The 57,671-nt window shown below is 60.8% G+C and carries 53 protein-coding genes (2 of these 53 cut by a window edge); 50 read left to right on the forward strand and 3 right to left on the reverse strand.

Annotated features, from left to right (window positions below; translation table 11 throughout):
- From B1722_RS23585 to phhA, 3 genes are all read right to left on the reverse strand, one after another.
- Positions 1–166: the start of an amino acid aminotransferase gene (locus B1722_RS23585; protein WP_086794545.1), read on the reverse strand. 1,028 nt of this gene lie to the left of the window's left edge; only the first 166 of its 1,194 coding nucleotides appear in the window; its start codon is at positions 164–166; the stop codon falls past the left edge of the window.
- Entirely contained in the window at positions 166–522 is a 357-nt protein-coding gene (locus B1722_RS23590) for a 4a-hydroxytetrahydrobiopterin dehydratase (protein ID WP_003222798.1), read from the reverse strand. The genes B1722_RS23585 and B1722_RS23590 overlap by 1 nt, the downstream gene beginning before the upstream one ends.
- Positions 523–640: 118 nt before the next feature.
- Positions 641–1,432 carry a phenylalanine 4-monooxygenase gene (gene phhA, locus B1722_RS23595; protein ID WP_041073052.1) on the reverse strand — a complete coding sequence of 264 codons (792 nt, stop codon included), beginning with the start codon at positions 1,430–1,432 and terminating at the stop codon, positions 641–643.
- Between the two features lie 389 nt (positions 1,433–1,821).
- Between phhA and B1722_RS23600 the strand changes: the two genes are divergently transcribed.
- From B1722_RS23600 to fliP, 50 genes are all read left to right on the forward strand, one after another.
- Positions 1,822–3,384, forward strand: coding sequence for a sigma-54-dependent phenylalanine hydroxylase transcriptional regulator PhhR (locus B1722_RS23600; protein ID WP_041073049.1), 1,563 nt, complete (start codon positions 1,822–1,824; stop codon positions 3,382–3,384).
- A gap of 351 nt (positions 3,385–3,735) precedes the next feature.
- Positions 3,736–4,476 (forward strand): flagellar basal body rod protein FlgF, encoded by a 741-nt coding sequence (locus tag B1722_RS23605; RefSeq protein ID WP_007965507.1) that lies wholly within the window; start codon positions 3,736–3,738, stop codon positions 4,474–4,476.
- A 45-nt stretch (positions 4,477–4,521) separates the two neighbouring features.
- Positions 4,522–5,307, forward strand: a complete 786-nt coding sequence (flgG, locus tag B1722_RS23610; protein ID WP_003222804.1) for a flagellar basal-body rod protein FlgG — start codon at positions 4,522–4,524, stop codon at positions 5,305–5,307.
- Positions 5,308–5,358: 51 nt separating this feature from the next.
- A complete protein-coding gene (flgH, locus tag B1722_RS23615; protein WP_007965503.1) occupies positions 5,359–6,054 on the forward strand; it encodes a flagellar basal body L-ring protein FlgH in 696 nt (231 codons plus the stop codon).
- Positions 6,055–6,081: 27 nt separating this feature from the next.
- Entirely contained in the window at positions 6,082–7,170 is a 1,089-nt protein-coding gene (locus B1722_RS23620) for a flagellar basal body P-ring protein FlgI (protein ID WP_161794916.1), read from the forward strand.
- 11 nt (positions 7,171–7,181) lie between these two features.
- Positions 7,182–8,468 carry a flagellar assembly peptidoglycan hydrolase FlgJ gene (flgJ, locus tag B1722_RS23625; protein WP_041073047.1) on the forward strand — a complete coding sequence of 429 codons (1,287 nt, stop codon included), beginning with the start codon at positions 7,182–7,184 and terminating at the stop codon, positions 8,466–8,468.
- 21 nt (positions 8,469–8,489) lie between these two features.
- Entirely contained in the window at positions 8,490–10,535 is a 2,046-nt protein-coding gene (flgK, locus tag B1722_RS23630) for a flagellar hook-associated protein FlgK (RefSeq protein ID WP_041073045.1), read from the forward strand.
- Positions 10,536–10,548: 13 nt separating this feature from the next.
- Positions 10,549–12,120 (forward strand): flagellar hook-associated protein 3, encoded by a 1,572-nt coding sequence (locus B1722_RS23635; RefSeq protein WP_041073043.1) that lies wholly within the window; start codon positions 10,549–10,551, stop codon positions 12,118–12,120.
- Between the two features lie 109 nt (positions 12,121–12,229).
- Positions 12,230–15,823 carry a glycosyltransferase gene (locus B1722_RS23640; protein ID WP_041073041.1) on the forward strand — a complete coding sequence of 1,198 codons (3,594 nt, stop codon included), beginning with the start codon at positions 12,230–12,232 and terminating at the stop codon, positions 15,821–15,823.
- A gap of 235 nt (positions 15,824–16,058) precedes the next feature.
- The gene (locus B1722_RS23645; protein WP_041073039.1) at positions 16,059–17,819 is read left to right on the forward strand and encodes a calcium-binding protein; all 1,761 of its coding nucleotides are present in this window, start codon (positions 16,059–16,061) and stop codon (positions 17,817–17,819) included.
- Between the two features lie 255 nt (positions 17,820–18,074).
- The gene (gene rfbF / locus B1722_RS23650; protein ID WP_041073037.1) at positions 18,075–18,848 is read left to right on the forward strand and encodes a glucose-1-phosphate cytidylyltransferase; all 774 of its coding nucleotides are present in this window, start codon (positions 18,075–18,077) and stop codon (positions 18,846–18,848) included.
- Complete coding sequence (gene rfbG, locus B1722_RS23655; RefSeq protein WP_041073035.1) at positions 18,830–19,912, forward strand: CDP-glucose 4,6-dehydratase; 1,083 nt, start codon at positions 18,830–18,832, stop codon at positions 19,910–19,912. The genes rfbF and rfbG overlap by 19 nt, the downstream gene beginning before the upstream one ends.
- Positions 19,909–20,469 (forward strand): dTDP-4-dehydrorhamnose 3,5-epimerase family protein, encoded by a 561-nt coding sequence (locus B1722_RS23660; RefSeq protein ID WP_041073033.1) that lies wholly within the window; start codon positions 19,909–19,911, stop codon positions 20,467–20,469. Before rfbG ends, B1722_RS23660 begins: the two co-directional genes overlap by 4 nt.
- On the forward strand, positions 20,466–21,692 hold the full coding sequence (locus B1722_RS23665; RefSeq protein WP_041073031.1) for a class I SAM-dependent methyltransferase: 1,227 nt from the start codon (positions 20,466–20,468) through the stop codon (positions 21,690–21,692). The genes B1722_RS23660 and B1722_RS23665 overlap by 4 nt, the downstream gene beginning before the upstream one ends.
- The gene (locus B1722_RS23670; RefSeq protein ID WP_041073029.1) at positions 21,689–22,540 is read left to right on the forward strand and encodes an NAD(P)-dependent oxidoreductase; all 852 of its coding nucleotides are present in this window, start codon (positions 21,689–21,691) and stop codon (positions 22,538–22,540) included. Before B1722_RS23665 ends, B1722_RS23670 begins: the two co-directional genes overlap by 4 nt.
- The gene (locus B1722_RS23675; protein WP_086794547.1) at positions 22,537–23,607 is read left to right on the forward strand and encodes a class I SAM-dependent methyltransferase; all 1,071 of its coding nucleotides are present in this window, start codon (positions 22,537–22,539) and stop codon (positions 23,605–23,607) included. The genes B1722_RS23670 and B1722_RS23675 overlap by 4 nt, the downstream gene beginning before the upstream one ends.
- Before the next feature lie 17 nt (positions 23,608–23,624).
- A complete protein-coding gene (locus B1722_RS23680; RefSeq protein WP_047292500.1) occupies positions 23,625–24,362 on the forward strand; it encodes a cephalosporin hydroxylase family protein in 738 nt (245 codons plus the stop codon).
- 55 nt (positions 24,363–24,417) lie between these two features.
- A complete protein-coding gene (locus B1722_RS23685; RefSeq protein ID WP_086794549.1) occupies positions 24,418–27,333 on the forward strand; it encodes a TIGR00180 family glycosyltransferase in 2,916 nt (971 codons plus the stop codon).
- A 30-nt stretch (positions 27,334–27,363) separates the two neighbouring features.
- Positions 27,364–28,365: a UDP-N-acetylglucosamine 4,6-dehydratase (inverting) gene (gene pseB / locus B1722_RS23690; RefSeq protein WP_027614222.1), complete on the forward strand. Its 1,002-nt coding sequence runs from the start codon at positions 27,364–27,366 to the stop codon at positions 28,363–28,365.
- The gene (pseC, locus tag B1722_RS23695; RefSeq protein WP_086794552.1) at positions 28,362–29,519 is read left to right on the forward strand and encodes a UDP-4-amino-4,6-dideoxy-N-acetyl-beta-L-altrosamine transaminase; all 1,158 of its coding nucleotides are present in this window, start codon (positions 28,362–28,364) and stop codon (positions 29,517–29,519) included. Before pseB ends, pseC begins: the two co-directional genes overlap by 4 nt.
- A gap of 31 nt (positions 29,520–29,550) precedes the next feature.
- On the forward strand, positions 29,551–30,171 hold the full coding sequence (locus B1722_RS23700) for a pseudaminic acid biosynthesis-associated methylase (RefSeq protein ID WP_041073020.1): 621 nt from the start codon (positions 29,551–29,553) through the stop codon (positions 30,169–30,171).
- Positions 30,168–30,863, forward strand: coding sequence for a pseudaminic acid cytidylyltransferase (gene pseF / locus B1722_RS23705; RefSeq protein ID WP_086794554.1), 696 nt, complete (start codon positions 30,168–30,170; stop codon positions 30,861–30,863). The genes B1722_RS23700 and pseF overlap by 4 nt, the downstream gene beginning before the upstream one ends.
- Entirely contained in the window at positions 30,860–32,365 is a 1,506-nt protein-coding gene (gene pseG / locus B1722_RS23710; protein WP_086794556.1) for a UDP-2,4-diacetamido-2,4,6-trideoxy-beta-L-altropyranose hydrolase, read from the forward strand. Before pseF ends, pseG begins: the two co-directional genes overlap by 4 nt.
- On the forward strand, positions 32,358–33,410 hold the full coding sequence (gene pseI / locus B1722_RS23715; protein WP_086794558.1) for a pseudaminic acid synthase: 1,053 nt from the start codon (positions 32,358–32,360) through the stop codon (positions 33,408–33,410). The genes pseG and pseI overlap by 8 nt, the downstream gene beginning before the upstream one ends.
- A 227-nt stretch (positions 33,411–33,637) precedes the next feature.
- Positions 33,638–34,564: a ketoacyl-ACP synthase III gene (locus B1722_RS23720; RefSeq protein ID WP_086794560.1), complete on the forward strand. Its 927-nt coding sequence runs from the start codon at positions 33,638–33,640 to the stop codon at positions 34,562–34,564.
- 85 nt (positions 34,565–34,649) lie between these two features.
- Positions 34,650–35,939 (forward strand): motility associated factor glycosyltransferase family protein, encoded by a 1,290-nt coding sequence (locus tag B1722_RS23725; RefSeq protein ID WP_086794562.1) that lies wholly within the window; start codon positions 34,650–34,652, stop codon positions 35,937–35,939.
- Positions 35,936–36,208, forward strand: a complete 273-nt coding sequence (locus tag B1722_RS23730) for a hypothetical protein (RefSeq protein WP_086794564.1) — start codon at positions 35,936–35,938, stop codon at positions 36,206–36,208. The genes B1722_RS23725 and B1722_RS23730 overlap by 4 nt, the downstream gene beginning before the upstream one ends.
- Before the next feature lie 236 nt (positions 36,209–36,444).
- The gene (locus B1722_RS23735; RefSeq protein WP_007920059.1) at positions 36,445–37,296 is read left to right on the forward strand and encodes a flagellin domain-containing protein; all 852 of its coding nucleotides are present in this window, start codon (positions 36,445–36,447) and stop codon (positions 37,294–37,296) included.
- A gap of 72 nt (positions 37,297–37,368) precedes the next feature.
- Positions 37,369–37,728, forward strand: coding sequence for a flagellar protein FlaG (locus B1722_RS23740; RefSeq protein ID WP_041073007.1), 360 nt, complete (start codon positions 37,369–37,371; stop codon positions 37,726–37,728).
- Positions 37,729–37,811: 83 nt separating this feature from the next.
- Positions 37,812–39,281: a flagellar filament capping protein FliD gene (gene fliD, locus B1722_RS23745; protein ID WP_041073005.1), complete on the forward strand. Its 1,470-nt coding sequence runs from the start codon at positions 37,812–37,814 to the stop codon at positions 39,279–39,281.
- 129 nt (positions 39,282–39,410) lie between these two features.
- Positions 39,411–39,809, forward strand: a complete 399-nt coding sequence (fliS, locus tag B1722_RS23750; RefSeq protein WP_027614233.1) for a flagellar export chaperone FliS — start codon at positions 39,411–39,413, stop codon at positions 39,807–39,809.
- Positions 39,810–39,820: 11 nt separating this feature from the next.
- On the forward strand, positions 39,821–40,117 hold the full coding sequence (locus tag B1722_RS23755; RefSeq protein WP_041073003.1) for a hypothetical protein: 297 nt from the start codon (positions 39,821–39,823) through the stop codon (positions 40,115–40,117).
- A gap of 172 nt (positions 40,118–40,289) precedes the next feature.
- Positions 40,290–41,765 carry a sigma-54 dependent transcriptional regulator gene (locus tag B1722_RS23760; RefSeq protein ID WP_041073001.1) on the forward strand — a complete coding sequence of 492 codons (1,476 nt, stop codon included), beginning with the start codon at positions 40,290–40,292 and terminating at the stop codon, positions 41,763–41,765.
- A 125-nt stretch (positions 41,766–41,890) separates the two neighbouring features.
- Positions 41,891–43,084, forward strand: coding sequence for a PAS domain-containing sensor histidine kinase (locus B1722_RS23765; RefSeq protein WP_174376952.1), 1,194 nt, complete (start codon positions 41,891–41,893; stop codon positions 43,082–43,084).
- Between the two features lie 5 nt (positions 43,085–43,089).
- Entirely contained in the window at positions 43,090–44,481 is a 1,392-nt protein-coding gene (locus tag B1722_RS23770) for a sigma-54 dependent transcriptional regulator (RefSeq protein WP_086794567.1), read from the forward strand.
- A gap of 127 nt (positions 44,482–44,608) precedes the next feature.
- Positions 44,609–44,938, forward strand: coding sequence for a flagellar hook-basal body complex protein FliE (gene fliE / locus B1722_RS23775; RefSeq protein ID WP_003222869.1), 330 nt, complete (start codon positions 44,609–44,611; stop codon positions 44,936–44,938).
- A gap of 15 nt (positions 44,939–44,953) precedes the next feature.
- Positions 44,954–46,741: a flagellar basal-body MS-ring/collar protein FliF gene (fliF, locus tag B1722_RS23780; RefSeq protein WP_027614236.1), complete on the forward strand. Its 1,788-nt coding sequence runs from the start codon at positions 44,954–44,956 to the stop codon at positions 46,739–46,741.
- Positions 46,734–47,753: a flagellar motor switch protein FliG gene (gene fliG, locus B1722_RS23785; protein WP_007920042.1), complete on the forward strand. Its 1,020-nt coding sequence runs from the start codon at positions 46,734–46,736 to the stop codon at positions 47,751–47,753. Before fliF ends, fliG begins: the two co-directional genes overlap by 8 nt.
- Before the next feature lie 4 nt (positions 47,754–47,757).
- Positions 47,758–48,564, forward strand: coding sequence for a flagellar assembly protein FliH (gene fliH, locus B1722_RS23790; protein ID WP_041072995.1), 807 nt, complete (start codon positions 47,758–47,760; stop codon positions 48,562–48,564).
- Positions 48,554–49,912 (forward strand): flagellar protein export ATPase FliI, encoded by a 1,359-nt coding sequence (fliI, locus tag B1722_RS23795; protein WP_041072993.1) that lies wholly within the window; start codon positions 48,554–48,556, stop codon positions 49,910–49,912. Before fliH ends, fliI begins: the two co-directional genes overlap by 11 nt.
- Positions 49,913–49,918: 6 nt before the next feature.
- A complete protein-coding gene (gene fliJ / locus B1722_RS23800) occupies positions 49,919–50,371 on the forward strand; it encodes a flagellar export protein FliJ (protein ID WP_086794569.1) in 453 nt (150 codons plus the stop codon).
- A gap of 151 nt (positions 50,372–50,522) precedes the next feature.
- On the forward strand, positions 50,523–50,828 hold the full coding sequence (locus B1722_RS23805; RefSeq protein ID WP_041072989.1) for an STAS domain-containing protein: 306 nt from the start codon (positions 50,523–50,525) through the stop codon (positions 50,826–50,828).
- 5 nt (positions 50,829–50,833) lie between these two features.
- Positions 50,834–52,537, forward strand: coding sequence for a fused response regulator/phosphatase (locus tag B1722_RS23810; RefSeq protein WP_086794571.1), 1,704 nt, complete (start codon positions 50,834–50,836; stop codon positions 52,535–52,537).
- Between the two features lie 30 nt (positions 52,538–52,567).
- A complete protein-coding gene (locus B1722_RS23815) occupies positions 52,568–52,915 on the forward strand; it encodes an Hpt domain-containing protein (protein ID WP_041072985.1) in 348 nt (115 codons plus the stop codon).
- A 106-nt stretch (positions 52,916–53,021) separates the two neighbouring features.
- Complete coding sequence (locus B1722_RS23820; protein ID WP_086794573.1) at positions 53,022–54,416, forward strand: flagellar hook-length control protein FliK; 1,395 nt, start codon at positions 53,022–53,024, stop codon at positions 54,414–54,416.
- 225 nt (positions 54,417–54,641) lie between these two features.
- Positions 54,642–55,145: a flagellar basal body-associated protein FliL gene (fliL, locus tag B1722_RS23825; protein ID WP_041072981.1), complete on the forward strand. Its 504-nt coding sequence runs from the start codon at positions 54,642–54,644 to the stop codon at positions 55,143–55,145.
- A 9-nt stretch (positions 55,146–55,154) separates the two neighbouring features.
- Positions 55,155–56,123: a flagellar motor switch protein FliM gene (gene fliM / locus B1722_RS23830; RefSeq protein ID WP_003222890.1), complete on the forward strand. Its 969-nt coding sequence runs from the start codon at positions 55,155–55,157 to the stop codon at positions 56,121–56,123.
- Positions 56,124–56,179: 56 nt separating this feature from the next.
- Entirely contained in the window at positions 56,180–56,638 is a 459-nt protein-coding gene (fliN, locus tag B1722_RS23835) for a flagellar motor switch protein FliN (RefSeq protein WP_003222891.1), read from the forward strand.
- Complete coding sequence (gene fliO, locus B1722_RS23840; RefSeq protein WP_041072979.1) at positions 56,639–57,091, forward strand: flagellar biosynthetic protein FliO; 453 nt, start codon at positions 56,639–56,641, stop codon at positions 57,089–57,091.
- On the forward strand, positions 57,091–57,671 hold the 5' portion of the coding sequence (fliP, locus tag B1722_RS23845; RefSeq protein ID WP_041072977.1) for a flagellar type III secretion system pore protein FliP. Its footprint extends 178 nt past the window's final position; 581 of the gene's 759 nt are visible here — the first part of the coding sequence; the start codon lies at positions 57,091–57,093; the stop codon falls past the right edge of the window. Before fliO ends, fliP begins: the two co-directional genes overlap by 1 nt.

Here is a 57,671-nt window from a genome sequence, read left to right on the forward strand (position 1 = left end):
GCGCCTCGGCAATTTTCACCGCTTCGGGGATCGGCGTCAGGCCCTGGGCATCCTTGTAGACGCCAACGCCGAGGTCGAACTTGCGCGGGTTAGTGTCCTGCGCATAAGCCTCCATCAAGCCGAGGATCGGGTCGCCGGGTACCCGGCCGATGGCGTCAAAGTGCATTACTTGCGTCCTTCTGCGGTCTTGGCCACTTCGTCAGTGCGCGCGGCCATGATGAAGTCGTTGCGGTGCAGGCCCTTGATCGAGTGGCTCCACCAGGTCACGGTGACTTTGCCCCACTCGGTCAGCAGCCCCGGGTGGTGACCTTCGGCCTCGGAGATTTCACCGACGGCGTTGGTGAAGGCCAGTGCGTGCTTGAAGTTCTTGAACAGGAAGACTTTCTCCAGCTGCATGATGCTGTCGCGCACTTCGATGTTCCAGTCAGGGATCTGCTTGATCAGGATCGGCAGTTCTTCGTCGCTGACTTGTGGCGCATCGGCACGGCAGGCTTCGCAGTGGGCTTGGTTCAAAGTGGACATGGTGTGATTCCTGAAATCGAGTGTGTTTTTTTTATAGAAACTATCGGCCCGTCAATGCCGTCACGCTAAACCAAAGTGGCGGCGACTGACAGACTCAATTGTCAGCAAAAGTCGCGGATCACGCGGCTTTCGGTTTTGGCGGAAACTTCGGTGCGTGCAACCCCAACTGCATGCCTTGCTTGACCATGCCCATGATGTCTTCGTGGGCCAGGTCGAACAGGCGCTTGAGGTTGGGCAGGACAAAATAAAGTGGCTGCAGGATGTCGATGCGATACGGCGTGCGCATGGCTTCCAGCGGATCGAAGGCCTGATGCTCGGGCTCGTCCGACAGCGAATAAACGGTTTCCTTTGGCGAGGACAGGATGCCGCCGCCATAGATGCGTTTGCCTTGCGGGGTGTCGACCAGGCCGAACTCGATGGTCATCCAGTACAGGCGCGCCAGGTACACGCGCTCTTCCTTGGTGGCCTGCAGGCCGAGCTTGCCGTAGGTATGAGTGAATTCGGCGAACCATGGGTTGGTCAGCAGCGGGCAGTGACCGAAGATCTCGTGGAAGATGTCCGGCTCTTGCAGGTAGTCCAGTTCTTCGCGGGTACGAATGAATGTAGCCACCGGAAACTGCTTGCTGGCGAGCAGTTCGAAGAAGGTCTGGAAGGGGATCAGTGCCGGGACGCGGGCAACCTGCCAACCGGTGGTCTCACCGAGCACCTTGTTGATCTCGCCCAGTTGCGGAATGCGGTCATGGGGCAGACCGAGTTTTTCGATACCGTCCAGGTATTCCTGGCACGCGCGACCCTCGATCACTTTCAGCTGGCGGGTGATCAGCGTGTTCCACACCGCATGTTCTTCGGCGGGGTAGTCGATAAAACCTTGCGCATCGGGCTCGCGGGCCACGTATTGCGTCTGCTTCATACTGCTCTCCTGCTAGGGGAATTCGTTCTTGTTATGTCCAGCGATGGGGTCAGGATTACCCGAGAGTGGGGCGAGATGCAGCAGGTTGAATGCGATCTTTGTAGGAATAATCACCGTATTTTGTAAATAAATCGTTACGCTTTGGCGGATATCTCGCGTTTGCGCTGATTTGCAGGTTTGAAAAGGGCTGTGGCTGTCACATAATCTTGACAACTATCTGCGCGCCTCGACAGAAAAATGGGTTCCGGGCGCACCGCAATACCCTGTGGGAGCGAGCTTTCTCGCGAAAGCGGCAGGTCTGACACATCAATGTCGGTGTGCTGACGCATTCGCGAGCAAGCTCGCTCCCACAGGAATTGTGTTCAATCCCACTTTGTCGGGTCATTCATATGCGTATCAAAGTCCACTGCCAGAACCGCATCGGCATCCTGCGTGACATTCTCAATCTCTTGGTCGAGTACGGGATTAACGTTGCGCGCGGTGAGGTCGGCGGCGAGCATGGCAATGCGATCTACCTGCACTGCCCGAACCTGATCAACATTCAGTTCCAGGCGCTGCGGCCGAAGTTCGAAGCGATTGCCGGGGTGTTTGGGGTCAAGCGCGTCGGGTTGATGCCCAGTGAGCGTCGGCACATGGAGTTGAATGCGTTGCTTGGCGCGCTGGAATTTCCGGTGCTGTCGATCGACATGGGCGGCTCGATCGTTGCCGCCAACCGTGCGGCCGCGCAGTTGCTCGGGGTGCGCGTGGACGAGGTGCCGGGGATTCCGCTGTCGCGCTATGCCGAGGATTTCGACCTGCCGGAACTGGTGCGCGCCAACAAATCGCGAATCAACGGCATGCGCGTCAAGGTCAAGGGCGACATCTTTCTTGCCGACATCGCGCCGCTGCAATCAGAGCACGACGACAGCGAAGCCATGGCCGGTGCGGTGCTGACCCTGCACCGCGCCGACCGCGTTGGTGAGCGCATCTATAACGTGCGTAAACAGGAACTGCGTGGCTTCGACAGTATCTTCCAGAGTTCTAAAGTGATGGCGGCGGTGGTGCGTGAAGCGCGGCGCATGGCGCCACTGGATGCGCCTCTGTTGATCGAAGGCGAAACCGGCACCGGCAAAGAATTGTTGGCGCGGGCCTGTCACCTCGCCAGTCCGCGTGGGCAGTCGCCATTGATGGCGCTCAACTGCGCGGGGCTGCCGGAGTCGATGGCCGAGACCGAACTGTTCGGCTACGGCCCCGGCGCGTTCGAAGGCGCGCGCGCCGAAGGCAAACTCGGCCTGCTGGAACTGACGGCGGGCGGTACGCTGTTTCTTGATGGCGTCGGCGAAATGAGCCCGCGCTTGCAGGTGAAGCTGCTGCGCTTTCTGCAGGACGGCTGCTTCCGCCGGGTCGGCAGCGATGAAGAGGTGTATCTGGATGTGCGGGTGATCTGCGCCACTCAGGTCGACTTGTCCGAGCTGTGCGCGCGCGGCGAGTTTCGTCAGGATCTGTATCACCGCTTGAATGTGCTGTCGCTGCACATCCCGCCGCTACGCGAATGCCTCGACGGTTTGACACCGCTGGTGGAACACTTCCTCGATCAGGCCAGTCGGCAGATCGGTTGCTCGCTGCCGAAACTGGCGCCGGCGGCGATGGAGCGTCTCAGTCACTACCACTGGCCGGGCAACGTGCGACAGCTGGAGAACGTGCTGTTTCAGGCGGTCTCGCTGTGTGATGGCGGCACGGTCAAGGCCGAGCATATTCGCCTGCCGGACTACGGCGTGCGTCAGCCGCTTGGCGATTTCTCGCTGGAGGGCGGGTTGGACGAAATCGTCGGGCGTTTTGAAAAAGCGGTGCTGGAGCGCTTGTATTCCGAGCACCCGAGCAGTCGGCAACTGGGTAAGCGGTTGGGGGTTTCGCACACCACCATCGCTAATAAGCTGCGCGAGTATGAGGTCGGTAAAGACCCTGCCGAGTAACCATTGTGGCGAGGGAGCTTGCCCCCGCTCGGCTGCGCAGCAGTCGTAAACCGGATCAATGCGGTTTGTCTGATACACCGTATTGAATGGGTTTGGGGTTGCTACGCAACCCAGCGGGAGCAAGCTCCCTCACCACAGGTTTTATTTCCATCCGCAAAAGTCGGGATTGCCGCCAAGCGGCATAACACCGCCGGTTTTTCGACTTCGATACATTTCCAATTTCCCCGCAAAACCCCGCAAGTCCTTTGTTTACCGGGCCGCAAGCCGCCAGAAAAAAGTTGGTCTGCAAATTGCTTATGGCTCAGCAGTACAGCGGTGGGCGGCAAACGTCCGGCATGCAGAGGAAAGAGTGTGGACAAGTACCTTTATGTGGCAATGACCGGCGCCAGTCAGAACGCACTGGCGCAAAAGGCCCATGCCAACAACCTGGCGAACATCTCCACCAACGGTTTTCAGCGCGACCTGGAGCAGGCGCGTTCGATGCCGGTGTTCGGTGACAGCTTTCCGGCGCGTGCGTTTGCCATGAGTGAGCGGCCCGCCACCGACTTCACCGCCGGTTCGCTGGTGCAGACCGGGCGTGATCTCGACGTCGCCGTGACCGGCAACGGTTTTATTGCCGTGCAGAACCCCAACGGCGGCGAAAGCTACGTGCGCACCGGCAGCCTCAACATCGACGCCCTCGGCGTACTGCGCGCCGGCAACGGCATGCCGGTATTGGGCAACGGCGGTCCGATCGCCGTGCCGCCGGAGCAGCAGGTCGAAGTCGGTGAAGACGGCACCATCAGTATTCGTGCGATGGGCGAAGGCCCGCGCGTCATGGCGGAAGTCGACCGGATCAAACTGGTCAACCCGGACATCAAGAACCTCAACAAAGGCCTCGATGGCTCGATCTACACCAAGGACGGCCAGCCGGCGCCGGCCGACGCCAACGTCAAACTGGTGTCGGGTTTCCTCGAGTCGAGCAACGTCAATGCCGTGGAAGAAATGACCTCGGTGCTGGCCCTGGCCAAGCAGTTCGAGTTGCACGTCAAGATGATGAACACCGCCAAAGACGACGACCAGGCCATGGCTCGGGTCTTGCAGATCAGCTAATTATCAGAACGTCGCGCCGTAAAACAGGCGCACGAGGAGAATCGAATGCTTCCGGCTCTATGGGTTGCCAAAACCGGTCTGTCCGCCCAGGACACCAACCTGACCACCATTTCCAACAACCTGGCGAACGTCTCGACCACGGGTTTCAAACGTGACCGTGCCGAGTTCCAGGACCTGCTGTATCAGATCAAGCGTCAGCCAGGCGCCCAGTCGACCCAGGACAGCGAACTGCCGTCGGGTCTGCAACTGGGTACCGGTGTGCGCATCGTCGGTACCCAGAAAAACTTCACCGCCGGCAGCCTGCAAACCACCGAGCAGCCGCTGGACATGGCCATCGACGGTCGCGGTTTCTTCCAGATCCTGCAGCCGGACGGCACCACGTCCTACACCCGTGACGGTACCTTCCACCTCGACTCCAACGGCCAGATCGTCAACGCCAGCGGTTTCGCCCTGGAACCGGCCATCGTCATCCCGAACAACGCCCAGAGCTTCACTGTCGGCACCGACGGCACCGTCTCGATCACCGTGCCAGGCAACCCGGCCGCTCAGGTGATCGGCAACCTGCAAACCGCCGACTTCATCAACCCGGCCGGTCTGCAGGCGGTGGGTAACAACCTGTTCCTGGAAACCGCTGCTTCTGGCGCGCCGCAAATCGGCACTCCGGGCCTGAACGGTTTCGGTACCACGCTGCAGAACACCCTGGAAGGTTCCAACGTCAGCACCGTTGAAGAGATGGTCAACATGATCACCACTCAGCGCGCCTACGAGATGAACTCCAAGGTGATCTCCACCGCCGACCAGATGCTCTCGTTCGTAACGCAGAATCTGTAATCAAGTCTATGGGGCGGCCTGAGGCCGCCAGCAACACCGTGAGGTAGGGTCATGAAACGCTTCGTATCTGTTCTGGCATTGGGTGGGGTCGTCTCGCTCGCGGGCTGCGTCGCACCGACGCCCAAGCCCAATGACCCTTACTACGCTCCGGTGTTGCCACGCACGCCATTGCCGGCGGCGGCCAACAACGGCTCGATCTATCAGGCCGGCTTCGAGCAGAACCTGTACAGCGACCGCAAGGCGTTCCGGGTCGGTGACATCATCACCATCACCCTGAACGAGAAGACTCAGGCGAGCAAGAACGCCAACTCCCAGGTGGCCAAGAACAGCAAGACCGGCATCGGCCTGACCTCGCTGTTTGGCGGCAGTGGCACCACCAACAACCCGTTGGGTGGCAATGACCTGAGCCTCGACGTCGGTTACAGCGGCGACCGTGCAACCAAGGGCGACAGCAAGGCCGCGCAGGGCAATACCCTGACCGGCTCGATCACCGTGACCGTGGCCGACGTACTGCCCAACGGCATCATCGCCGTGCGCGGCGAGAAGTGGATGACCCTCAACACCGGCGACGAGCTGGTGCGGATCGCCGGTCTGGTGCGTGCCGATGACATCGCCACCGACAACACCGTGTCGTCGACCCGTGTCGCCGATGCGCGCATCACCTACTCGGGCACCGGTTCGTTTGCCGATGCGAGTCAGCCAGGCTGGTTCGACCGTTTCTTCCTCAGCCCGCTGTTCCCTTTCTAGGTGGCGACTTTGAATTTCAAGAGCCTCATGCTGGCGGCGGCCCTGTTGTCCGCTGCCTTTGGTGCCCACGCCGAGCGGCTGAAAGATATCGCCAGCATTTCCGGCGTGCGTTCCAACCAGTTGATCGGTTACGGCCTGGTGGTCGGGCTTAACGGCACCGGCGACCAGACGACGCAAACCCCGTTCACCCTGCAGACCTTCAACAACATGCTCTCGCAGTTCGGCATCAAGGTGCCGCCGGGATCGGGCAACGTGCAGTTGAAAAACGTTGCGGCGGTGTCGGTGAGTGCCGATCTGCCGGCGTTCGCCAAACCGGGTCAGCAGGTCGACATCACCGTGTCTTCGATCGGTAACTCCAAGAGCCTGCGCGGCGGCACCCTGTTGCTGACCCCGCTCAAAGGTATCGACGGCAACGTCTACGCCATCGCTCAGGGCAACCTGGTGGTCGGCGGTTTCGATGCCGAAGGGCGTGACGGTTCGAAGATCACCGTCAACGTTCCGTCGGCCGGTCGTATTCCGGGCGGTGCGTCGGTGGAGCGTTCGGTACCGAGCGGTTTCAACCAGGGCAACAGCCTGACGCTGAACCTCAACCGCTCCGACTTCACCACCGCCAAGCGCATCGTCGACAAGATCAACGACATGCTCGGCCCTGGCGTGGCGCAAGCCATCGACGGCGGTTCGATCCGTGTGACGGCGCCGCTCGATCCGAGCCAGCGCGTCGACTATCTGTCGATTCTGGAAAACCTTGAAGTGGACCCGGGTCAGGCGGTGGCGAAAGTCATCATCAACTCGCGCACCGGCACCATCGTCATCGGCCAGAACGTGAAAGTCTCGCCGGCCGCCGTGACCCACGGCAGCTTGACCGTGACCATCACCGAAGACCCGATCGTCAGCCAGCCGGGCCCGTTGTCCAATGGGCAGACGGCCGTGGTGCCACGCTCGCGGGTCAATGCCCAGCAGGAAGCCAAGCCGATGTTCAAGTTCGGCCCGGGCACCACCCTCGACGAGATCGTGCGGGCGGTGAACCAGGTGGGCGCGGCACCGGGTGACCTGATGGCCATTCTCGAAGCACTCAAGCAGGCCGGCGCGTTACAAGCCGACCTGATCGTGATCTGAGGACGGCGACCATGGATATGCGCAAAGGCAGTCTGGTGGGCACGGGCGATTCGGGTTCGTACTCCGATCTCAATCGTCTGAACCAGCTCAAGGTCGGCGACAAGAACAGTGATGCGAACATGCGCAAGGTGGCGCAGGAATTCGAATCGCTGTTCCTTGGCGAAATGCTCAAGTCGATGCGTTCGGCCACCGAGGCGTTGGGTAAGGACAACCCGATGAACACCCCGGCGGCCAAGCAATATCAGGAAATGTACGACCAGCAACTGGCGGTCTCGCTGTCCCGCGAGGGCGGGGGTATCGGTCTGGCCGACGTGCTGATGAAGCAGATGTCGAGGAACAAACCGCTGGCGCCAGGCGAGGCGGCGGCCGCGTCCGCCGCCAAGCAAGAGGCGGCGAAAGCGGCTGCGGTGCAGACGCCGATTGCCGCCGGCACGACCGCCACCAATGGGCCGTTATCGCGGCTCAATGGCGAGCGTCCGTTGTGGGCGTCGCGTTCCGGGCGTGTCGCCACGACCGAAGCCTCGCACAGCAATGACATGGCCATGATCAACAAGCGTCGTCTGGCCTTGCCGCCGAAACTGGCCGATCGTTTGCTCGCCGGTCTGGTGCCTTCCGCCACGCCGACCACCGCCAATGCCTTGCCGCAACGTGCCGCAACGACGGCCACCACCGGCGCCGGTCCTCTGTACAACGGCGACTGGTTGACCCGTGCAGAAGACGCCAAGGCGTCCGGCGGGCAGATGCAGATTTACGGTCGGGCAATGGCGCAGATTCCGCTGGCGCCGGCCAAGCGCGCGTTCAGCTCCGCCGATGAATTCGTCAACACCATGCTGCCGATGGCCAAAGAAGCCGCCGCGCGTATTGGCGTCGATCCGCGTTATCTGGTGGCGCAGGCCGCACTGGAAACCGGCTGGGGCAAATCGGTCATGCGTGCCCAGGATGGCAGCAGCAGCCACAACCTGTTCGGCATCAAGGCCAGCAGCAACTGGACCGGCGATTCGGCCCGGGCAATCACCAGCGAGTTCCGCAACGGGCAGATGGTCAAGGAGACGGCGCAGTTCCGTTCCTATGCCTCGTACAAGGACAGTTTCCACGATCTGGTGACTTTGCTGCAGACCAACAATCGCTATCAAGATGTCGTGAAGTCGGCCGATAACCCAGAACAGTTTGTACGCGAGTTGCAAAAGGCCGGTTACGCGACCGACCCGAACTACGCGACGAAGATTTCGCAGATTGCCAAGCAGATGAACAGTTTCGAAAACTACGCTGCGGCCGGCGTTTCAACGACGCCTCTATAAACACACGGTAAGGTTTGAATCATGAGTTTGCTCAATATCGGGATGTCGGGGTTGTCCGCGAGTTCTTCCTCTCTCGCGACCACAGGTAACAACATTGCCAACGTCGACACCGCCGGTTATTCACGCCAGCAAACCGTGCAGAGCACCAAGTCCTCGCAGCAGTTCGGCAACGTCTTCATCGGGACGGGGACGACCCTGGCCGACGTGCGCCGGGTCTACAACTCTTACCTCGAAAACCAGCTGCATACCGCCACCTCGCTCAATAGCGAAGCGGCTGCGTACGGTGCCCAGGCCACTGCACTGGATGCCTCGATGTCCGACACCAACACCGGCCTGACCGGTGTGCTGCAGAAATTCTTCACCTCGATGCAGGGCGTGGCGACCTCTGCCACGGACGACACTTCCCGTCAGTCGGTGCTGACCGGTGCGCAGGCGCTGACCAGCCGTTTCAATGCCCTGGCCAAACAGCTGAACGATCAGAACACCACGATCAACGGCAACCTTGCGGACATGACGTCGCAAGTGAACAAACTGGCCACCTCGATTGCCAATCTCAACCAGAAGATCGGCGAGATTTCCACCAGCGGCGGTCAGCCGAACGATCTGCTCGACAGCCGTAACGAAGCGGTGCGCCAGCTCTCCGAGCTGACCGGTGCGCAGGTCGTCGAGCGTGGCACCAGTTTTGATGTGTACATCGGCACCGGCCAGCCGCTGGTGATCGGCAATACCACCAACACCCTGAGCACCGTGCCGAGCAAGGATGATCCGACGCGCATGGCCATTCAGATGGACCGTGGCTCAAGCGTCATCGACATCACGTCGGCCATGAGCGGTGGCGAAATCGGTGGTCTGCTGACCTACCGCAAAGAAGTGCTCGATCCGTCGCTCAACGAGTTGGGCCGTGTCGCGCTGGTGGTGGCCGATCAGGTCAACAGCCAGCAAGCCCAGGGCATCGACAAGAACGGTGACTTCGGTGCAGCGATTTTCAACAACATCAACAGTGCCGCGCTGATCAGCCAGCGCAGCATCGCGCAGGCGGGCAACAGCGCCGGCTCGGGCAACCTCGATGTCACCATCAAGGACACCGGCAAGCTGACCACCAGCGATTACCAGGTGACCTTCACCAGCGCCACCAATTATTCGGTCAAGCGCTCCGATGGCACTGACATGGGCTCGTTCAGCACCACGACCACGCCGCCACCTGTGATTGACGGTTTCACTCTGGCCCTCAACGGCGGCGCCCTGAGCGCGGGCGACACCTTCAAGGTGACCCCGACCCGTAACGCGGCGAGCTCGATTCAGACCGTATTGACCGATCCGAAGAAAGTCGCGGCGGCAGCGCCGTTGACCGGCGTGGCCAGTGCCAACAATTCCGGTACCTACACCCAGCCGACGCTGACCGATTCGATTGACATCTACAACCCGGCGTCGCAGACCGAGTTGCAAAATGCGCTCAAATATTCGACGCCGGTCAAGCTGGTGTTCGGGGCGGTCGCCAGTGGTAGCCAGTCGTACAACATGGTCGACGCCAAGGGCAACACCATCGGTTCGGGCACCATCGTGCCGGGGCAGGCCAACACCTTGAACCTCAAGGTCGGCATGGTCGACTCCACCGGCGCGCCGGTGATGGACACCACGGTCACGCCGAACGTGCAGAAGACCTTCACCGTACAGACCACCGTGGGCGCGACGCCGAAGTCCGGCGAAACCTTCACCATCAACCTGACCGGCGCGGCCTCTTCGGACAACCGCAACGCCCAGGCACTGGTTGGCCTGCAGACCAAACAGACCGTGGACACCGGCAGCGGCAGCAAAGGCATCAGCCTGACCGACGCCTACAACAAACTGGTGACCAACGTCGGTACTAAGGCTGCGCAGAGCAAGTCCGACAACGACGCCACCTCGGTGATCCTCGATCAGGCCAAGGGCGCGCGTGATTCGCTGTCCCAGGTCAACCTCGATGAAGAGACCGGCAACCTGGTCAAGTATCAGCAGTACTACACAGCGTCTTCGCAGATCATCAAAGCTGCGCAGGAAACTTTCGCCACGCTGATCAACAGTCTTTAAGGAGTCGTAATTCATGCGCATTTCCACCGCCCAGTATTACGCGACGCAAGCTGCTCAATATCAGCGCAACTACAGTAAGACGGTCGCGACCGCCAACGAAGCGAGCAGCCTGCAGCGCATCAACACCGCTGCCGACGATCCGATCGGCGCCGGTCGTCTGCTCAAGCTGGGTCAGCAAAGTGCGATGCTCGACCAGTATCAGGGCAACATCGACACCACCAAGAGTGCGCTGACCGTGCAGGAGTCCACTCTGAATTCCATTACCACGGCTTTGCAGCGCGCCAAGGAAATCGGCCTGGCGGCCAACAACGGCATCGCCACCGACGACAACCGCAAGGCCTATGCGGCAGAACTGAGCCAGATCCAGCAACAAGTGCTGGGCCTGATGAACTCCAAGGATGCCAACGGCAACTATCTGTTCTCCGGTTCCAAGACCGATACCGCGCCGTACTCGCAAAACGTCGACGGCACCTACACCTACAACGGTGACCAGACCCAGATCAACCTGGGCATTGGCGACGGCATGTCGGTCGCGACCAACACCACCGGTTGGGATGCGTTCCAGCAGACCATCAACACCAGCCGTACGCAGACCAACATGACCGCTCCGGCGGTGGATGACGGTCGTGTGGTGCTGTCCAACGGTACGGTTGGCACCGCAGCGACCTACAACGCCAAGTTCACGGCGGGCCAGCCATACACCGTGGATTTCATTAGCAGCACGCAGTTGAAAATCACCGATGCCCTGGGCAACGACGTGACGTCCGAGGCCAGTCAGAACGGTCTGATCAGCAACAGCAATGGTGCCAACCAGACGGTCAGCTTCCGTGGCGTCGACATGAAGTTGAACATCAACCTCAAGGCTGGTGACACCAACCCGGACGCGGTCATCGCCGGTCACAGCTTCCAGCTGTCGGCCACGCCTGACTCGTTTACCACCGCGCGCAGCCCGGGCAACCCGTCGACGGCGGTCATCACCGGCTCCAGCGTGACCAACCAGGCGGCGTACAGCGCGGCCTTCCCGTCGGGCGGCGGCGCGGTGCTGAAGTTCACCAGCGCCACCGATTTCGACCTGTACGCGGCCCCTGTGACCGCCGACAGCAAGCCGGTGTCGTCGGGCACCATGGTCGGCGGCAACGCCACGGCCGCCGGTGTGACCTTCGCCATTGGCGGTACGCCGGGCGCGGGCGATCAGTTCTCGATCCAGTCCAACAACCACCAGACCCAGAACGTGCTCGACACCCTGGGCCAGATGGTCACGGCGCTGAACCTGCCGGTCGACGGTGATCCGGTGGTCAAGCAGCAGTTCCAGGGGGCCATGGAATCGGCGCTGGGTAACCTCGACAGCGCCTCCAACCAAATCGGCGCAGCGGTGACCTCGATCGGTGCTCGCGGCCAGTCGCTGGAGGATCAGAACACGACCAACCAGAGCCTGATCCAGGCCAACACCACGACTCAGGGTTCGATCCGTGATTCGGATCCGGCCGAGGTGATGACCCGCCTGACGTTGCAGCAGACCATGCTGCAAGCCTCGCAACTGGCGTTCAGCAAGATCAGTCAGTTGGGTCTGTTCAACAAGATCTGACGTCGGACGGGCGCCTCGGCGCCCGTTTGTCTCGTCCCTCAGTTAATGTTTTTTTGCGGTTTCATGGGCTCGCTTTACCGAGCGGGCTCGTACCGCCTGTGAGCCCGCCGTGAATCCACTTCCTCTCGTCAGTCTGGTCATTCCCGCCTTCAATCCGCGCTTCTTCGAGCGGACCTTGAACAGTGCGGTGAGCCAGACTTATGGCCAACTCGAAATCATTGTGTGCGACGACAGTCGCGGCGACGAGATCGAAGCCATCACCGCGTCTGTGACCGAACAGACAGGTGTGGCCGTACGCTACGTGCGCAATCCGCGGACGCTGGGGCTGGTCGATAACCTCAAGGCTTGTCTCGAGCAGGCGCAGGGCGAGTACATCAAGTTTCTGTGCGATGACGATCTGCTCTATTCCGCGTGCATCGAGCAGCAGGCCCATGAAATGCAGCGTGAAGAAGTCAGCCTGGTGGTGGCGCAACGGCTGCTCTGGGACGCAAACGACATCATTCTGCCGGCGCGCATCGAAAACACGCCGTTGTCGCCAGTCAGTGGCTTGCTCAAGGGCGACGACGTACTGGGCATCTTTGAAAAATTCCCGGTCAACGTGCTCGGTGGATTCAGCAATGCGCTGATGCGTCGTGCCGACGTCGTCGAGCTGTTGCCGGCATTGACCGAGGACGGCGCCTGCTTCGTCGCGACGCTGGATTTTGCCCTGTATGTCTGCCTGCTGCGGCGCGGCAATCTGGCGGTGTCCAACAGCGTACTCAGTGCCGAACGCCTCTACCCGGAGCGTCTGAGTGCACAGCAACCGATGAAGGATGCTGCGCAAGTCGAGCGCGAGTGGATTTCGCAAATGCTCAAGGCGCGCAGCGGTGAATCGGCGCCTGCTCCGGGATGGGTGCGTTATGTTCCGCTGTCCCGGGCCGATGAGTTGCCCCGGGTCTGGCAAGAGTTGCCCCTGAGTCGAACGCTCGGTTCCAAGCAGAGCCGTCAGGAGTGGGGAGTCGGCGTCAACAGCTTCAGCTTCGGCGAACTGTACGCGCAGTGGCTGGCATGTCGGGTGCTCACCGAGCAGCAACGTCACTGGTTGCCGGAAACGCTCGCCAGTTGGCCCTGCCAGCCGCGCATCGTACCGATCATCATTGACGGGCAGGGCAGTCGCGATGGTCTGGAGCGCACGTTGGAGGCGCTCGCTGCGCAGGATTATCCGCCAGAGCTGATCCTGGTCCTGTCCGCTTCGTGTACCGAGGCGCGGCTTGACGGGCGAGTGTTCCACATGCCGTTGCAGGATGATGGGCTGGAGCAGATCAACACACTGCTGCCGCAGCTCGAAGGGGCTGACTGGTTCTATCTGTTGCAGCCAGGCGATCGCCTGGTGGCGCCGGCGTTGCTGGTCATGGCCGACCGAATCGCGCACACCCCAACCCTGACATGTCTGTACGGCGACGAAGGTAGCCTGCGCAACGGCGAGTCGGCAGAACCTGCGTTCAAACCGGATTTCAACCTCGACCTGATGCGCAGTTATCCCTACGTCGGGCGCGCCCTGGCGTTCAAGCGTGAGCGATTTCTGGCGCTCGGCGGCTTTACGCCGACGTTTGCCGAACTGGCGCCGCATGATGCGCTGTGGCGGATGGTCGAGAACGACGGCTTGCACGTCGTGGGACACATCGCCGAAGTGTTGCTGGAGTCCAAATTCGACCTCTCCCAGTGGCTGACCGAGCCCGGTGTCGTGGCGCAAAGCCCGCGGATTCTCGAAGCGCATCTGCAACGCCTGGGGATTGCCCATGACATCCGCCGTGGCGGCAGCGAACTGCTCAACCGCGTGGATTATCTTCATGCGCGACGCCCGCTGGTGTCGGTGGTGATTGTCACTCAAGACCAGACGGCTGCATTGCAGCGCTGTGTTGAAACGCTGCTGGAAAAGACCGCTTACACCGAGTACGAATTACTGTTGGTCGACAACGGCAGCGAAAGCGCCGAGGCGCGGGTGTGGCTGGACGGTATGGCGCAACTGGGCAGTGAGCGGATTCGTGTGCTGAGCTATCCGCAAAAGGGCAATGCGGCGGCCGCGCACAACTTTGCGGTCAGCCATGCGCGTGGCGAGTATGTGTTGCTGCTCAATGCTTTTGCGGTGATCACGCAGGCCGACTGGCTCGACGAACTGCTCAATCATGCACAGCGCCCGGAAGTCGGCGTGGTCGGTGCAAAGCTGTTCAATCCGGACGGTGGTGTGTTGCACGCCGGGCTGATTCTCGGGTTGAACGGACCGGTCGGGCTGCCGTTCTATGGCCAGCCCGTGCAGTCGGACGGGTACATGTTCCGCCTGCAAGCGGTGCATGACCTGAGCGCAGTTGGCGGCGATTGCCTGATGATTCGCAAGTCGGTCTTCGAGGTTGCCGGTGGGCTCGACGAACAGGATCTGAAGCAGACGTTGAACGTCGTGGATCTGTGTTTGCGGGTCGGCCGCGAAGGCTACCTGGTGGTATTGAATCCCCACGCCATGCTCGCAGTGGGCGCACGCCCGAGCGCCGCGGCGACGACTGAAGACGAAGCGCTGTTCGCCGAGGAAAGGGAAACCTTCTACCAGCGCTGGTTGCCAACCATCGCCCGCGATCCGGCCTACAACATTAACCTGACTCTGCAGGGGGTCGGTGCCACCAACTTCAGTCTTGAGCCTGGCCTGCGAACCGGTTGGAGTGCCTTTTCCAAAGCGCAGTTGCCGAACGTGCTGGTGGTGCCGATCAATGCCTCGGCCATCGGCCATTACCGCATGAGTCAGCCGATGATCGAGTTGCAGGCGGCTAACAGAGTCGAGGGGCGCATTTGCTACGGTTTGCCGTCGATCATTGATATCGAGCGCCAGTCGCCTGATGTGATCGTGCTGCAAGGGCGCTATTCGGAACACGCCATCGATGAAATCCCGCCTCTGAAAAAATACTTCAATGCGCGGCGCATCTTCGAGCTCGATGATTACGTCATCGACGTTCCCCATCGCAATGCGCACATCCGCAACATGCCGAGCAAGCAGGACATGGAGCGTATGGTGCGACGTGCCATCGGTCTGTGTGATCGTGTGGTCGTATCGACCCAGCCCCTGGCTAACGTGCTGTCCGACATGCACCACGACATTCGTGTCGTACCGAACATGCTGTCCAAGGACTTGTGGAGCCACTTGCGCAGTCAACGCCGCACCTCGAAGAAACCACGGGTCGGTTGGGGCGGCGGGACCAGTCACCACGGTGATCTGGCGGTGATCGCCGATGTGGTGCGCGAACTGGCCAACGAAGTCGACTGGGTTTTCTTCGGCATGTGCCCGGACGATCTGCTGCCGTACATGCATGAGTTCCACGGCGTGATCGATCTGGAGGTCTACCCGGCGAAGTTGGCCAGCCTGAACCTGGACCTGGCCCTCGCGCCGCTGGAATTCCACGTCTTCAATGACTGCAAAAGCAACTTGCGGCTGCTGGAGTACGGTGCCTGCGGCTATCCGGTGATCTGCACCGACACCGAGGCCTATCGTGGTTATCTGCCGTGTACCCGGATCAAGACCAACAGCACGGACGAGTGGCTGCAAGCGATCCGCATGCACCTGGCCGATCCGGATGCCAGTTACCGCATGGGTGATGAGTTGCGTGAGGTAGTGCTGCGTGACTACGTGTTGCGTGGCGATAACCTGCGGTATTGGGAGTATGGCTGGTTGGCGGATTGATCAATTCACGCACGGCCCACTGAAAAACAGGCGACTTTCGAGTCGCCTGTTTTTTTTGCATGGCAAAAAGTTTTTGTATCAAGCCGGATACTTTTTTTGGCGGCGGGCTCAAGCATCGGGATTTTTCTGTCGATACCTTTCCATGCGCTCAATTGGCACGGTCAGCGAAGACCTGTCCGGCCAGCGTCTGAGGTGACCGATTTCCGGATTCGACAACAACGCAAGGAAGAAGCAAATGGCAGTAGTAAATGGAACGAGTGAAGCGGATGTCCTGTCGGGCACCGATGGCAATGACGAACTCCATGGACTGGAGTCCGACGATCAACTGCTGGCCAGTGCGGGATCCGACCTGCTCGACGGTGGTGAAGGTTTTGACACGGCGAACTATTACGCAATGGGGTCGGGAGTCAACGTCGAGTTTGGCATCGGTGCGGCAACGGTCGCAGGGCCTGACGGCAAGGTCGATACGCTGGTGTCGGTGGAGAAGGTGGCCGGCAGTTACCACAACGACACGTTCACCGTTTCCGTGGGCGGGGTGACGCTGGAGGGCAGCGGCGGTGATGATCTGTACATCGTCGACGCCGAAGGCGTGACCCTCGTTGAAGAAAACTACGGTGGCTACGACGAACTGCGCACCAGCCTCAACACGATCAAGATGGATCCGTTCATCGAGAAGCTGACCTTTACCGGTACCGGCGATTTCAAGGGTTACGGCAACGCCAGTGACAACGAAATCATCGGCGGTGCGGGCAATGACTGGCTGTGGGGCGGTGCCGGTGCCGACCACTTTGTCGGTGGCGATGGTTACGATACTGTCAGCTACACCGACAGCCTTGAAGGTGTTCGGGTTCTGGACTTTGCCAACTACGATGGCTTGACCATTGCCTACGGCGATACGTTCACCGGCATCGAGGCAATTCAGGGATCGAATTTCGATGACGAGGTGTACCTGCTCGATAACGCCATGACCGTGGATGGCGCCGATGGCTACGACACCGTGAGCTATCGCCAATCCTGGGATGGCGTCAGCGTCGACATCGGCCAGCGCGCCGGTGCCGCGGGTGTCACGTTGCTGAACGTGGAGAAGGTCATCGGCACATCGTCCGCTGACCAATTCACGGCCAACATCGCGGGCGTGACGCTGGAAGGTGGAATGGGCGACGATGCGTACACCATCAACAGCACCGGTGTCAGCATCGTCGAGACAGACCTCTTTGGTGGCATCGACCATGTGTACACCAGCCTGTCGTCGCTGCACATGGACCCCTTCATTGAAAAAATGACGTATACCGGCACCGCAGACTTCACGGGCTACGGCAATGACGGGGACAACGTCATCGTTTCGGGCGCCGGCAACGACGTCCTGTTCGGCGGCGCGGGTGGCGATCGCTTCGAAGGCGGAGCCGGTGTCGATACCGTCAGCTATGAAGACAGCACTGAGGGTTTGAGCGTTTCTCTCGGCTGGGGCCCGCAGAGCGGGATCGCTCTCTACGACACGTACATCGACATCGAAAACCTGCGTGGCAGCCATTTCAATGATGTGCTGCAAGGTGATTGGGGCGACAACATTCTGGAAGGCGGTGCGGGCGACGATTTCATTCAGGGTGGCGCAGGTGCGGACATTCTTTATGGAGGCCTGGCATCCGGTCTGGATGGCGAGGCGCCGCAGAACGATACGCTGATAGGTGGCGATGGCGATGACACCTATGTGGTGAATGCCCCAGGCCTGGTATCCATTCAGGATATGGCGAGCAGCTACAACGACACCCTGATCATGAACACCATTGCCAACCTCAGTCAGTTGAGCGTCACGCGCGTCGGCGACGATGCCTACCTGCACGGCGCCAATGACGGCAGCAGCGGTGTGCCGGCCAATGGCGTGAAACTGGTGGACTGGTATGTGGGTGGGTACAACAACATCGAACATCTGCAGACCGCTGACGGCCAGTCCTACGACCTGCCGGCCACGATCGATGGATTCGCGATGTTTGGCTGATCCGTCCGATTCATTGAAGTCGCTTGATGAAGGGGATGATTCCGGCAACGGACTCATCCCTTTTTCATGCCTTGAACTCCCGCCGACGCAGCGCTCGCGGAGCTGGCGCGTTTCCTGCAAGTCCCCCTCAAATCGCCATAAAACGAGCGCTCGCGGTCATCGCAGCGGCGCCGCAGGCGGCAAAAGGGTTAGCCAGACGGCCCGCATCGCTCAACCAAGCCATGCGCAGCCCGGTGACGAACGAGAGGGGAGACGATGAAGGCAGTTATTTTGGCGGGTGGCCTCGGCACGCGCATCAGTGAAGAGTCGCACCTCAAGCCCAAGCCGATGATCGAGATCGGCGGCAAGCCAATTCTCTGGCACATCATGAAGCAGTATTCCGCTCACGGAATTCACGACTTCGTGATCTGCCTGGGCTACAAGGGCTATGCGATCAAGGACTTCTTCGCCAATTACTTCCTGCACACCTCCGACGTCACGTTCGACATGCGCAATAACCGCATGGACGTGCACCAGAACTACAGCGAGCCGTGGAGCGTCACCCTGATCGACACCGGCGAGGAAACCATGACCGGTGGCCGTCTGCTGCGTGCCGGGCGTTACCTCAAGGATGAAGAGGCGTTCTGCTTCACCTACGGCGACGGTGTTTCCGACATCAACATTGCTCAACTCGTCGAATACCACAAAGCCCACGGTCGCCTGGCCACCGTCACCGCGGTGCAGCCGCCGGGACGTTACGGCGCCCTCGAGCGGCAAGGCGATCAGGTTCTGGGTTTCACCGAGAAACCGCGCGGCGACGGTGGCTGGATCAACGGCGGCTTCTTCGTGCTGTCACCCAAAGTCCTGTCCTATATCGCTGGCGATGAAACCACCTGGGAAGCCGAGCCGCTGGCGCGTCTGGCTCAGGACGAACAGCTCAACGCCTTCGAACACGAAGGCTTCTGGCATCCGATGGACACCCTGCGCGACAAGAACCACCTCGAAGCGCTGTGGCAGAGCGGGGAGGCCCCATGGAAGCAATGGGCCTGAGTGCGGATTTCTGGCGCGGCAAACGCGTACTGGTCACCGGTCACACCGGTTTCAAAGGCAGCTGGCTGAGCCTGTGGCTGCAAAGCCTCGGCGCGCAAGTCAGCGGTTTTTCGCTGGATCCGTCGACCGAACCGAGCCTGTATGAACTGGCGCGGGTTCACGAAGGGATCAACGATCAACGTGGCGATCTGCGTGATCTCGGCGCGTTGCTGGAGATCATCGCCGACACCGAGCCGGAGATCGTCCTGCACCTGGCCGCGCAGCCGCTGGTGCGTGAAGGTTATCGCGACCCGCTGGGCACTTACTCCAGCAATGTCATGGGCACGCTGAACCTGCTCGAAGCGATTCGTCAGGTTGGTTGCGTGCGCGCCTGCGTGCTGGTGACCACCGACAAGGTCTACGCCAACAAGGAATGGCTGTGGCCGTACCGCGAAGACGAAGCCCTCGGCGGCCACGATCCCTACAGCAGCAGCAAGGCTTGCTGCGAACTGTTGGCGCAGTCTTACGCCGCGTCGTTTTTCCCGGCTGACAAGTACGCTGAACACGGTCTGGCCCTGGCCACCGCGCGCGCCGGCAACGTCTTGGGTGGCGGTGACTTCGCCCCTGAGCGGCTGATTCCCGATGTGCTCAAGGCCTGGACTGCAGACGAGCCGGTCACCCTGCGTTACCCGCAAGCCGTGCGCCCATGGCAGCACGCGCTGGAACCGCTGGCCGGTTACCTGCAACTGGCCGCCGGCCTCTACGAGCAAGGCCCGGAATACGCCGGGGCGTGGAATTTCGGCCCGGGCGAGGCGGACATGTGCAGCGTCGGCGAAGTGGTCGAACTGCTTGCCAACCGCTGGCCTCAGGCACGTGGTTTGCGCATCGAGAAAAGCGAACTGCACGAGGCCGGTCTGTTGCGTCTGGACAGCAGCCGTGCCCGTCAGGTGCTGGGCTGGCAGCCACGCTGGACCTTGCAGCAATGCCTGACCCAGACCCTCGACTGGCATCTGGCGTGGCAGAACGGCGATGACATGCGTGCCGTGACCCTCGGCCAATTGAACCTGTACCGAGGCGCGCTGTGAGCGAATTCTCCCTGAAGGCGTTGCCGCTGGCCGGGCTGTTCAGCGTCCAGCACAAACGCTTCGAAGATCAGCGCGGGCATTTCGCCCGGCTGTTCTGCGAAGGCAGCCTGAGTGCGTTCGGCCGCGAATTTCACATCCGCCAGATCAACCATTCCTGCACCCGTGAAAAGGGCAGCGTGCGCGGTCTGCATTACCAGAATGCCAATGCGCCGGAAGCCAAGCTGATCACCTGCCTGCGCGGTGAAGTGTGGGACGTGGCGGTGGATCTGCGTCCGGATTCCGAGACCTTTCTGCACTGGCACGCCGAGCACCTCAAGGCTGGCGATGGTCGCAGCCTGTTGATCCCGGCCGGCTTCGCCCACGGTTTCCAGACCCTGACCGACGACGCCGAACTGCTTTACCTGCACAGCGCCGATTACGCGCCGGAGCACGAAGGCGGCTTGTCGGTGAACGATCCACGGCTGGCGATTGCCTGGCCGTTGCCTGTCAATAATTTGTCAGCGCGTGATGCCAGCCATCCCGCGCTCGATCAACACTTTGCCGGAGTGCGTCTATGAACTGCCGTGGGTGCGCCGCACCGCTGAGCCTGCCGCTGATCGACCTCGGCACCTCGCCACCGTCCAACGCCTACGTGCACGCCGAGCGCCTGGAACAGGCCGAGCAATGGGTGCCGCTCAAGGTCGCCGTGTGCCAGCAGTGCTGGCTGGTGCAGACCGAGGATTACACCCGCGCCGACAGCCTGTTCGATGCCGAGTACGCCTACTTCAGCTCGTTCTCCAGCACCTGGCTGGCCCATGCCGAGCGCTATGTCGCCGAGATGGTCGAGCGCTTTGCTCTGAACGCTGACAGCCGTGTGGTCGAAATCGCCGCCAATGACGGCTATCTGCTGCAATACGTCGCTGCTCGCGGCATTCCGTGTCTGGGTGTCGAGCCGACCCGCAGCACCGCGCAAGCGGCGCGGGAAAAGGGTCTGCAGATTCGTGAAGTGTTCTTCGGTCGCGACAGCGCTGCGCAGCTGCACAGCGAAGGCTGGGGCGCCGACCTGATGGCCGCCAACAACGTGCTCGCGCATGTGCCGGACATCAATGATTTCCTTGGTGGTTTCGCCACGCTGCTCAAGCCGACCGGCGTCGCTACCTTCGAATTTCCGCAACTGCTGACGCTGATGGCTGGCGCGCAGTTCGACACGCTGTACCACGAGCACTATTCGTATCTGTCGCTGACCGCCGTGCAGACTCTGTGCGAGCGCAATGGTCTGGAAGTGTTCGACGTCAGTCAGTTGAGCACTCACGGCGGCTCGCTGCGGGTGTTCGTGCAACGCCAGGACGGTGAGCGTCGTGCGGTGCAGTCGGCGGTGCAGCAACAGTTGCAGGCCGAGCTCGCTGCCGGGGTGAAAACCCCTGAGTACTACGCGACCCTCGCGCCGGCTGCCGAACGCATCAAGCATGAACTGCTGCGCTTCCTGTTGCAGGCCAAGGCCGAGGGCAAGCGTGTGGTCGGTTACGGCGCGGCGGCCAAGGGCAACACCTTGCTCAACTACGCCGGGGTCAAACCGGATCTGTTGGCGTGGGTGGCCGATGCCAACCCGCACAAGCAGGGCAAGTTTTTGCCGGGCAGTCGTATTCCAATTGTCGCGCCGACGCAGATCGACATCGAAAAACCGGACTACGTGCTGGTGTTGCCGTGGAACCTGCTGCACGAAGTCAGTCAGCAACTGGCGCAAGTGCGTCAGTGGGACGGGCGCTTCGTGATCGCCGTGCCTGAGATGAAAGTCCTGTGAAAGTCCTGGTCAGCGGGGCCACGGGCTTCGTCGGTCGGCATCTGGTCGCGGCGTTGCTGGCGCGTGGCTGCGCCGTGCGCGCGGTGGCGCGCAATACAGATACGGCTGCGAGCATGCCATGGATCAATGACGTCGAATTCGTCGCGGCGGATATTCACGCGTCGGATCTCGACATTGCGGCGCTCACCGACGGTATCGACGTGCTGGCGCACCTGGCTTGGCCGGGGTTGCCGAACTATCGGGCGCTGTTCCATTTCGAGCACAACCTGATGGCCGACTACCGCTTTATCAAAGGCGCGGTCGAGGCGGGCGTACCGCAAGTCCTGGTAACCGGCACCTGCTTCGAGTACGGCATGCAAAGCGGCCCGCTCAGCGAAAGCGTCGAGCCGCAGCCGAGCAATCCTTACGGTCTGGCCAAACACACGCTGCAGCTGTTTTTGCACAATCTGCAGCAGGAAAAACCGTTCACTTTGCAGTGGGCGCGTCTGTTCTACCTGCATGGCGAAGGGCAGAACCCCAACAGTCTGCTGGCGGCGCTGGACCGGGCGATCGATGCCGGGGAGGCGTCGTTCAACATGTCCGGCGGCGAGCAACTGCGCGACTTTTTGCCGATCGCCAGCGCTGCTGATTACCTCGCCGCGATCGTCCATCAGCGCGATTTCAACGGCGTGATCAATTGCGCCAGCGGCCAGCCGGTATCGGTGCGCACACTGGTTGAACAACGGCTGCGCGAGCGCGGTGCGGCACTGAATCTGAACCTCGGCCATTACCCTTATCCGACCCATGAACCGATGGCGTTCTGGGCCGTGACCGAGCGTTTGCAACAGCTACTGGGAGAGCCGCAATGAGGCACGAGTTGTATCGGGTCACCGACCTGCCGGTGTTGCAGAACCGCACCTTTGCCGACCCTGAATCGGCAAAGGCGTCGGCCAGCGCCGACATGCTGCTGGTGCAGGATGAGCGCAGCGGCCTGATCTTCAACGCCGCGTTCGATGCCGACAAGCTCAGCTATGACGCCGACTATCAGAACGAGCAGGCCCATTCGGGCCAGTTCCAGAAGCACCTGAGCGACGTCGAAGGCATCATCGCCAAACACTTCAAGGGCCAGGAGCTGATCGAAGTCGGCTGCGGCAAGGGCTACTTTCTCGAGCTGCTCAAGGGCCTTGGTTATTCGATCACCGGGATCGACCCGGCCTATGAAGGCGAAAGCGCCGACGTGATCAAGGCGCCGTTCACCCGAGGTCTCGGCCTGGCGGCGGACGCCATCGTGCTGCGTCATGTGCTGGAGCACATCGAAGACCCGGTCAGCTTCCTGTCGGTGATCGCCGAAGCCAACCAGGGCGGGCAGATCTACATCGAAGTGCCGTGCTTCGACTGGATCCTCGAGCACAAAGCATGGTTCGACCTGTTCTACGAGCACGTCAATTATTTCCGCCTCGATGACCTGCGCCGGATGTTCGGCACCGTGCACGAGGCCGGCCACCTGTTTGGCGGCCAGTACCTGTACATCGTCGCCGACCTGTCGACGTTGCGCCTGACCCCGGAACAACCGGTGCCACGCCTGACGCTGCCGGACGGTTTCACGGCGAGCCTTGAGCGTGCAGTGCAGATCATCCAGTGCGCACCTGAACAGGGTTCGGCGATCTGGGGCGCGTCGTCCAAAGGCGTGATCTATTCACTGTTCCTGCAGCGCGCGGGTGTCGCGGTGGATCGCGTGGTGGATATCAACCCCGCCAAGCAGGGACGTTATCTGCCACTGAGCGGCGCGCGGGTGTCCTCGCCGCAAGAGGCCATGGACGCCTTGCCCGAAGGCGCCAACCTGTTTGTGATGAACTCCAATTACCTCGAAGAAATCAAGCGGATGACCGGTGGACGTTACGTCTATCACGCCGTTGACAGCGCTTCGTTCCAGTGACCCTTGAGATTTTGAAAATGACCGACAACAGCATCAACAAAGCCTTCGAAGCCGAGTGCCGGGAACAGATCGCCCAGCAGGGTGACGACCAGAAACTCACTGGCCTGGCCCGTGATTTCTTCAACGAATCGGCCAAACACAAGTACAGCTATCACTTCTCGTGGATGGGCCGCCCGATCATCCAGCTGCCGCAGGACATGATGGCAATGCAGGAGATCATCTGGCAGGTCAAGCCGGATCTGGTCATCGAGTGCGGCATCGCCCACGGCGGTTCGATCATCTACTACGCCTCCCTGCTGGAACTGCAAGGTCACGGCGAAGTGCTGGGCATCGACCTCGACATCCGCCCGCACAACCGTGAAGCGATCGAAAGCCACCCGATGGCCAAGCGCATCAAGATGATCGAAGGTTCGAGCATCGACCCGGCCATCGCCGCTCAGGTGCAGGCTGCGGCCAAGGGCAAGAAGGTCATTCTGGTCCTCGACTCCAACCACACCCACGACCACGTGCTCGAAGAGCTGCGCCTGTATGCGCCGCTGGTGTCGGTCGACAGCTACTGCGTGGTGATGGACACCGTGGTTGAAGACATGCCGGCCGATTTCTTCCCGGATCGCCCATGGGGCCCGGGCGACAATCCGAAAACCGCGGTGTGGAAGTACCTGGAAGAGAACCAGGACTTCGAGATCGACCAGCAGTTGCAGAACAAGCTGCTGATCACCGTGGCGCCGGACGGCTATCTGCGTCGCGTTCGTTAATTCGCACCATCACCAAAGCGTTATCTCGGCGAGTCGCCGGTTGTGGAGAGAAGTTATGCAAGGCAAGTACAGTTCTGAACTGGCGCTACCGCTCAACGAGCTGTTGACCGTGGTGCTGATTACTCACAATCGGCCGGCGTTCCTGCGCCGGGCGGTGAAGTATTACAGCAGCTTGCCCTGCCGGATCATGGTGCTCGACTCAACGGTCGAGCGGCCTGAAGGGGATTTTTCCGCCGTCGATTATCACCATGTGCCGCAGTTCGCCTACTGGGGCATGCAGGCCAAACTGGCTTATGGTGTGGAGCAGCTGACCACGCCGTATATGGTGCTGGCGGCCGACGATGACTTCATCCTGCACGATTCGCTGGCCGAGTCCGTGAACTTCCTGCAGGCGAATCAGGACTACGGCATGTGCCACGGCTATTGCCTGATGTACCTGTCTCTGGCCCATGGCGTGAACTACTACCGGCGTGACAAGAAAGTCCAGGAAGATTATTCGTCCGAGCGGGCGCAGGATCGGGTCATCGATTACATGAGTCAGTACATTCCGCCGTTCTATGCGGTGACCCGTACTGACCTGATGAAAAACTGGCATTCGGCGTTGCCAGCGGGTACCAATTTCCAGTGGCAGGAAATCGGTCACGTCTACTACCTGCTGGCCAGTGCCAAGGCACGCATCCTGCCGATGCCTTATGTGGTGCGCGAGATCAACTACGGTGTCTCCGAGCACAATACCGATGTGTATCACTCGCTGACCTACGCCGACGGCAAATCGGTCGCCGAGCGAGAGGCCTTTGCCGAGTTTCTCTCCTCTCTGCCAACCGCCATTCAAGGGCTCGACGCCGGACAGCTCAAGGCGTTTGCCCTGCAGAGTTTCGAGGCCATGGCTGACAGCTTGAAGACTGGGCGCGCGCTGACTGCAGAACTGATTTTCGAATCCACCTGGAACCAGAACCTCAGGCATCCGGATCGTCGTTTTGGTCCGTTGCAGTACGTCGAAATGCCGTTTTACAACCAGCCGTTCTTCGATCGTCTGGAACAGTTCGAATTCATGCTGCACGCCATGCCCGCCGGCCGTATGCAACTGGAAGGGCTTGAGGGGATATGGACGCGTCAGGCGCACCTGCTGCAGGCACGCAACAACGATACGCCGGAAAGTGTGGTCGACCGTTTGTGGCAGGCGCACGACCTCAATGCTTTCAACCAGACAGTCGTCAAACGCCTTGCCGCGCATCTGAATGACATGGGTGAAGACGAAGCCGCCGGGTCGGTGAACGAGTGGATCGCTCGGCTTGAAACCCTGGTGATTGAAGACCATCAGGCAGTCTTCGACAACATGAAATCCGGTCGCCTGCTGCAGTGGCTGGCCGCGCGGGAGCCGTCGGCGCAACAGGTCGAGTCGATCACTCGACAGCTGTCGGCCCATGACGGTGGCCCGCAGTTCGGCATTTTCCTGCTGGATCTGGATGACCAGATCGACAAGGTGCAGGTCTCGCTCGACAGTCTGCTCGAGGGGCACTGCAAAGCGTTCAGGATTGTGGTGTTCACCACGGGCGAGCCGCCGGTGGCGACCACCGCGCAAAATACCCTGCACTTCGTGCGCGTTACCCAGAGCAACTACGTCGACAAGTTGAATCAGAGTGCTCAGCAGTCAGCGTGCGACTGGCTGCTGCTGGCGCAAGCGGGCGACGAGTTCACCGCTGGCGGCTTGTTGCGGGCCAGTCTGGAACTGATGTCCGCCACAGGCGTGCGCGCCGTCGCCACCGATGAAATCCAGCGCAAGGAAAACGGTGCGCTGGTCGACGTCTTCCGCCCGGGCTTCAATCTGGACCTGCTGCAAAGCGTTCCAGCGCTGATGGCGCGTCATTGGTTGATTCGCCGCGAAGTGTTGCTCGAAGCCGGTGGTTATCAGGCCGACTTCAGCAAGGCCCTGGAACTGGATCTGCTGCTGCGCATCATCGAACAGGGCGGCATTGGCGGCCTGGCGCACCTCGACGAGCCACTGCTGATCACCCAGGCCTCGGTGCTGGAAGAGAATGCCCACGAGCGTCAGGCGCTGCTGCGTCACTTGACCAATCGCGGTTACAAGGCCAGGGTCACCTCGGCGACGCCCGGTACCTATCAGATTGATTACCGTCATGCCGAACAGCCGCTGGTGTCGATCATCGTCCCAGCCATCGACGACCTGCCGGCACTGCGTCGCTGCCTGGAAGGCGTGTTGCTCAGAACCCGTTACAGCCGCTATGAAGTGCTGATTGCAGCGAATCCGAATCAGTCGGCCGAGGTCAATGACTGGCTGGGCACGCTGCGCAACCCCAAAGTCAATGTGCTGCGTGCCGATCAGCCGCTCGGCGAGACGGCGTTGTACAACGCCGCCAGCGAGCAGGCGCAGGGTGAATATCTGGTGCTGTTGGCGGCTGACAGCGAGGTCGTCAATCCGAACTGGATCGACTCGTTGCTCAATCACGCGCAGCGTCCGGAAGTGGCTATCGTCGGTGCCAAACTCGTCGATCGTGACGGCAAGATCGCTCATGCCGGTTTGATTGTTGGTCTGAACGATGGCGTGGGTTCGCCTTTTATCGGTGAAAAACACGCCGCTGAAGGTTACATGCAGCGCCTGGCGGTCGAGCAAAACTATTCGGCGGTGTCGAAGGTGTGCCTGATGATCCGCAAAGAACTGTTCAACGCACTGGGCGGTCTGGACGAAGTGACGTTCGCCGACGGCTTGAGCGATGTCGATCTGTGCCTCAAGGCCGGTGATGCGGGTTACCTCATTGTGTGGACGCCGCTGGTGCAGGTTGTGCATCCGGGCCTCTTGCCGCAAGCGCCATCAGCCCTGGCTGCTTTGCGTGAGAAGTGGGGCGGCGCCTTTGCGCAGGACAGTGCCTATAACGCCAATCTATCCCTCATCGGCAAAGGTTTTACCTTGGGTGAAAGCACGCCGGTCAACTGGGCACAGTTACTCGCTTGAGTCCGTCGGACAAGCAACAGGAATCAGCACATGTTCAACGGTAAATCGATCTTCATCTCTGGCGGCACCGGCTCGTTCGGGCGCAAATTCATCGCCCGTCTGCTTGAGCAATACCAGCCCAAGCGCGTGGTGGTGTTCTCCCGCGATGAACTCAAACAGTACGAAATGCAGCAGACGTTCAACGCGCCGTGCATGCGCTACTTTCTCGGTGACGTGCGTGATGCCGACCGTCTGCGGCAGGCCATGCGCGGCATCGACTACGTGGTGCATGCGGCGGCGCTCAAGCAGGTGCCGGCGGCGGAGTACAACCCCACCGAGTGCATCCGCACCAACGTCAATGGTGCGGAGAACATCATCGCCGCCGCCATCGATAACGGCGTGAAAAAGGTTGTGGCGCTGTCCACCGACAAGGCCGCCAGCCCGATCAACCTGTACGGCGCGACCAAGCTGCTGTCGGACAAGTTGTTCGTCGCCGCCAACAACATTGCCGGTGAGCAACAAACGCGTTTTGCCGTGGTGCGCTACGGCAACGTGGCGGGCTCGCGGGGTTCGGTGGTGCCGTTCTTCAGCAAGCTGATTGCCGACGGTGCGCAGGAGCTGCCGATCACCGACGAGCGCATGACGCGCTTCTGGATCACCCTCGATCACGGCGTGCAGTTTGTCCTCGACAGCTTTGCGCGGATGCACGGCGGCGAAGTGTTCGTGCCGAAGATCCCGTCGATCCGCATCGTCGATCTGGCGCGGGGCATGGCCGAGCATCTGCCGCACAAGAACGTCGGTATTCGTCCCGGGGAAAAACTGCATGAACTGATGGTGCCGCTGGACGATGCGCGGATGACCCTGGAATTCGAGGATCACTACACCATCCAGCCTTCCATCCGCTTTACCAGCGTCGATGTCGATTTCTCCATCGACAAGCTTGGCGAACATGGCCGGCCGGTGAGTGAAGATTTCGAATACCGCTCCGACACCAATCCGCACTACCTCTCGGTCGGGCAGATCGCCGAGCTGCACGCGAAGTTGTCGGCATGATTCCCTACGGTCGGCAGAGCGTTGATCAGGCGGACATCGATGCCGTGGTCGAGGTTTTGCAATCGGACTGGCTGACTCAAGGCCCGACCATCGAGCGTTTCGAGCAGGCAATGGCTGCACGCTGCCAGGCCGATTTCGCCGTGGCGGTGTGCAACGCCACGGCGGCGCTGCACATCGCTTGCCTCGCTGCCGGCCTGGGCCCGGGCGACCGTTTGTGGACCACGCCGAACACTTTTCTGGCTTCGGCCAACTGCGGGCGCTATTGCGGCGCCGAGGTGGATTTCGTCGACATCGATCCGCTGACCTGGAACCTCGATGCCTTCGCCCTTGCCGCGAAACTCGATCAGGCCGAACAGGACGGCACGTTGCCGAAAGTGTTGGTGGCGGTGGCGTTCTCCGGGCAGAGCTGCGACCTGCGCAAGATTGCCGAACTGGCCGAACGCTACAACTTCACCGTGATCGAAGACGCCTCGCACGCGGTGGGCGCCAGCTACGCCGGGCGCCCGGTGGGGTGTGGGGAATTTGCGGCGATGACCGTGTTCAGTTTCCACCCGGTGAAAATCATCACCAGCGCCGAAGGTGGCATGGTCCTGACCAATCGCCCGCAACTGGCCGAGCGTCTGCAACGCCTGCGCAGCCACGGCATGACCCGCGATCCGCAGCAGATGAGCGAACCCAGCCACGGGCCGTGGTATTACCAGCAGATCGAGCTGGGCTTCAATTACCGGATCACCGATTTGCAAGCGGCGCTGGGTCTGTCGCAACTGGCCAGACTGGACGGGTTTATTGCCCGTCGCCGCGAACTGGCGGCGCGTTACGACCGGTTGCTGGCCTACCTGCCACTGACCTTGCCCAGCGCGCAGCCGGAGGCGGAATCGGCGTGGCACCTGTACGTGGTGCGCTTGCAGACCGAACGCATCGGCCTGACCCATCGTCAGGTGTTCGAAGGCTTGCGTGCCGCCGGCATCGGCGTGAACCTGCACTATATTCCTGTGCATTTGCAGCCGTACTATCGCGACCTGGGTTTTGCCGAAGGCGACTTCCCCGAAGCCGAGCGTTATTACGCCGAGGCGATCAGCCTGCCGCTGTATCCGTTGCTCAGTGATGAGCAGCAGGATCATGTGGTTGAGCAATTGCGCCGGCTGACCGAATAAACCCCGCTGCGGCGGCGAATGAGACTGTGCAATGCGTGATCTGAGTGAGCAGGAAAAATTCTGGCAGGGCGATTTCGGCAACCAGTACGTCGATCGCAATGTCGGTCAGCCACTGGTCGCGGCCAACCTGGCGTTGTTCGCCAAGGCCCTGAGCCGCGCCGGGCGCATCGACAGCGTGGTTGAGCTGGGCACCAATGCCGGCAACAACCTGCAGGCGCTGCGTCAACTGCTGCCGCACAGTGAATTGTTCGGCGTCGAGATCAATGAAAGCGCCTGTGCTCAGGCGCGGGCACTGGGCATCGCGCAGATCTGGCACGGCTCGCTGTTCGACTTTCCGCGCGAGCGCAGTTACGACCTGACCCTGAGCAAAGGCGTGCTGATCCATCTGGCGCCGGAGCTGCTGCCGACTGCCTATGCGCAGTTGTATGCGTTGAGCCAGCGCTACATTCTGATCGCCGAATACTACAACCCGGCACCGGTGGAAGTGTCCTATCGCGGCAACAGCGGCAAGCTGTTCAAGCGCGATTTCGCCGGGGAAATGCTCGATCGTTATGCCGATCTGCAATTGCTCGATTACGGCTTTGGTTATCACCGAGACCCGCAATTCCCGGTGGACGACATCACCTGGTTTCTACTGGAAAAACGTCCTTGAACAGCGTCGCAATCATCCCGGCCCGTGGCGGCAGCAAGCGCATCCCGCGCAAGAATCTGCTGGCGTTCGACGGCGTGCCGATGATTGTCCGCTCGATCCGTACGGCGCTCGACAGTGGCTTGTTCGAACAGGTCGTGGTCAGTACCGATGACGCGGAAATTGCCGAGCTGGCGCTGGCCCACGGTGCGCAAGTGCCGTTCCTGCGCCCGGCTGAACTGGCGGATGATTTCACCGGCACCGCTGCGGTGATCGTGCATGCCTTGCAGCAACTGCCCGCGTTCGATTACGCCTGCTGCGTGTACGCCACGGCGCCGTTGTTGCAGTCACGCTTTCTGCGCGAGGGATTCGAGTTGTTGCAGCAGCATCCGCAGAAGTCGTTTGCTTTTTCGGTGTGCAGCTTTGGTTTCCCCGTACAGCGGGCGCTAACGGTGGACGGGCAGGGCGCATTGACCGCGTTGTATCCGGAATTCCGCCAAACCCGCTCGCAGGATTTGCCCGAAGCCTTTCAGGACGCCGGCCAGTTCTACTGGGGCCGCAGCGAAGCGTGGTTGCGCGGTGAGGTGTTGTATTCGTCCGCGAGTCTGCCGGTGATTCTGCCGCGACATCTGGTGCAGGACATCGACACGCTGCAAGACTGGAAGCGCGCCGAATACCTCTACGCCGCGCTCAAGGCCGGCGGAGAACTGCAATGAGAGTGCTGATCCGCGCTGACGCTTCGCCGACCATCGGCAGTGGCCACATCGCCCGCTGCCTGACGCTGGCGCGGGTGCTGCGCCAGCAAGGCAGTCATGTCGCCTTCGCCTGTCGGCGGTTGCCCGGGCATCGGCTCGATACCTTGGCTGCCGAAGGTTTCGAGACCTTCGCCTTGCCGGACTTCTACCTCGACGAAGACCCGCAACAGGCCATCGAATCGATGCTGCCGTGGCAGGCTGACATCGAGGCGCTGGACGCCTTATTGGCAGGTCACGCCGCATTCGACTGGATCATCGCCGACCACTACGGCCTCGATCATCACTGGCAAACCGCAGCGCGCCGTTGGGCACCTCGGATCGCGGCAGTAGACGATCTCGCCACTCGCCGTTACAGCGTTGATCTGCTGCTCAATCAGAACCTGTCCGGTCTCAGCGCAAACTATGCGCCGCTGCTGCCCGAAGGCTGCCGTACCTTGCTCGGCCCGCGCTACGCCATGTTGCGCGAAGAGTTCGTCTGCCCGGCCATTGCGATCAAGCCCAAGGCGCGGCGGGTACTGGTGAATTTCGGTGGTTTCGATGCGGCGATGCAGACCCATCACGCGATGTTGGCACTTCAGGACTTCACTGAACTGGAAGTGGATTTCGTCGCCGGTGCGGACAATCCTGCGTGGGCGCAAATGCAGGCACTGGCCGCAACACGGCCGCATTGGCGCCTGCACCGTTTCGTCAGCGATTTCCAGCAACGCATGACCGCGGCCGATCTGTTTATCGGCGCCGGTGGCGGCACCAGTTGGGAGCGCGCGGCGCTGGGCCTGCCGACCCTCTGCATCGCGGTATCGAACAACCAGCAGGCCAACGGCGAAGTGATGGCGGCGGCGGGGGCGCATGTGTTCCTGGGCGCCCGCGAGCAGGTCAGCGTCGAACAACTGCGCGACGCCATCGGTTTTGTCGTCGACAATGTCTATCTGCGCCAGAGTCTGGCCGAGCGTTCACGGCAACTGGTCGATGGGCGCGGTGCGTTGCGCGTGGCGGCAGCGCTGGCCGGTGCCGTGCTCACGCTGCGCCCGGCGACCCTCGATGATGCGCAATTGCTGTTCGACGGGCGCAATGCCGAGGCTGTGCGGCGGTGGTCATTGGACACGGCTGCAATCGAATGGCCGCAGCACCTGAACTGGCTGACGGCGAGCCTGCGCAACCCGCAGCGTCTGCTGTTGATTGCCGAGGCCGATGACGGCCCGGTCGGCGTCTTGCGTTATGACTTGCGTGGATTCGAGGTTGAAGTGTCGCTGTATCTGCTGCGCGGGCGTTTTGGTCTGGGCTGGGGCAGGGCGCTGCTGGCGCGAGGTGAGGCGTTCGTCCGCGAGCACTGGCCGCAGATGACCGCCATTACCGCTCAGGTGCTGCCGGGCAATCGTCCGTCTTTGAATGTGTTTCGTGACGCCGGATTCACCCAGAGTGCCTGCGCGTTCACCCAGGTTTTGAAGGATCACCGCGATGAGTAGTTTCAAGATTGGCGAGCGTCTGATCGGTGCCGATGCGCCGCCGTTCATCATTGCCGAGATGAGCGGCAACCATAACCAGTCGCTGGAGCTGGCGCTGCAGATTGTCGAAGCCGCCGCCAAGGCTGGGGCGCATGCCTTGAAGCTGCAGACTTACACCGCGCAGACCATGACCCTGGATCTGGCCGAGGGCGAGTTTTTCATCAAGGACCCGAATAGCCTGTGGGCGGGTACTTCGCTGTACGACCTGTATGAGAAGGCCCACACCCCGTGGGAGTGGCATGCGCCGATTTTCGCTCGGGCCAAAGAACTGGGCATGCTCGCGTTCTCGACGCCGTTCGATGACACGGCGGTGGACTTTCTCGAAAGCCTCGACGTGCCGGCGTACAAGATCGCCAGTTTCGAAAACACCGATCTGCCGTTGATCCGCCGTGTGGCGTCGACCGGCAAACCGCTGATCATCTCCACCGGCATGGCCAGCATCGCCGAGCTCGACGAAACCGTGCGCGCCGCCCGCGAGGCAGGGTGCAAGGATCTGGTGCTGCTCAAATGCACCAGCACTTACCCCGCGACTCCGCTCAACAGCAACGTGCGCACGATCCCGCATCTGCGTGAACTGTTCGGTTGTGAAGTCGGGCTGTCCGATCACTCCATGGGCGTGGGTGTGTCCGTGGCCGCCGTGGCACTCGGGGCAACGGTGGTGGAAAAACACTTTACCCTCGACCGTTCGGCAGGTGGCGTCGACGCCAGTTTCTCGCTGGAACCTGCGGAGCTGGCCAGTCTGGTGGTGGAAACCGAACGCGCCTGGCAAGCCATGGGCCAGGTGCATTACGGCGTCACCGAGGCCGAGCGCAAGTCGCTGGTCTATCGCCGCTCGCTGTACGTCACTGCCGACATGGCGGCCGGTGAGCCCTTTTCCCGGGACAATCTGCGCGCCATTCGCCCTGGTCTCGGTCTGCCGCCCAAGCACACCGATGCCGTCCTCGGTCGCCGCGCTCGTCAGGCGATCAAACGCGGCACGCCGCTGGACTGGTCGTTGGTCGAATAACCCGATCTGCCACCGATTCGGCAAAATAGCGTGACCTGCGAGTCATAACGCGCATCTTCACTGTATTGTATTGACCGGGGAGATGGCGCCTGGCCGTGTAATCGGTTCCAGTGATAGCCCTTTGCGCTCCCCGTGGCTGCCCGTTGTGGCGGCCGTTTTCTGTTTGTCGGCGCCCCTCGAATCCTTGCGAGCGGTTGTTTTGGGCTGTTTTTTATTGGGAAGCCGTAATGATTGGCATAAAAAGCATTGCGAGCTACGTTCCTGTAGCCGGCGTGGACAATTACGCACAAGGTGCAAAATTCGAGAAGGATGAAGAATTCATCCTCGGTAAAATCGGTTCGGCCTTCCTGCCGCGCAAAGGCGTTGAACAGGAAACCTCCGATCTGTGCGTGGAAGCGGCCAATGCGCTGTTTGCCAGCAACCCTGAATTGAAACGTGAATCGATCGACGCGCTGATCGTCGTCACCCAGAACGGTGACGAAGAAGGTCTGCCGCACACCGCTGCGATCGTCCAGGACAAGCTCGGTCTGCCGACAAATGTTGCGGCGTTCGACATTTCCCTGGGCTGCTCCGGTTACGTCTACGGCATTTACGCGATCAAGGGCTTCATGGAAGCCGCCGGCCTGAAGAACGGCCTGCTGATCACCGCTGACCCGTATTCGAAAATCGTCGACCCGGAAGACCGTAACACCACCATGCTCTTCGGCGATGCCGCCACGGCGACCTGGATGGGCGAAGACCCGACCTGGGCGCTGGGCAAGGCCAAGTTCGGCACCGACGGTTCCGGCGCGCCACACCTGAAAGTCACTGATGGCGTGTTCTTCATGAACGGGCGTCAGGTGTTCAACTTCGCACTGCTCAAAGTCCCGGCGCACTTGCACGAATTGCTCGACGACTCCGGCCTCAAGGCTGACGACATCGACGCCTTCTGCATTCACCAGGGCAGTGCGGCGATTGTCGATGCGGTGGCGCGGCGTTTCGAAGGCGAGCCGGAGAAGTTCATCAAGGATATGGTCGAGACCGGCAATACCGTGTCGTCGAGCATCCCGCTGCTGCTGGAAAAACACGTAATCGATTCCGACTGGCAGCGCATTGCCCTGAGCGGTTTCGGTGTCGGTCTGTCGTGGGGCTCGGCGATCATCTATCGTCCTTGAGTCGGTCAAAAACGGCGGATACAAAAATAGCGTTCAAGGTTACCCTTGAACGCTATTTTTTTGCCTGAATGGAGCGCTAGGCGGCATGAGCGAGTTTTTCCAACCCAATGCCCAAGTCATCCAGCAACGCTGGCCGGCGTTGTTTGCGCGCTTGCAGGCTGAAGACACCTCAGTCGTTCAAGCCGAGCTGGTGCAGGGCTTGGGCTCGACGCTCAGCGTCAATGGCATTCAACTGACCAGTCGCCACTACCGCGTCCACGAAGCCCGCATCCAGGCGGCCAGCCTGGCAGATAAGCCGCAGTTGCATGTTTATGGCACCGGTCTCGGTGATCTGCCAACGTTGCTGCTAGAGCGCGCCGGGCTTGAGCGGTTGTACGTGCATATTCTCAATGGCGCGTTGTTCGCCCTGGTGCTGCAACTGCTCGATCAGCGCCAATGGCTGGAAGATCCGCGCGTGCAGTTATTCTATGCCGGTGATCTGTCAGACATCTGCACACCGTTTTTCGCCTTGCCGGCCGAGATGCTGCTGGCTGATGACTTCAACGCGAAGATCCGTGATCGGCTGGTCAGCGAAGTGCACCTGAGCTTCAACAATCGTGAATTCGATCCACATTTGCCGTTCATTCAGCAGCGTCTGCAGGACTGTTTGCCGGTGTTGCTGGGCGATGATGATGTGGCGCAGTTGTTCGGGACGGCCAGTGGCCGGGAAATCTATGTGATAGGCACCGGGCCGACGCTCGAAGGACATTTCCAGCGTCTGGCGGCGGTGCGCGCGCAGGCTGAACGTCCGTTGTTGATGTGTGTGGATACCGCTTACCGGCCATTGCGTGAGCACGGGATCGTCCCGGATCTGGTGGTCACCATTGATCAGCGCATCAGCTTCCGGCATCTGCCGTTCGAGGACTCCGCTGGCATCCCGCTGGTGTATCTGCCCATGAGCGATCCTGCCGTACTGACCGCGTGGAAGGGCAAACGCTACGGCGGTTACTCGGCCAGTCCGGTGTACGCCGCGTTGCGCGAGCAATATCCGCGTGGGCAACTGCATGTCGGTGGCAGCGTGATTCATCCGGCGGTGGATCTGGCGGTGATGATGGGTGCATCGCGCATTACCCTGTTCGGCGCCGACTTCGCCTTCCCGATGAACAAGACCCATGCCGGCTGGAATGACGGTGATCTGGGGCCGGGAGTCGATCAGGCGCGGCACTGGGTGCAGGACGGCCATGGCCAACGGGTCAGCACCCAGCTGAACTTTCGCGGCTATCTGTGTGTGCTGGAGCGCTATATCGCCGCGCATCCGCAGGTGCAGTTCTTCAACAGCAGTCGGGCAGGTGCACTGATCGCCGGGACACAGTTCAATCAGGAGTTTGTGCAATGACGACGATTGGGCAGTGCGTCGACGAATGTCGTCAGTGCGCCGGGTTGTTTCGGCTCGGGCGGGATGTCGAGGCGGCGCTGGATATGGTCGAGGTGTTCGAGGGCGCGCAGCAATTGCTGATGTCCGCGCCGGCGACGGTACAGCAGGACTGGGCCTTGGTACTCACGCAGATGCTCGACTGTCAGGAGCGTCAGGACTGGTTGGGCCTGGCTGACTGGATGGAGTACGAGTTGATCGAAGTGTTGCAAAAAGCACGATCGGCAAACTGACCGACCGCACTGGCCCGCGGCTTTGCGTGCGGGTCGGTTTTATGGCGTCATTTTTTCGCAGGTGGGGGGCGCTAAGCCCTTGTTTTCTCGGGGGTGGCAGGGTGATGGCAAATTTTTTTCAAAAAGCCCTCAAGCAACCTGCCAACCCGACGATAACTATTACGAAGGTTCTCTAGGCCATTCCAGGCGGTTGCCAGGGCCGGAAGCCGCAGTACCCAACCAACGAGGAATTCGTCATGGCTTTAACAGTAAACACCAACACCACGTCGCTGAACGTTCAAAAGAACCTGAACCGCGCTTCCGACGCTCTGTCGACTTCGATGCAGCGCCTGTCTTCCGGCCTGAAAATCAACAGCGCTAAAGACGACGCTGCTGGCCTGCAGATCTCGAACCGTATGTCTTCGCAGATCCGTGGTAACACCCAAGCCATCCAGAACGCCAACGACGGTATCTCCGTTGCTCAGACCGCTGAAGGCGCTCTGCAAGCGACTACCGACATTCTGCAGCGTATGCGTGAACTGGCTGTTAAAGCACGTAACGGCACCAACGGCACTGCTGACCAGACCGCTACCAACGCTGAATTCGCTCAGATGTCTGACGAAATCACCCGTATCTCGGCATCGACCAACCTGAACGGCAAAAACCTGCTGGACGGTTCGGCTGGTACTGTGACCCTGCAAGTTGGCGCAAACACTGGTTCGGCTAACCACATCGACCTGGTACTGAGCTCCAAGTTCGACGCCGTCAGCCTGTCGGTTGGTAGCGGTACTCTGTCCCTGACTGGTGCTACCGTAACTGGCGCTTCGCAGAACATCGACAACGCGATCACCGCAATCGACGCCGCTATCGCTGCAATCGGTGCAACTCGTGCCAGCCTGGGTGCTTCGCAAAACCGTCTGACCAGCACCATCCAGAACTTGCAGAACATCACCGAGAACACCACTGCTGCACAGGGTCGCGTACAAGATACCGACTTCGCCGCAGAGACTGCTAACCTGACCAAGCAGCAAACCCTGCAACAGGCTTCGACCTCTGTTCTGGCTCAAGCCAACCAACTGCCTTCCGCTGTACTGAAGCTGCTTCAGTAATTCGGAATGAGTTTGGGCGGGAGGGTGCGCTGGTCGCGCTCTCTCGCTTTTTTACGTTAGGAGGTGATGAGCATGGACATGAGCGTAAAGCTTAACGTGTCTTATCCGGCTCCCAAGCCAGCGACGCCTGTTGCTGATAAGCCGTCCGAGACGCCAAAAGTTGCACCGGCCGACGCTCCGGTCGCTGACAAGAAAAGTCAGCAAACGGATGACGCCAAGTTGAAACTGGCCGTGCAAGAGATCGAGAAGTTCGTTCAATCGATCAAGCGTAACCTGGAGTTCTCGATCGACGAGCACTCTGGCAAGGTCATCGTCAAGGTGATCGCAAGCGAGACGGGTGAGGTCGTACGCCAGATCCCCTCCGCAGAAGCACTCAAGCTCGCAGACAGCCTCGCCAACGCAAGCCATGTGTTGTTCGACGCCAAAGTCTGATAGCTGGCATGAATAGTGTTTGTCTTTCTTGAATGACGCCTGGATGGGTCAAAAGTCTGGCAACAATCTGAAGGGAGATGCACATGGCAAGTCCAATTCTACCGGGTTCCGGACTGGGTTCCGGCCTGGACATCGGCGCGATCGTGACCGCGCTGGTCAACGCCGACAAGTCGCCGAAGCAGACGCAGATCGATTCCGCGACCAAGACCAATACCCTGAAGATTTCCGGTGTCGGCACGTTGAAGAGTGCGCTGACCGCGTACCAGACGGCGATGACCAACCTGGGCAGCAAGACCAACCCGGCATTTGCCGGCTTCACGGCGACCTCGAGCAACACAGCGATTCTCGGCGCCACCTCCGATAACACCGCGGTGTCGGGGACTTACAACGTTGTTGTCAACCAATTGGCCACTGGCTCGAAAGTTGCCAGCGCTTCTTTCGCCGGCGGTGCTGCCAGTGCCATTCCGAGTGGTACCCTGAAAATCAGTCAGAATGGCACTGATTACAATGTCACGATTCCGGCCAATGCGACCTTGCAGAGCACCCGTGACGCGATCAACACGGCTCAGGGCGCCAATGGCATTTCTGCCAACATCGTGACCGATAGCAGCGGCGCTTCGCGTCTGGTGATCAGCTCGAGCAAGACGGGCGCAGGTTCCGACCTGTCTGTCAGCGGGATTGCCGGTCTGGAGATCGACGGTACTCAGCCGATGGGTACCAATCCGGCGGCAGGCGCTTCTGGCAACGTCAACGGTCCTGCACAAGATGCCAAGGTGACCATCGACGGCCTGCAGGTTTCCAGTAAAAGCAACACGGTCAGTGGTGCAATCAGCGGCTTGACTCTGAATCTGACCGCAGTCAGCCCAGTCGTTGGTAGCGTTGCCACGCCGACCGTTGTCAGCGTCGATACCAACACCAAAGGGCTGCAGGCTTCGGTTCAGGCGTTTGTTGACGCCTACAACACCCTGAAGACCACCATCGACACCCTGTCCAAGGCAACACCGGACGCCGATGGCAAACTGACGGTGCAGGCCGCTTTCACCGGTGACTCGTTGCCGCGCTCGCTGATCTCCGACATCCGTGGCCAGTTGACTGCTCCTGGTGCTGGTGCAGATGGTGCTTTGTCCTACCTGTCGGAGATCGGTGTGATGACCGATCGTCTCACCGGTAACCTGACGTTCGATACTGCGGCGTTCACCAAAACCATGAGTCAGCCTGGCAAGGCCGGTCAGGTTCAGCAGATGTTCACCGGGACCAATGACACCAACGGTCTGCTGGCGCGCATGAGCAAAGCGGTGGACCCGTATCTGAAAGCTTCTCCGGATGGTAAAACCACCACGGGTTTGCTTGATCAGCGTATGACCATTTTGAACAACAACACGCGCAACCTTACTTCCCAGCAATTGGCGCTGGATCTGCGTGTGGCCAACCTGACCAAGACGTTGACTGCGAAATACAACGCCATGGACCTGCTGGTTGGGCAAATGAAGGCGACGGCCAGTAACATCACGTCGTTCTTCAGCTCGCTGAACGCTCAGCAATCCGCGAAGTAACCCGCAAGAACGACAAAAACCCGGCTACGCTTTATCGGCGTGCGCCGGGTTTTTGTCTTTTGATCTAAAGTTCTGTGATTCGTTGGCGATACACTGGTTATACGAGTCATTGTGGCAATGAGGTAGAACATGAACCCAATGTTAGCCCTTCGGCAATATCAGAAAGTCGGCGCGCACGCCCAGACCTCCGAGGCGAGCCCGCACCGTCTGGTACAAATGTTGATGGAAGGCGGGCTGGCCCGCATCGCTCAGGCCAAGGGTGCCATCGAGCGCAAGGACATTCCTGGCAAGTGCACCTCGATCAGCAAGGCCATTGGCATTGTCAGCGGTCTGCGCGAAGGTCTGGACCTGGAAAAGTGTGCCGATGAACTGGCCGATCTGGACGGGCTGTACATCTACATGATGAAGCGCCTCGCCGAGGCCAACATCAACAGCGATCCGCGCATTCTCGATGAGGTCGCCGGCTTGCTGAGCACGGTCAAAGAAGGCTGGGATGCCATCGCCCCCGAGCCTGCTCCGCAGTTTTGAAGGAGAGAACCATGAGTCTTGTATTGCAGCGAATCGCCGACACCCGTGAAGCGCTGGTCAGTGCGCTGGCCGAACGCAACTGGGAAGCCATTGGCGAGCTGGATCTGGCTTGCCGATCCTGCATGGAAGACGTCATGGTCGAGGCCTCGCTGGATGAGGAGGCCTTGCGCAATAACCTTGAGGAGCTGCTCCACGTCTACAAGGAGCTTCTGGAGGCAGCGATGGGTGAGCGGCAGGCGATAGCCAACGAGATGTCGCAGATCACCCAAGCGCAAAAGGCGGCAAAGGTTTACCATCTGTTTGGTTAATTAACCCCCAGTTAATCCAGACATGTGCGCCATAAATTTGACTGTGCACGGTTTTTTGACTTAACTAGTGGCTGTTTTCAGATTTCAGGCGTCTACAGGCACAAGGTGTCCTGCAAGCGTCTCGCTTGCCCCATTTTTCGGGCATTGAGTTGACTAGGGAAGTTGCTATTGCATGTGGCGTGAAACCAAAATTCTGCTGATCGATGACGATAGCGTCCGCCGCCGCGACCTGGCGGTGATTTTAAATTTTCTCGGCGAAGAAAATTTACCCTGCGGCAGCCATGACTGGCAGCAGGCTGTCGGCTCTTTGTCATCAAGTCGTGAAGTCATCTGTGTACTGATCGGGACGGTAAATGCTCCGGGTGCACTGTTGGGCTTGTTAAAGACACTCTCTACATGGGATGAGTTCCTTCCGGTTTTGCTGATGGGCGATAATTCTTCCGTCGACCTGCCGGAAGACCAGCGCCGCCGGGTGCTTTCGACGCTGGAAATGCCACCCAGCTACAGCAAGCTGCTCGACTCCCTGCACCGTGCCCAGGTCTATCGCGAGATGTACGACCAGGCCCGCGAGCGCGGCCGTCATCGCGAACCCAACTTGTTCCGCAGCCTCGTCGGCACCAGCCGGGCGATCCAGCATGTCCGTCAGATGATGCAGCAAGTGGCCGATACCGACGCCAGTGTGCTGATCCTCGGCGAGTCCGGCACCGGCAAGGAAGTGGTTGCGCGCAACCTGCATTACCACTCCAAGCGTCGCGATGCGCCATTCGTGCCAGTCAACTGCGGGGCGATCCCGGCCGAGCTGCTGGAAAGCGAACTGTTCGGCCACGAGAAGGGCGCCTTCACCGGCGCGATCACCAGCCGCGCCGGACGTTTCGAACTGGCCAACGGCGGTACGCTGTTTCTCGATGAAATCGGCGACATGCCGCTGCCGATGCAGGTCAAACTGTTGCGCGTCCTGCAGGAGCGTACCTTCGAGCGTGTGGGCAGCAACAAGACCCAGAGTGTCGATGTGCGCATCATTGCCGCGACGCACAAGAACCTCGAAAGCATGATCGAGGTCGGCACCTTCCGCGAAGACCTCTACTATCGCCTGAATGTGTTCCCGATCGAGATGGCGCCGTTGCGTGAGCGCGTTGAAGACATCCCGCTGCTGATGAACGAACTGATCTCGCGCATGGAGCACGAAAAGCGCGGTTCGATCCGCTTCAACTCGGCAGCGATCATGTCGCTGTGCCGTCACGGCTGGCCGGGCAACGTCCGCGAGCTGGCCAACCTGGTGGAGCGCATGGCGATCATGCACCCGTACGGGGTCATCGGTGTGGTCGAGTTGCCGAAGAAATTCCGCTACGTCGATGATGAAGACGAGCAGATGGTCGACAGCCTGCGCAGCGATCTCGAAGAGCGCGTGGCGATCAACGGTCATACCCCGGACTTCACCGCCAACGCTTTGTTGCCGCCGGAAGGTCTGGACCTCAAAGACTACCTCGGTGGTCTGGAGCAGGGTCTGATCCAGCAGGCACTGGACGATGCCAATGGCATTGTGGCGCGTGCCGCCGAACGCCTGCGCATTCGTCGAACCACGCTGGTCGAGAAGATGCGCAAGTACGGCATGAGCCGGCGCGAAGGTGATGAACAGGCGGATGATTGACGCCTGTTTTTCAACGCCTTCATTTATAAGCAGTTTTTTTTAGGCACGGGTATTGCTACATCCCTCGCAACGTTCCGTTTAACTGACGGTCAGCCAAGCGAGAGAACACAATGCCCCACGCCCAGATGTCATCTGCCTCCCATGCCGAGGGGCAATCGTCGTCCGTAGAGCAGGCGAGCCGTCAGGGACTTGAGCAGGCGTTCGCGCTGTTCAATCAGATGTCCAGTCAATTGACCGACTCCTACAGCATGCTTGAAGCCCGGGTCACCGAGCTCAAGGGCGAGTTGGCCGTGGTCAGTGCCCAACGCATGCAGGAGCTGGCCGAAAAAGAACGTTTGGCCAACCGTCTGCAAAACCTCCTTGATCTGTTGCCCGGTGGTGTCATCGTCATTGACGGCCACGGCATGGTTCGCGAAGCCAATCCGGCGGCTATCGAGTTGTTGGGGTTGCCTTTGGAAGGCGAGTTGTGGCGCCACGTGATCGCCCGATGCTTCGCCCCGCGCGAGGACGATGGTCATGAAATCTCTCTGAAAAACGGTCGGCGACTGTCGATTGCCACCCGCTCGCTGGATGCCGAGCCGGGGCAGTTGGTGCTGCTCAACGACCTGACAGAAACCCGCCACCTTCAAGATCAACTGGCGCGTCATGAGCGTCTGTCATCGCTGGGGCGCATGGTCGCCTCGCTGGCCCATCAGATCCGCACGCCGTTGTCTGCCGCTTTGCTCTACGCCAGTCATCTGACTGAGCAGGAATTGCCGATCGCGACCCAGCAGCGCTTTGCCGGACGCCTCAAAGAGCGCTTGCATGAGCTGGAGCATCAGGTGCGAGACATGCTGGTGTTCGCCCGCGGCGAGTTGCCGTTGACTGACCGCATCACCCCCAATGCCTTGATGCAGTCGCTGCAGGCGGCAGCGTTGACCCATGTGCAGGACTTGCCCATTCGCTGGCAGTGCGACAGTCATGCCGGCGAATTGCTGTGCAACCGCGACACGCTGGTCGGTTCCCTTCTCAATCTGATCGAAAACGCGATTCAGGCCAGTGACGGCAACGTGCGCCTGAAAGTGCATTGCTACACCCGCGACAACAGCCTGCGCTTGTGCGTCAGCGACAGCGGCAACGGTATAAATCCGGTGGTGCTCGAGCGTCTCGGCGAGCCATTTTTTACCACCAAAGTCACCGGCACCGGGCTCGGCCTGACCGTGGTCAAGGCTGTGGCCCGGGCACATCAGGGAGAATTGCGGCTGCGTTCGCGGGTCGGGCGCGGCACGTGCGCGCAGGTGATCCTGCCGCTGTTTTCCGCTGTACAGGGAGCTGAGTAAACGTCATGGGCATCAAGGTTTTGCTGGTCGAGGATGACCGCTCGTTGCGCGAAGCGCTGGCCGATACGCTGTTGCTGGCGGGCCACGACTACCAAGCCGTCGGCAGCGCCGAAGAGGCGTTGCAAGCGGTCGAGCGCGAAGCGTTCAGTCTGGTGGTCAGTGACGTCAACATGCCCGGCATGGACGGCCATCAACTGCTTGGACTGTTGCGCGCCCGGCGGCCGCAACTACCGGTACTGCTGATGACCGCACACGGCGCGGTGGAGCGAGCGGTCGATGCGATGCGCCAGGGGGCGGCGGATTATCTGGTCAAGCCGTTCGAGCCCAAGGCTCTGCTGGACCTGGTTTCGCGGCATGCGCTGGGCTGTATCAGCGTGGCTGATAGCGACGGGCCGGTGGCGGTCGAGGCGGCCAGTGCGCAACTGCTCGACCTGGCGGCGCGGGTGGCACGCAGCGATTCCACGGTATTGATCTCCGGCGAATCCGGCACCGGCAAGGAAGTGCTGGCGCGCTACATCCATCAGCAATCCCAACGTGCCAGCCAGCCGTTCATCGCGATCAACTGCGCGGCGATTCCCGACAACATGCTCGAGGCCACGCTGTTCGGTCACGAGAAGGGCTCATTCACCGGCGCCATCGCGGCGCAGCCTGGCAAGTTTGAACAAGCCGATGGCGGCACCCTTCTGCTCGACGAGATTTCCGAAATGCCCCTGGGTCTGCAAGCCAAGTTGCTGCGGGTGCTGCAGGAGCGTGAAGTCGAGCGTGTCGGTGCGCGCAAGCCGATCGCGCTGGATATTCGCGTGGTCGCGACCACCAACCGCGATCTGGCTGGCGAAGTGGCGGCTGGACGCTTCCGAGAAGACCTTTTTTACCGTCTGTCGGTTTTCCCTCTGGCGTGGCGTCCACTTCGCGAGCGCACTGCCGATATCTTGCCGCTGGCCGAGCGGTTGCTGAACAAACACGTCAATAAAATGAAGCACGCGCCGGCGAAACTGTCGCCAGAAGCCCAGGCTTGCCTCACCGGTTACCCGTGGCCGGGCAATGTGCGTGAGCTGGATAACGCCATTCAACGGGCGCTGATTCTGCAGCAGGGCGGTTTGATCCAGCCGCAGGATTTCTGCCTGACGGGCGCGGTGACGTTTGGTGCTGCGCCGTCCGTTGCGCCGGTGCAGCCACTGGTGCGCGAGATCGAAGTCGAGGCCGAATCCGCCGGTGCGCTGGGCGATGACCTGCGGCGCCGGGAGTTTCAGATGATCATCGATACCCTGCGCACCGAACGCGGCCGGCGCAAGGAAGCCGCGGAAAAGCTCGGTATCAGCCCGCGAACCCTGCGCTACAAGCTGGCGCAAATGCGCGATGCCGGGATGGACGTCGAAGGCTATCTGTTCGCAACCTGAGCGCTGGCGAGAATGTTTGAAAATGCTTTTCTGAAAGGCTGCCCGATAGCTGGCACCCTTGTTGCTAATACCTGTGTACCCGCCGAGTGAGTGTCAAAAAATTGCGGGCCGCCCAAGAGAGTAGACCATGAGCCAAGGTATTGAATTTAATCGGTTGATGATGGACATGAAGGCCATGAAAATGGACGCCATGGCCACGCCGAAATCGACTGCCGCCGTCCCTGAACTGGCAGGCAGCAGCTTTTCCGACATGCTCGGTCAGGCCATCAACAAAGTCAGCGATACCCAGCAGGCTTCGACTCAGTTGGCCAACGCATTTGAAATCGGCAAAAGCGGCGTTGACCTGACCGACGTGATGATCGCCTCGCAGAAAGCCAGCGTGTCGTTCCAGGCTCTGACCCAAGTGCGCAACAAACTGGTTCAGGCTTATCAAGACATCATGCAGATGCCGGTTTAAGGACGAGATTGAGTCATGGCAGAAGCAGTCGCCGATAACGTTCCGGCCAAGGCCACCCCGATAGACGGCAAACCGCCGCTGTTCGGCCTGTCCTTTCTGGAAAACCTCTCCGAGATGACCATGTTGCGTCAGGTGGGCCTGTTGGTCGGCCTGGCTGCGAGCGTGGCGATTGGCTTTGCCGTGGTGCTGTGGTCGCAGCAGCCGGATTACCGTCCGTTGTACGGCAGCCTTGCCGGCATGGACGCCAAGCAGGTCATGGACACCCTTGCCTCCGCCGACATCCCTTACACCGTCGAGCCGAACTCCGGCGCCTTGCTGGTCAAGGCTGACGACCTGTCCCGTGCGCGGATGAAACTCGCGGCCGCTGGTGTCACTCCCAGCGACGGCAACATCGGTTTCGAAATCCTCGACAAGGAACAGGGTCTGGGCACCAGCCAGTTCATGGAAGCGACCCGTTACCGTCGCGGCCTCGAAGGCGAACTGGCGCGCACCATTTCCAGCCTGAACAACGTCAAGGGCGCCCGCGTGCACCTGGCGATTCCGAAGAGCTCGGTGTTCGTGCGTGATGAGCGCAAGCCAAGCGCTTCGGTTCTGGTCGAGTTGTACTCCGGTCGTTCGCTGGAGCCGGGTCAGGTGGTGGCGATCATCAACCTGGTGGCGACTTCCGTGCCTGAATTGAGCAAATCGCAGATCACCGTCGTCGATCAGAAGGGCAATCTGCTCTCCGATCAGGCGGAAAACTCCGAAATGACCATGGCCGGCAAGCAGTTCGATTACAGCCGCCGCATGGAAAGCATGCTCACCCAGCGCGTGCACAACATTCTGCAGCCGGTGCTGGGTAACGATCGCTACAAGGCTGAAGTCTCGGCCGACATCGATTTCAGTGCCGTCGAATCGACTGCCGAGCAGTTCAACCCGGACCAACCGGCGTTGCGCAGCGAGCAGTCGGTCAACGAACAACGCACCGCCAGCAATGGCCCGCAAGGTGTGCCGGGTGCCCTGAGCAACCAGCCGCCAGCGCCGGCCTCGGCCCCGCAAACCACCGGTGGTGCGCAAGGCTCTACCGGCATGATTCAGCCAGGTCAGCCACTGGTCGATGCCAACGGTCAGCAGATCATGGACCCGGCCACCGGTCAGCCAATGCTCGCGCCGTACCCGGCGGACAAGCGTCAACAATCCACCAAGAACTTCGAGCTCGACCGTTCCATCAGCCACACCAAGCAGCAGCAGGGTCGCCTGAATCGTCTGTCGGTGTCGGTGGTGGTCGACGATCAGGTCAAGGTCAATGCAGCCAACGGCGAAACCACCCGCGCGCCATGGAGCGCCGATGAACTGGCGCGCTTCACCCGTCTGGTGCAGGACGCGGTCGGCTTCGATGCCAGCCGTGGCGACAGCGTCAGCGTGATCAACATGCCGTTCTCCGCCGAGCGCGGTGAAGTGGTTGCCGATATTCCGTTCTACTCCCAGCCATGGTTCTGGGACATCGTCAAACAAGTACTGGGTGTGTTGTTCATCCTGGTGCTGGTGTTTGGTGTGCTGCGTCCGGTGTTGAACAACATCACCGGCGGCGGCAAAGGCAAGGAGCTGGCCGGTCTGGGCAGCGACGTGGAACTCGGTGGCATGGGCGGCCTGGACGGCGACCTGGCCAACGACCGCGTGAGCCTCGGTGGTCCGCAGAGCATTCTGTTGCCGAGCCCGAGTGAGGGTTACGACGCACAACTGAATGCAATCAAGAGCTTGGTGGCCGAGGATCCGGGTCGCGTGGCTCAGGTCGTGAAAGAGTGGATTAACGCAGATGAGTGATAACCGAGCCGCAACCGTCAAACTGAACAAGGTCGACAAAGCCGCGATTCTGCTGCTGTCCCTGGGTTCGACCGATGCCGCGCAAGTGCTGCGCCACATGGGCCCGAAAGAGGTTCAGCGGGTCGGTGTGGCCATGGCCCAGATGGGCAACGTCCATCGCGAGCAGGTCGAGCAGGTCATGAGCGAGTTCGTCGACATCGTCGGCGACCAGACCAGCCTCGGCGTCGGTTCCGACGACTACGTGCGCAAAATGCTTACCCAGGCCTTGGGCGAAGACAAGGCCAACGGCCTGATCGACCGCATCCTGCTCGGTGGCAACACCAGCGGCCTCGACAGCCTGAAATGGATGGAGCCGCGCGCGGTTGCCGACGTGATCCGTTACGAACACCCGCAGATCCAGGCCATCGTCGTCGCGTACCTCGACCCGGATCAGGCCGGTGAAGTGCTCGGCAACTTCGACCACAAGGTGCGCCTAGACATCATCCTGCGCGTTTCGTCGCTGAACACCGTGCAACCGGCTGCGTTGAAAGAGCTGAACCAGATTCTCGAGAAGCAGTTCTCCGGCAACTCGAACGCATCGCGCACCACCTTGGGTGGCATCAAGCGTGCGGCGGACATCATGAACTTCCTCGACAGCTCGATCGAAGGCCAACTCATGGACTCGATCCGCGAAGTCGACGAAGACCTGTCCGGTCAGATCGAAGACCTCATGTTCGTGTTCAACAACCTGGCCGACGTCGACGACCGTGGCATCCAGGCGCTGTTGCGCGAAGTATCCTCCGACGTGCTGGTGCTGGCCCTCAAGGGTTCGGACGAAGGCGTCAAGGAGAAGATCTTCAAGAACATGTCCAAACGTGCGGCCGAACTGTTGCGCGACGACCTCGAAGCCAAAGGCCCGGTGCGCGTCAGCGATGTGGAAACCGCGCAGAAAGAAATCCTCACCATTGCCCGTCGCATGGCCGAAGCCGGCGAAATCGTGCTCGGTGGCAAGGGCGGCGAGGAAATGATCTAAGCCCATGGACAAGCATGACGAGTCAGTGACGGACCTGATCCGCGCCCGCGATGTCCGTGGTTTCGAATCCTGGGCGCTGCCCAGCTTCGATCCGCCGAAACCGGAACCCGAGCCGGAGCCGGAGCCCGAACCGCCGGAAATGGAAGAAGTGCCGCTGGAGGAAGTCCAGCCACTGACCCTGGAAGAACTCGAAAGCATCCGTCAGGAGGCCTACAACGAGGGCTTTGGCATCGGTGAGAAGGAAGGTTTTCACAGCGCCACGCTCAAGGTGCGTCAGGAAGCCGAAGTGGCGCTGGCGGCAAAACTGGCCAGCCTCGAACAACTGATGACCCACCTGTTCGAGCCGATTGCCGAGCAAGACACGCAGATCGAAAAGTCGCTGGTCGACCTTGTACAACACATCACCAGGCAGGTGATCAAGCGCGAACTGGCGATCGATTCCAGCCAGATCGAACACGTCATGCGCGACGCGCTCAAGCTGCTGCCGTTGGGCGTGGACAACGTGCGCCTGTACGTCAATCCGCAGGACTTCGAACAGGCCAAGGCCTTGCGCGAACGCCATGAGGAAACCTGGCGCATCGTCGAGGACGAGTCGCTGATGCCCGGTGGTTGCCGGGTTGAAACCGCGCACAGCCGCATCGACGCGAGCATTGAAACCCGCATCACCCAGGTCATGGGCAAGCTGTTTGACCAGTTGCACGAACAGTCTCTGCACCCGGCTGCGCCGGATCTGAGTCTGGACATTCCTGAAGAAAGCCCATCGGCGACTGCGCCGCAAGCGCCGCTCGCGGACATCCCCGATGCGCCTTGAACGCACCAGTTTCGCCAAGCGCCTCAGCACCTATGCCGACGCCACTGAAATCGCTGGCGCGCCGATTCTTGAAGGCCGCCTGCTGCGCATGGTCGGCCTCACCCTCGAAGCCGAAGGCCTGCGCGCCGCCATGGGCACACGCTGCCTGGTGATCAATGACGACAGCTATCACCCATCCCAGGTGGAAGCGGAAGTCATGGGGTTTTCCGGCAGCAAAGTCTTCCTGATGCCGGTCGGCAGCGTCGCCGGCATCGCCCCGGGCGCCCGTGTGGTGCCGCTGGCCGAAACCGGTCGCCTGCCGATGGGCATGAGCATGCTCGGTCGCGTACTCGACGGTGCCGGACGGGCGCTGGACGGCAAGGGCGGGATGAAGGCTGAAGACTGGGTGCCGATGGACGGCCCGACAATCAACCCGCTCAACCGCGACCCGATCCACGAACCTCTGGACGTCGGCATCCGTTGCATCAACGGTTTGCTGACGGTCGGGCGTGGTCAACGTCTGGGTCTGTTCGCCGGTACCGGTGTCGGTAAATCGGTGCTGCTGGGCATGATGACCCGCTTCACCGAAGCCGACATTATCGTCGTCGGTCTGATCGGTGAGCGGGGTCGTGAAGTTAAGGAATTCATCGAGCACATCCTCGGTGAAGAAGGCCTCAAGCGTTCGGTGGTGGTCGCCTCACCGGCGGACGATGCGCCGCTGATGCGTTTGCGCGCGGCCATGTACTGCACGCGGATCGCCGAGTATTTCCGTGACAAGGGCAAGAACGTCCTGTTGCTGATGGATTCGCTGACCCGTTTCGCTCAGGCTCAGCGGGAAATCGCTCTGGCCATCGGCGAGCCGCCAGCGACCAAGGGTTATCCGCCCTCGGTGTTCGCCAAACTGCCGAAACTGGTAGAGCGCGCCGGTAATGCGGAGAAGGGCGGGGGGTCGATTACTGCGTTCTACACCGTGTTGTCCGAAGGGGATGACCAGCAGGACCCAATTGCCGACTCGGCGCGGGGCGTGCTCGACGGCCACATCGTGTTGTCCCGGCGGCTGGCCGAGGAAGGGCACTATCCGGCCATCGACATCGAAGCGTCGATCAGCCGGGTGATGCCGGCGGTGGTTTCGACGGAACACATGCAGCGTGCGCAGTACTTCAAACAGCTGTGGTCGCGCTATCAGCAGAGCCGCGATCTGATCAGCGTCGGCGCTTACGTCGCCGGTGGTGACCGCGAGACCGATCTGGCGATCAATTTGCAGCCGCAACTGACCCGCTACCAGCGGCAGGGGCTGAACGACAAGATCAACATGGGCGAGAGCCAGGCCTATCTGGAAACCCTGTTCGCACCTGCGGCGGGCGGGTAACCGGTCATGGCCGTGAGTCGCGCCGCACGTCTGGCACCGGTGGTGGAAATGGCCGAGCAGGCCGAAAAAACGGCCGTCCAGCGTCTGGGCTACTTTCAGGGCCAGGTCAAGGTGGCTGAAAGCAAACTCGCCGACCTCGATGCCTTTCGTCTGGATTATCAAGAACAGTGGATCGTACGCGGCAGCGACGGGGTTTCCGGGCAATGGCTGCTGGGTTATCACGGCTTCCTCGCGCAACTGGACACCGCGATCGACCAGCAGCGCCAGAGCCTGGTCTGGCACCAGAACAACCTGATCAAGGCGCGCGATGCCTGGCAGCAGGCGTTCGCCAAGGTCGAGGGCCTGCGCAAACTGGTGCAACGCTACCGCGAAGAGGCGCAACGCCTCGAAGACAAGCGCGAGCAGAGGTTGCTGGACGAGTTGTCGCAGCGTTTGCCACGGCACAATCCTCTTGAATAATGTCAAAAGATCGCAGCCTTCGGCAGCTCCTACACCGATCCTGTAGGAGCTGCGGCACGCTGCGATCTTTTGACTGTGCTCTGCACCTTGCCCCAACCCTGTCCAAGTGCTAAACCTTGTACACGTTCGTCAATGACAAGGAAGCCAGTCAATGTCAGTCGTTACAGAAGTCTCTCCGGATGGTCAAAAACTGACGATTTCGGTCAGGGGGCGGTTCGATTTCGGGCGCCATCAGGAGTTTCGCGAGGCCTATGAGCGGCTTAACCGCAAGCCTGACTCCATCGTGGTCGATCTGAAGGACGCCACCTACCTCGACAGCTCCGCGCTGGGCATGCTGCTCCTGCTGCGCGATCACGCCGGCGGCGACAACTCGGACGTGCGGGTGGTCAACAGCAACTCCGACGTGCGCAAGATTCTCGCCATCTCCAACTTCGACAAACTGTTCGACATCAGTTGACGGCCATGCAGGCGCAAGAGCCGCTGACGATCCTGATCGCCGAAGACAGCGCCGCCGACCGGTTACTGTTGTCGACCATCGTCCGGCGTCAGGGGCATGAAGTACTGACCGCTGCCAATGGCGCCGAAGCGCTGGAAGTGTTTCGGCGCCAGTCGCTGCATCTGGTGCTGATGGACGCGATGATGCCGGTGATGGACGGCTTCGAAGCGGCGCGACAGATCAAGGCGCTGGCGGGGGAAACCCTGGTGCCGATCATCTTCCTGACCTCGCTGACCGAAAGCGAAGCGCTGGCGCGCTGTCTGGAGGCGGGCGGCGACGACTTTCTGGCGAAGCCGTACAACCAGGTGATCCTTGCCGCCAAAATCAAGGCGATGGATCGCTTGCGTCGTTTGCAGGCCACGGTGCTGCAGCAGCGCGACCTGATTGCCAAACATCACGATTACCTGCTCAACGAACAGCGCGTGGCCAAAGCGGTGTTCGACAAGGTCGCGCATTCGGGTTGCCTGAGCGCGCCGAATATTCGCTACCTGCAATCGCCCTATGCATTGTTCAACGGCGACCTGCTGCTGGCGGCCTACACGCCGGCCGGCGACATGCATGTGCTGCTCGGTGATTTCACCGGCCACGGTCTGCCGGCGGCGGTGGGGGCGATGCCGTTGGCCGAAGTGTTTTACGGCATGACGGCCAAAGGTTACGGCCTGGCCGAAACCCTGCGCGAGATGAACGCCAAGCTCAAGCGCATCCTGCCGGTGGACATGTTCTGCTGTGCGACCATGCTTTGCCTGAGCTTTCAGCGTCGTACTGTTGAGGTGTGGAACGGCGGCATGCCCGATGGCTATCTGCACCGGATCGCCACGGGCGAACGGCTGCCGCTGCCGGCGCGGCATTTACCGCTCGGTGTGCTCAGCCCGCAGGCGTTCGACGATCGCACCGAAGTGCAGGCCATGGCGGTGGGGGACCGCGTGTTCCTGCTGTCAGACGGCGTGATCGATACCACTGACGCCGATGACCGCTTGTTTGGTGTCGAGCGTTTGCAGCAACTGTTTGCTGCCAATCGTGAACCGGACAACCTGTTCGCCGAGATCGAGCAGGCCTTGCACGCATTTCGTGGCGAGCCCCGCGACGATGTGAGCATGGTCGAGATCAGTCTGTTGGAGGCGGCGCAGGTGATGCCGTCGGTGCCGGTGTATTCCGACAGCGGCCAATCCTGTCCGCTGGACTGGTCGGTCAGCTTCGAGTTTCGCGGTGCGACGCTCAGGCGCTTCAATCCTTTGCCGTACCTGCTGCAATTGTTACTGGAAGTGCATGGATTGCGCACTCAGGGTGGCGCAATCTACAGCGTGCTTGCCGAGCTGTATTCCAATGCACTGGAGCATGGCGTGCTGGGGCTCGATTCCAGCCTCAAGCGCGATGCCGCTGGATTCGCTCGCTACTACGAGCAGCGCAATGCACGACTCGAAGCGTTGCAGGACGGTTATGTGCGCGTGCATCTGCAAGTCAGGCCGCAAGGTGCCGGTGGTTGCCTGGTCATCCGCGTCGAGGACAGCGGCAAGGGGTTTGACGTGGCGCGCGTGATGGAGCGACCGCTGGACGGCGTCCGTCTGTCGGGGCGCGGCGTCAGCTTGATCCGGCAATTGGGGCATAACGCCAGTTGGTCGGACGAAGGTCGCAGTGCTTGCGTAGAGTTTTTCTGGGAGGTTAGGGCATAATTCGCCGATTCTTGATCAAGGAGTGAACAAGTGACTGACCAACATGTGGATCGCGAAGTACTCGATGCGTTGCGCGAAGTGATGGAAGACAGCTATCCGGATTTGCTGGATACCTTCCTGACCGATTCTGAAAGTCGCTTGCATCAATTACAAAAGACCGCCGACGCCAAGGTGTTGGCCGAGGTCGCCCATAGTTTCAAGGGCAGCGCCAGCAACATGGGCGCCGTGCGACTGGCGACGCTCTGTCAGGCGCTCGAGGCGGACGCCAGAAACAAAAGTCCCGCCGAAATCGTCGATCTGGTGGCGGACATCAGCAGCGAATTTGCCGATGTGCGACCTGTCTACGAAGACGAACGCCAGCACGCCCTCACGCATTGAATCCTGCCGTCCGGCGCTTTTCGCCAGCGCCGGACGAAACTGGCCCGACACTTGCAATAATCCCCGTCAACTGTACCTACGATCCCAGTGCAGCGGAGACCGTGTCATGCCTGCGACCCCCAATGTTCTTCTTCAATCTGCCGCCCAGGCCAAGGCGCAAGCCGCTGCCGCGAAAGCGCCGGTCATGGCCGCAGACACCGGGGACAAGGCCTCAAGCTTCGCTCAGGTGTTCGCCGATCAAGGCCCGAAAAAAAACCTGCCAGGCACTGACAGTTCGTTGAAACCGGCACGCGACAAGGTTGCCGACAACAGCGACAAGAAAGATCTCGGCAAGGATAAGTCTGCCGCCTCGCAACAGACCGTTGCCGATAGCGGCAATGCCTTGCCTGCCGACAAGACCGCTTCGACTGCATCCGATGATCAGGCGGCCGCTGACAAGGCCGCCACCGATGCGGCCGCTGATAGCGCGCAGACGCCAGTGGCAGACACCCCCCCGGTGGATCCGGCGCTGGATCCGGCGCTGGCGCAAACCGTGCAACCGCTGGTGACTGCACCGGCGGTGCCCGCGCCAGTCGCTGCAACACCGGAGCCGGTCAAGGCCGAGACGCCGGTCGTGGCTGCAACCGTTGCGCCAGCCGTGGTCAAAGACCCGGCGGCATCGACCGATAGCGCTTTCGACCCGGCGGCCGATCCACTCGATTCGCTGCCGGCGGTGCGCATGGCGATGGAGCAGGGCGGACACATTTCTGCCAGCAGTCAGGCACAACCCAAAGCTACGCCGGCCCAGACTCAGGCCGACGGTGAATTGACTGCGGCGCAGAACTTCGCTGCCGGCATGGCCAGCATGCTCGACGTACAGGCCGACAAGGACAGCACCAGTCAAAGCGGCGAGAAAGCCTTCAGCGGTCTGATCGACGATGGCCTGAAAGATCTCAAGTCTGCCACCAGCGACACTCGAGTCGATGATTTCGCCAACCGTCTGGCGGCGCTGACTCAGGCGGCTACGCCGAAAACCGCGAACGCGGTGCCGGTGAATCAACCGATCGCCATGCACCAGAGCGGCTGGACCGAAGAAATCGTCAACCGCGTCATGTACCTGTCCAGCGCCAACCTGAAGGCGGCGGATATTCAATTGCAGCCGGCAGAACTGGGGCGTCTGGATATTCGGGTGAACATGGTTCCGGACCAGCAGACCCAAGTGACCTTCATGAGCGCGCATCCAAGCGTGCGTGAAGCGCTCGATGGTCAGATGCATCGCCTGCGTGACATGTTCACCCAGCAGGGCATGGGCCAGGTTGACGTCAACGTCTCCGACCAGAGTCGTGGCTGGCAGGGTCAGCAGGGTCAGGAACAGGCGCAGCACGGTCAGAGCGGCCGCACCAGCGCTGCTGGCGGACGTCTGGATTCGGCGGACGAAGAACTGACGCCGGCGGCGGTGGCTGAAGCCGCTGCGCAAACCACCAGCGTGATCGGCTCCAGCGCCGTCGACTATTACGCCTGATTCAAGGTGTTCACAAAAACCTGTGGGAGCTGGCTTGCCAGCGATGGCGGCGGCACATTCAGAACCAATGTGTCAGACCAATCGCTATCGCTGGCAAGCCAGCTCCCACAGGGCTTGTATCGATTCATGCATCCCGCTCCTCCAACGCTCCGACACTTCTGGCATAACACTTGCTCTTGCCTTGCCGTGCGACTGTGAAAACCCGATTAGTGACGGATTATTGGCATGGCGAAGAGCGAAGCAGCAGCTGTAAAAGACCCCGCGACCAAAGGCAAACTCAAGATGATCATCCTGATCGTGGTGGCTCTGCTGCTGGCGATCGGTGTGTCCGTGGGCGCGACCTGGTACTTCATGCACAGCGCTCAGAGCAAGCCTGCCGCCGCGGCCGAGACCGCGCCGGTCGGCAAGCAGCCGGCGATTTTCGAGCCGATGGCGCCGGCGTTTGTCGCCAACTACAACCAGAACGGCCGTCAGCGCTACATGCAGGTGAGCATCACCATGCTGGCGCGTAACCAGGCTGATCTGGACGCGCTCAAAGTGCACATGCCGGTGATCCGCAACAACCTGGTGATGCTCTTCTCCGGTCAGGATTTCGCCACACTGGCGACCCCGGTCGGCCAGGAGATGCTGCGCCAGAAGGCCACAGCCAGCGTCCAGGAAGTGGCGCAGAAAGAGCTGGGCAAAGTGGTGATCGAACAGTTGCTTTTCACTAATTTCGTACTGCAGTAGGAACACGACATGGCCGTGCAGGATCTGCTGTCCCAGGATGAAATCGACGCGCTGTTGCATGGCGTCGACGATGGTCTGGTACAGACCGATAACGCTGCCGAACCCGGCAGTGTCAAAAGCTACGACCTGACCAGCCAGGATCGCATCGTCCGTGGACGCATGCCGACCCTGGAAATGATCAACGAGCGTTTTGCCCGTTACACCCGCATCAGCATGTTCAACATGCTGCGCCGCTCGGCGGACGTTGCCGTCGGTGGCGTACAGGTGATGAAGTTCGGCGAATACGTGCACTCGCTGTACGTGCCGACCAGCCTCAACCTGGTCAAGATCAAACCGTTGCGTGGTACCGCGCTGTTCATCCTCGACGCCAAACTGGTGTTCAAGCTGGTGGACAACTTCTTCGGCGGCGATGGCCGTCACGCCAAGATCGAAGGGCGGGAATTCACCCCGACCGAACTGCGCGTGGTGCGCATGGTGCTGGAGCAGGCCTTCGTCGATCTGAAGGAAGCCTGGCAGGCGATCATGGAAGTCAATTTCGAGTACATCAACTCGGAAGTGAACCCGGCCATGGCCAACATCGTCGGCCCGAGCGAAGCGATTGTGGTCTCCACCTTCCACATCGAACTCGACGGCGGTGGCGGTGACCTGCACGTGACCATGCCGTACTCGATGATCGAACCGGTGCGCGAAATGCTCGACGCCGGTTTCCAGTCGGACCTCGACGATCAGGACGAGCGTTGGGTCAACGCCCTGCGTCAGGACGTGCTCGATGTCGATGTGCCGATTGGCGCCACCGTGGCCCGCCGTCAGTTGAAGCTGCGCGACATCCTGCACATGCAGCCGGGGGATGTGATCCCGGTCGAAATGCCGGAAGACATGATCATGCGCGCCAACGGCGTACCGGCCTTCAAGGTCAAGATGGGCTCGCACAAAGGCAACCTCGCGTTGCAGGTGATCGAGCCGATCGAGCGGCGCTGAAGCGCCGCTCTCACCCCCACGCATTTAACTGAATTGTTGCCCGCCGAGGACAAATGATGAACGACGAAATGAACGCCCAGGACGATCAGGCACTGGCCGACGAATGGGCTGCGGCCCTGGAAGAGACCGGTGATGGCAGCCAGGCTGACATCGATGCGCTGCTGGCGGCCGACGCTGGCGCTGCAAGCTCCAACCGTCTGCCGATGGAAGAGTTCGGCAGCGTGCCGAAGAACAACGATCCAGTGACGCTGGATGGCCCGAACCTCGACGTGATCCTCGACATCCCGGTGTCGATCTCGATGGAAGTGGGTAGCACCGACATCAACATCCGCAACCTGCTGCAACTGAACCAGGGTTCGGTGATCGAGCTCGATCGTCTGGCCGGCGAGCCGCTGGACGTACTGGTCAACGGCACCCTGATCGCGCACGGCGAAGTGGTGGTGGTCAACGAGAAGTTCGGCATCCGCCTGACCGACGTGATCAGCCCAAGCGAACGCATCAAGAAGCTGCGCTGAGTGAAACGGTTTCTCTGGGCTTTGCTGGCACTGCCATTGAGCGTGCTGGCCGCCGAGCCGTCGACGGCGACCACCGTGCCTGCTGCCACCGCGCCGATGGTCAGCAGCGGCGTGGCCGGGCAACTGACGCAACTGGTGTTCGGTCTGTTGCTGGTGCTGGGGTTGATCTTCTTCCTCGCCTGGCTGCTGCGCCGGGTGCAGCAGGCCGGGCCGGCGGGCAAGGGCCAGGTGATCGAACTGATCGGCTCGCGCGCCCTCGGTCCGCGTGACCGGTTGATGCTGGTGCAGGTCGGCAACGAGCAAATTCTGTTGGGCCTCAGCCCTGGCACCATCACCGCGCTGCACGTGCTCAAAGAACCGGTGCAAGTGCCGAGCAGTAGCGAAAAAGCGACCCCGGAATTTGCCCAGCATCTGCTGAAGATTCTCGGCAAGGATCAGAAGGATAAGAAGTAATGGCTGCGCTCCGCATCGTCTTGACGCTGGCCCTGATGCTGGCCGCGCCACTGGCATTCGCCGCCGATCCGTTGTCGATCCCGGCGATCACGCTGGGCACCAACGCCGACGGCGCGCAGGAATACTCGGTCAGCCTGCAGATCCTGCTGATCATGACGGCGCTGAGCTTCATTCCGGCGGCCGTGATTCTGATGACCAGTTTTACCCGGATCATTATCGTCTTCTCGATCTTGCGTCAGGCCCTCGGTCTGCAGCAGACGCCGTCGAACCAGATCCTCACCGGCATGGCGCTGTTCCTGACCATGTTTATCATGGCCCCGGTGTTCGACCGGGTGAACAACGATGCGCTGCAGCCGTACCTGGCGGAAAAGCTCACCGCGCAGCAAGCGGTGGAAAAGGCTCAGGTACCGATCAAGGACTTCATGCTCGCGCAGACCCGCACCAGCGATCTGGAGCTGTTCATGCGTCTGTCCAAGCGCACCGACATCGCCACCCCGGATCAGGCGCCGCTGACCATTCTGGTACCGGCGTTCGTCACCTCTGAGCTGAAGACCGCATTCCAGATCGGCTTCATGATCTT

Source organism: Pseudomonas sp. SCPG-7 (assembly GCF_002156405.1).
GTDB classification, from domain to species: Bacteria; Pseudomonadota; Gammaproteobacteria; order Pseudomonadales; family Pseudomonadaceae; genus Aquipseudomonas; species Aquipseudomonas parakoreensis.

What these genes read in the sequence shown, in the direction of transcription:
- B1722_RS23590 (WP_003222798.1), bottom strand. Translation starts at nt 522, where the DNA reads ATGTCCACTTTGAACCAAGCCCACTGCGAAGCCTGCCGTGCCGATGCG.
- phhA (WP_041073052.1), bottom strand. Translation starts at nt 1,432, where the DNA reads ATGAAGCAGACGCAATACGTGGCCCGCGAGCCCGATGCGCAAGGTTTT.
- B1722_RS23600 (WP_041073049.1), top strand. Translation starts at nt 1,822, where the DNA reads ATGCGTATCAAAGTCCACTGCCAGAACCGCATCGGCATCCTGCGTGAC.
- flgG (WP_003222804.1), top strand. Translation starts at nt 4,522, where the DNA reads ATGCTTCCGGCTCTATGGGTTGCCAAAACCGGTCTGTCCGCCCAGGAC.
- flgH (WP_007965503.1), top strand. Translation starts at nt 5,359, where the DNA reads ATGAAACGCTTCGTATCTGTTCTGGCATTGGGTGGGGTCGTCTCGCTC.
- B1722_RS23620 (WP_161794916.1), top strand. Translation starts at nt 6,082, where the DNA reads ATGCTGGCGGCGGCCCTGTTGTCCGCTGCCTTTGGTGCCCACGCCGAG.
- flgJ (WP_041073047.1), top strand. Translation starts at nt 7,182, where the DNA reads ATGGATATGCGCAAAGGCAGTCTGGTGGGCACGGGCGATTCGGGTTCG.
- flgK (WP_041073045.1), top strand. Translation starts at nt 8,490, where the DNA reads ATGAGTTTGCTCAATATCGGGATGTCGGGGTTGTCCGCGAGTTCTTCC.
- B1722_RS23635 (WP_041073043.1), top strand. Translation starts at nt 10,549, where the DNA reads ATGCGCATTTCCACCGCCCAGTATTACGCGACGCAAGCTGCTCAATAT.
- B1722_RS23645 (WP_041073039.1), top strand. Translation starts at nt 16,059, where the DNA reads ATGGCAGTAGTAAATGGAACGAGTGAAGCGGATGTCCTGTCGGGCACC.
- rfbF (WP_041073037.1), top strand. Translation starts at nt 18,075, where the DNA reads ATGAAGGCAGTTATTTTGGCGGGTGGCCTCGGCACGCGCATCAGTGAA.
- rfbG (WP_041073035.1), top strand. Translation starts at nt 18,830, where the DNA reads ATGGAAGCAATGGGCCTGAGTGCGGATTTCTGGCGCGGCAAACGCGTA.
- B1722_RS23665 (WP_041073031.1), top strand. Translation starts at nt 20,466, where the DNA reads ATGAACTGCCGTGGGTGCGCCGCACCGCTGAGCCTGCCGCTGATCGAC.
- B1722_RS23675 (WP_086794547.1), top strand. Translation starts at nt 22,537, where the DNA reads ATGAGGCACGAGTTGTATCGGGTCACCGACCTGCCGGTGTTGCAGAAC.
- B1722_RS23680 (WP_047292500.1), top strand. Translation starts at nt 23,625, where the DNA reads ATGACCGACAACAGCATCAACAAAGCCTTCGAAGCCGAGTGCCGGGAA.
- B1722_RS23685 (WP_086794549.1), top strand. Translation starts at nt 24,418, where the DNA reads ATGCAAGGCAAGTACAGTTCTGAACTGGCGCTACCGCTCAACGAGCTG.
- pseB (WP_027614222.1), top strand. Translation starts at nt 27,364, where the DNA reads ATGTTCAACGGTAAATCGATCTTCATCTCTGGCGGCACCGGCTCGTTC.
- pseC (WP_086794552.1), top strand. Translation starts at nt 28,362, where the DNA reads ATGATTCCCTACGGTCGGCAGAGCGTTGATCAGGCGGACATCGATGCC.
- B1722_RS23700 (WP_041073020.1), top strand. Translation starts at nt 29,551, where the DNA reads ATGCGTGATCTGAGTGAGCAGGAAAAATTCTGGCAGGGCGATTTCGGC.
- pseG (WP_086794556.1), top strand. Translation starts at nt 30,860, where the DNA reads ATGAGAGTGCTGATCCGCGCTGACGCTTCGCCGACCATCGGCAGTGGC.
- pseI (WP_086794558.1), top strand. Translation starts at nt 32,358, where the DNA reads ATGAGTAGTTTCAAGATTGGCGAGCGTCTGATCGGTGCCGATGCGCCG.
- B1722_RS23720 (WP_086794560.1), top strand. Translation starts at nt 33,638, where the DNA reads ATGATTGGCATAAAAAGCATTGCGAGCTACGTTCCTGTAGCCGGCGTG.
- B1722_RS23725 (WP_086794562.1), top strand. Translation starts at nt 34,650, where the DNA reads ATGAGCGAGTTTTTCCAACCCAATGCCCAAGTCATCCAGCAACGCTGG.
- B1722_RS23730 (WP_086794564.1), top strand. Translation starts at nt 35,936, where the DNA reads ATGACGACGATTGGGCAGTGCGTCGACGAATGTCGTCAGTGCGCCGGG.
- B1722_RS23735 (WP_007920059.1), top strand. Translation starts at nt 36,445, where the DNA reads ATGGCTTTAACAGTAAACACCAACACCACGTCGCTGAACGTTCAAAAG.
- B1722_RS23740 (WP_041073007.1), top strand. Translation starts at nt 37,369, where the DNA reads ATGGACATGAGCGTAAAGCTTAACGTGTCTTATCCGGCTCCCAAGCCA.
- fliD (WP_041073005.1), top strand. Translation starts at nt 37,812, where the DNA reads ATGGCAAGTCCAATTCTACCGGGTTCCGGACTGGGTTCCGGCCTGGAC.
- fliS (WP_027614233.1), top strand. Translation starts at nt 39,411, where the DNA reads ATGAACCCAATGTTAGCCCTTCGGCAATATCAGAAAGTCGGCGCGCAC.
- B1722_RS23755 (WP_041073003.1), top strand. Translation starts at nt 39,821, where the DNA reads ATGAGTCTTGTATTGCAGCGAATCGCCGACACCCGTGAAGCGCTGGTC.
- B1722_RS23760 (WP_041073001.1), top strand. Translation starts at nt 40,290, where the DNA reads ATGTGGCGTGAAACCAAAATTCTGCTGATCGATGACGATAGCGTCCGC.
- B1722_RS23765 (WP_174376952.1), top strand. Translation starts at nt 41,891, where the DNA reads ATGTCATCTGCCTCCCATGCCGAGGGGCAATCGTCGTCCGTAGAGCAG.
- B1722_RS23770 (WP_086794567.1), top strand. Translation starts at nt 43,090, where the DNA reads ATGGGCATCAAGGTTTTGCTGGTCGAGGATGACCGCTCGTTGCGCGAA.
- fliE (WP_003222869.1), top strand. Translation starts at nt 44,609, where the DNA reads ATGAGCCAAGGTATTGAATTTAATCGGTTGATGATGGACATGAAGGCC.
- fliF (WP_027614236.1), top strand. Translation starts at nt 44,954, where the DNA reads ATGGCAGAAGCAGTCGCCGATAACGTTCCGGCCAAGGCCACCCCGATA.
- fliG (WP_007920042.1), top strand. Translation starts at nt 46,734, where the DNA reads ATGAGTGATAACCGAGCCGCAACCGTCAAACTGAACAAGGTCGACAAA.
- fliH (WP_041072995.1), top strand. Translation starts at nt 47,758, where the DNA reads ATGGACAAGCATGACGAGTCAGTGACGGACCTGATCCGCGCCCGCGAT.
- fliI (WP_041072993.1), top strand. Translation starts at nt 48,554, where the DNA reads ATGCGCCTTGAACGCACCAGTTTCGCCAAGCGCCTCAGCACCTATGCC.
- fliJ (WP_086794569.1), top strand. Translation starts at nt 49,919, where the DNA reads ATGGCCGTGAGTCGCGCCGCACGTCTGGCACCGGTGGTGGAAATGGCC.
- B1722_RS23805 (WP_041072989.1), top strand. Translation starts at nt 50,523, where the DNA reads ATGTCAGTCGTTACAGAAGTCTCTCCGGATGGTCAAAAACTGACGATT.
- B1722_RS23810 (WP_086794571.1), top strand. Translation starts at nt 50,834, where the DNA reads ATGCAGGCGCAAGAGCCGCTGACGATCCTGATCGCCGAAGACAGCGCC.
- B1722_RS23820 (WP_086794573.1), top strand. Translation starts at nt 53,022, where the DNA reads ATGCCTGCGACCCCCAATGTTCTTCTTCAATCTGCCGCCCAGGCCAAG.
- fliL (WP_041072981.1), top strand. Translation starts at nt 54,642, where the DNA reads ATGGCGAAGAGCGAAGCAGCAGCTGTAAAAGACCCCGCGACCAAAGGC.
- fliM (WP_003222890.1), top strand. Translation starts at nt 55,155, where the DNA reads ATGGCCGTGCAGGATCTGCTGTCCCAGGATGAAATCGACGCGCTGTTG.
- fliN (WP_003222891.1), top strand. Translation starts at nt 56,180, where the DNA reads ATGAACGACGAAATGAACGCCCAGGACGATCAGGCACTGGCCGACGAA.